The organism is Marinomonas fungiae (assembly GCF_001418205.1).
Classification (GTDB): domain Bacteria; phylum Pseudomonadota; class Gammaproteobacteria; order Pseudomonadales; family Marinomonadaceae; genus Marinomonas; species Marinomonas fungiae.
Map to the genome: position 1 here is coordinate 1 of NZ_LIQF01000004.1, position 57,671 is coordinate 57,671.

The 57,671-nt window shown below is 47.8% G+C and carries 51 protein-coding genes (1 of these 51 running past the window's edge); 27 read left to right on the plus strand and 24 right to left on the minus strand.

Features of this window, described 5'->3' with window-relative positions:
* Nucleotides 1-472: 472 nt before the first annotated feature.
* Nucleotides 473-1,786 (plus strand): ATP-binding protein, encoded by a 1,314-nt coding sequence (locus ASC49_RS07045; protein WP_055462541.1) that lies wholly within the window; start codon nt 473-475, stop codon nt 1,784-1,786.
* A gap of 143 nt (nt 1,787-1,929) precedes the next feature.
* On the opposite strand, the gene ASC49_RS07050 is transcribed toward ASC49_RS07045, so the two are convergent.
* The 7 genes from ASC49_RS07050 to ASC49_RS07080 form a co-directional block, all read right to left on the minus strand.
* Nucleotides 1,930-3,048 carry a hypothetical protein gene (locus tag ASC49_RS07050; protein WP_055462542.1) on the minus strand — a complete coding sequence of 373 codons (1,119 nt, stop codon included), beginning with the start codon at nt 3,046-3,048 and terminating at the stop codon, nt 1,930-1,932.
* A gap of 48 nt (nt 3,049-3,096) precedes the next feature.
* Nucleotides 3,097-4,446 (minus strand): type II toxin-antitoxin system HipA family toxin, encoded by a 1,350-nt coding sequence (locus tag ASC49_RS07055; protein WP_055462543.1) that lies wholly within the window; start codon nt 4,444-4,446, stop codon nt 3,097-3,099.
* Nucleotides 4,436-4,759 carry a helix-turn-helix domain-containing protein gene (locus tag ASC49_RS07060; protein ID WP_428838684.1) on the minus strand — a complete coding sequence of 108 codons (324 nt, stop codon included), beginning with the start codon at nt 4,757-4,759 and terminating at the stop codon, nt 4,436-4,438. The genes ASC49_RS07055 and ASC49_RS07060 overlap by 11 nt, the downstream gene beginning before the upstream one ends.
* A gap of 374 nt (nt 4,760-5,133) precedes the next feature.
* Nucleotides 5,134-6,051, minus strand: coding sequence for an Abi family protein (locus tag ASC49_RS07065; RefSeq protein ID WP_055462544.1), 918 nt, complete (start codon nt 6,049-6,051; stop codon nt 5,134-5,136).
* A 212-nt stretch (nt 6,052-6,263) separates the two neighbouring features.
* On the minus strand, nt 6,264-9,404 hold the full coding sequence (locus ASC49_RS07070; RefSeq protein ID WP_055462545.1) for a DUF3427 domain-containing protein: 3,141 nt from the start codon (nt 9,402-9,404) through the stop codon (nt 6,264-6,266).
* Between the two features lie 81 nt (nt 9,405-9,485).
* On the minus strand, nt 9,486-10,703 hold the full coding sequence (locus ASC49_RS07075) for a type II toxin-antitoxin system HipA family toxin (RefSeq protein WP_055462546.1): 1,218 nt from the start codon (nt 10,701-10,703) through the stop codon (nt 9,486-9,488).
* Entirely contained in the window at nt 10,693-11,022 is a 330-nt protein-coding gene (locus tag ASC49_RS07080) for a helix-turn-helix domain-containing protein (RefSeq protein ID WP_055462547.1), read from the minus strand. The genes ASC49_RS07075 and ASC49_RS07080 overlap by 11 nt, the downstream gene beginning before the upstream one ends.
* Nucleotides 11,023-11,381: 359 nt before the next feature.
* Between ASC49_RS07080 and ASC49_RS20170 the strand changes: the two genes are divergently transcribed.
* Entirely contained in the window at nt 11,382-11,516 is a 135-nt protein-coding gene (locus ASC49_RS20170; RefSeq protein WP_055462548.1) for a hypothetical protein, read from the plus strand.
* Nucleotides 11,517-11,604: 88 nt separating this feature from the next.
* On the opposite strand, the gene ASC49_RS07090 is transcribed toward ASC49_RS20170, so the two are convergent.
* Nucleotides 11,605-13,260 carry a SulP family inorganic anion transporter gene (locus ASC49_RS07090; protein WP_211262027.1) on the minus strand — a complete coding sequence of 552 codons (1,656 nt, stop codon included), beginning with the start codon at nt 13,258-13,260 and terminating at the stop codon, nt 11,605-11,607.
* A gap of 157 nt (nt 13,261-13,417) precedes the next feature.
* On the opposite strand from ASC49_RS07090, the gene ASC49_RS20175 reads away from it, so the two are divergent.
* Both ASC49_RS20175 and ASC49_RS07100 read left to right on the plus strand, forming a co-directional pair.
* Nucleotides 13,418-13,552, plus strand: a complete 135-nt coding sequence (locus ASC49_RS20175) for a hypothetical protein (RefSeq protein WP_055462549.1) — start codon at nt 13,418-13,420, stop codon at nt 13,550-13,552.
* 27 nt (nt 13,553-13,579) lie between these two features.
* Nucleotides 13,580-15,238: a 2OG-Fe(II) oxygenase gene (locus tag ASC49_RS07100; protein WP_055462550.1), complete on the plus strand. Its 1,659-nt coding sequence runs from the start codon at nt 13,580-13,582 to the stop codon at nt 15,236-15,238.
* Between the two features lie 11 nt (nt 15,239-15,249).
* On the opposite strand, the gene ASC49_RS07105 is transcribed toward ASC49_RS07100, so the two are convergent.
* The 3 genes from ASC49_RS07105 to ASC49_RS07115 form a co-directional block, all read right to left on the minus strand.
* Nucleotides 15,250-17,016, minus strand: a complete 1,767-nt coding sequence (locus ASC49_RS07105) for a sensor domain-containing diguanylate cyclase (RefSeq protein ID WP_055462551.1) — start codon at nt 17,014-17,016, stop codon at nt 15,250-15,252.
* Nucleotides 17,017-17,270: 254 nt separating this feature from the next.
* Nucleotides 17,271-18,005 carry a TrmH family RNA methyltransferase gene (locus ASC49_RS07110; protein ID WP_055462552.1) on the minus strand — a complete coding sequence of 245 codons (735 nt, stop codon included), beginning with the start codon at nt 18,003-18,005 and terminating at the stop codon, nt 17,271-17,273.
* Nucleotides 18,006-18,008: 3 nt separating this feature from the next.
* On the minus strand, nt 18,009-19,628 hold the full coding sequence (locus ASC49_RS07115) for an NAD(P)/FAD-dependent oxidoreductase (protein ID WP_055462553.1): 1,620 nt from the start codon (nt 19,626-19,628) through the stop codon (nt 18,009-18,011).
* Between the two features lie 160 nt (nt 19,629-19,788).
* Here ASC49_RS07115 and ASC49_RS07120 point away from each other — a divergent pair, with 160 nt between their 5' ends.
* The 4 genes from ASC49_RS07120 to rluF all read left to right on the plus strand — a co-directional run bounded on the left by ASC49_RS07120 (nt 19,789) and on the right by rluF (nt 23,187).
* Entirely contained in the window at nt 19,789-20,727 is a 939-nt protein-coding gene (locus ASC49_RS07120; RefSeq protein WP_211262028.1) for a LysR family transcriptional regulator, read from the plus strand.
* Nucleotides 20,728-20,792: 65 nt separating this feature from the next.
* Entirely contained in the window at nt 20,793-21,407 is a 615-nt protein-coding gene (locus tag ASC49_RS07125) for a LysE family translocator (RefSeq protein WP_055462554.1), read from the plus strand.
* Between the two features lie 84 nt (nt 21,408-21,491).
* The gene (gene rlmE, locus ASC49_RS07130) at nt 21,492-22,112 is read left to right on the plus strand and encodes a 23S rRNA (uridine(2552)-2'-O)-methyltransferase RlmE (RefSeq protein WP_055462555.1); all 621 of its coding nucleotides are present in this window, start codon (nt 21,492-21,494) and stop codon (nt 22,110-22,112) included.
* 4 nt (nt 22,113-22,116) lie between these two features.
* Complete coding sequence (gene rluF / locus ASC49_RS07135) at nt 22,117-23,187, plus strand: 23S rRNA pseudouridine(2604) synthase RluF (protein ID WP_055462556.1); 1,071 nt, start codon at nt 22,117-22,119, stop codon at nt 23,185-23,187.
* 29 nt (nt 23,188-23,216) lie between these two features.
* Here rluF and ASC49_RS07140 read toward each other — a convergent pair whose 3' ends face one another.
* The 5 genes from ASC49_RS07140 to ASC49_RS07160 form a co-directional block, all read right to left on the minus strand.
* Nucleotides 23,217-24,218, minus strand: coding sequence for an NAD-dependent epimerase (locus ASC49_RS07140; protein WP_055462557.1), 1,002 nt, complete (start codon nt 24,216-24,218; stop codon nt 23,217-23,219).
* Nucleotides 24,215-25,933, minus strand: coding sequence for an ArnT family glycosyltransferase (locus ASC49_RS07145; protein ID WP_055462558.1), 1,719 nt, complete (start codon nt 25,931-25,933; stop codon nt 24,215-24,217). Before ASC49_RS07145 ends, ASC49_RS07140 begins: the two co-directional genes overlap by 4 nt.
* 4 nt (nt 25,934-25,937) lie before the next feature.
* Nucleotides 25,938-26,600 (minus strand): TVP38/TMEM64 family protein, encoded by a 663-nt coding sequence (locus tag ASC49_RS07150; RefSeq protein ID WP_055462559.1) that lies wholly within the window; start codon nt 26,598-26,600, stop codon nt 25,938-25,940.
* Between the two features lie 4 nt (nt 26,601-26,604).
* The gene (locus ASC49_RS07155; protein WP_055462560.1) at nt 26,605-27,339 is read right to left on the minus strand and encodes a glycosyltransferase family 2 protein; all 735 of its coding nucleotides are present in this window, start codon (nt 27,337-27,339) and stop codon (nt 26,605-26,607) included.
* A gap of 181 nt (nt 27,340-27,520) precedes the next feature.
* The gene (locus ASC49_RS07160) at nt 27,521-28,327 is read right to left on the minus strand and encodes an AraC family transcriptional regulator (RefSeq protein WP_082443754.1); all 807 of its coding nucleotides are present in this window, start codon (nt 28,325-28,327) and stop codon (nt 27,521-27,523) included.
* Between the two features lie 84 nt (nt 28,328-28,411).
* Between ASC49_RS07160 and ASC49_RS07165 the strand changes: the two genes are divergently transcribed.
* Nucleotides 28,412-29,605, plus strand: coding sequence for an MFS transporter (locus ASC49_RS07165; protein ID WP_055462561.1), 1,194 nt, complete (start codon nt 28,412-28,414; stop codon nt 29,603-29,605).
* Between the two features lies 1 nt (nt 29,606).
* On the opposite strand, the gene ASC49_RS07170 is transcribed toward ASC49_RS07165, so the two are convergent.
* Nucleotides 29,607-31,427, minus strand: coding sequence for a sensor histidine kinase (locus ASC49_RS07170; protein WP_055462562.1), 1,821 nt, complete (start codon nt 31,425-31,427; stop codon nt 29,607-29,609).
* Nucleotides 31,424-33,622, minus strand: a complete 2,199-nt coding sequence (locus ASC49_RS07175) for a bifunctional diguanylate cyclase/phosphodiesterase (protein ID WP_055462563.1) — start codon at nt 33,620-33,622, stop codon at nt 31,424-31,426. Before ASC49_RS07175 ends, ASC49_RS07170 begins: the two co-directional genes overlap by 4 nt.
* A 219-nt stretch (nt 33,623-33,841) precedes the next feature.
* Here ASC49_RS07175 and gmk point away from each other — a divergent pair, with 219 nt between their 5' ends.
* The 4 genes from gmk to ASC49_RS07195 all read left to right on the plus strand — a co-directional run bounded on the left by gmk (nt 33,842) and on the right by ASC49_RS07195 (nt 37,369).
* The gene (gene gmk / locus ASC49_RS07180) at nt 33,842-34,462 is read left to right on the plus strand and encodes a guanylate kinase (protein WP_055462564.1); all 621 of its coding nucleotides are present in this window, start codon (nt 33,842-33,844) and stop codon (nt 34,460-34,462) included.
* A gap of 69 nt (nt 34,463-34,531) precedes the next feature.
* Nucleotides 34,532-34,756: a DNA-directed RNA polymerase subunit omega gene (rpoZ, locus tag ASC49_RS07185; protein ID WP_055462565.1), complete on the plus strand. Its 225-nt coding sequence runs from the start codon at nt 34,532-34,534 to the stop codon at nt 34,754-34,756.
* A gap of 67 nt (nt 34,757-34,823) precedes the next feature.
* Entirely contained in the window at nt 34,824-36,941 is a 2,118-nt protein-coding gene (locus ASC49_RS07190) for a RelA/SpoT family protein (protein ID WP_055462566.1), read from the plus strand.
* 38 nt (nt 36,942-36,979) lie between these two features.
* Nucleotides 36,980-37,369, plus strand: coding sequence for a RidA family protein (locus ASC49_RS07195; protein WP_211262037.1), 390 nt, complete (start codon nt 36,980-36,982; stop codon nt 37,367-37,369).
* 63 nt (nt 37,370-37,432) lie between these two features.
* Here the strand turns inward: ASC49_RS07195 and ASC49_RS07200 are convergent, their stop codons facing one another.
* On the minus strand, nt 37,433-38,302 hold the full coding sequence (locus tag ASC49_RS07200; RefSeq protein WP_055462568.1) for an NAD-dependent epimerase/dehydratase family protein: 870 nt from the start codon (nt 38,300-38,302) through the stop codon (nt 37,433-37,435).
* Nucleotides 38,303-38,405: 103 nt separating this feature from the next.
* On the opposite strand from ASC49_RS07200, the gene ASC49_RS07205 reads away from it, so the two are divergent.
* Together ASC49_RS07205 and recG are read left to right on the plus strand one after the other, a co-directional pair.
* Entirely contained in the window at nt 38,406-39,314 is a 909-nt protein-coding gene (locus ASC49_RS07205) for a hydrogen peroxide-inducible genes activator (protein WP_055462569.1), read from the plus strand.
* 2 nt (nt 39,315-39,316) lie between these two features.
* On the plus strand, nt 39,317-41,398 hold the full coding sequence (gene recG / locus ASC49_RS07210) for an ATP-dependent DNA helicase RecG (protein ID WP_055462570.1): 2,082 nt from the start codon (nt 39,317-39,319) through the stop codon (nt 41,396-41,398).
* Nucleotides 41,399-41,487: 89 nt separating this feature from the next.
* Here the strand turns inward: recG and lrp are convergent, their stop codons facing one another.
* The gene (gene lrp, locus ASC49_RS07215) at nt 41,488-41,964 is read right to left on the minus strand and encodes a leucine-responsive transcriptional regulator Lrp (RefSeq protein WP_055462571.1); all 477 of its coding nucleotides are present in this window, start codon (nt 41,962-41,964) and stop codon (nt 41,488-41,490) included.
* A 588-nt stretch (nt 41,965-42,552) separates the two neighbouring features.
* On the opposite strand from lrp, the gene ASC49_RS07220 reads away from it, so the two are divergent.
* The 9 genes from ASC49_RS07220 (at nt 42,553) to phoR (ending at nt 51,769) form a co-directional block, all read left to right on the plus strand.
* A complete protein-coding gene (locus ASC49_RS07220; RefSeq protein ID WP_055462572.1) occupies nt 42,553-43,575 on the plus strand; it encodes an amino acid ABC transporter substrate-binding protein in 1,023 nt (340 codons plus the stop codon).
* Nucleotides 43,576-43,679: 104 nt separating this feature from the next.
* Nucleotides 43,680-44,852: an amino acid ABC transporter permease gene (locus ASC49_RS07225; RefSeq protein WP_055462573.1), complete on the plus strand. Its 1,173-nt coding sequence runs from the start codon at nt 43,680-43,682 to the stop codon at nt 44,850-44,852.
* Between the two features lie 9 nt (nt 44,853-44,861).
* Nucleotides 44,862-45,962: an amino acid ABC transporter permease gene (locus ASC49_RS07230; RefSeq protein WP_055462574.1), complete on the plus strand. Its 1,101-nt coding sequence runs from the start codon at nt 44,862-44,864 to the stop codon at nt 45,960-45,962.
* A gap of 23 nt (nt 45,963-45,985) precedes the next feature.
* Complete coding sequence (locus ASC49_RS07235) at nt 45,986-46,765, plus strand: amino acid ABC transporter ATP-binding protein (protein WP_055462575.1); 780 nt, start codon at nt 45,986-45,988, stop codon at nt 46,763-46,765.
* A gap of 104 nt (nt 46,766-46,869) precedes the next feature.
* Nucleotides 46,870-48,138, plus strand: a complete 1,269-nt coding sequence (locus ASC49_RS07240; protein WP_055462576.1) for an HDOD domain-containing protein — start codon at nt 46,870-46,872, stop codon at nt 48,136-48,138.
* The gene (locus tag ASC49_RS07245; RefSeq protein WP_055462577.1) at nt 48,135-48,695 is read left to right on the plus strand and encodes a chorismate--pyruvate lyase family protein; all 561 of its coding nucleotides are present in this window, start codon (nt 48,135-48,137) and stop codon (nt 48,693-48,695) included. Before ASC49_RS07240 ends, ASC49_RS07245 begins: the two co-directional genes overlap by 4 nt.
* Before the next feature lie 17 nt (nt 48,696-48,712).
* Nucleotides 48,713-49,567 carry a 4-hydroxybenzoate octaprenyltransferase gene (gene ubiA, locus ASC49_RS07250; protein WP_055462578.1) on the plus strand — a complete coding sequence of 285 codons (855 nt, stop codon included), beginning with the start codon at nt 48,713-48,715 and terminating at the stop codon, nt 49,565-49,567.
* Between the two features lie 95 nt (nt 49,568-49,662).
* Nucleotides 49,663-50,358, plus strand: a complete 696-nt coding sequence (phoB, locus tag ASC49_RS07255; RefSeq protein ID WP_055462579.1) for a phosphate regulon transcriptional regulator PhoB — start codon at nt 49,663-49,665, stop codon at nt 50,356-50,358.
* A 55-nt stretch (nt 50,359-50,413) separates the two neighbouring features.
* Entirely contained in the window at nt 50,414-51,769 is a 1,356-nt protein-coding gene (phoR, locus tag ASC49_RS07260; protein ID WP_245624661.1) for a phosphate regulon sensor histidine kinase PhoR, read from the plus strand.
* A gap of 70 nt (nt 51,770-51,839) precedes the next feature.
* On the opposite strand, the gene ASC49_RS07265 is transcribed toward phoR, so the two are convergent.
* Nucleotides 51,840-52,673: a response regulator gene (locus ASC49_RS07265; protein ID WP_245624662.1), complete on the minus strand. Its 834-nt coding sequence runs from the start codon at nt 52,671-52,673 to the stop codon at nt 51,840-51,842.
* 9 nt (nt 52,674-52,682) lie between these two features.
* Nucleotides 52,683-53,453 carry a sulfate transporter CysZ gene (gene cysZ / locus ASC49_RS07270; protein ID WP_055462581.1) on the minus strand — a complete coding sequence of 257 codons (771 nt, stop codon included), beginning with the start codon at nt 53,451-53,453 and terminating at the stop codon, nt 52,683-52,685.
* A 240-nt stretch (nt 53,454-53,693) separates the two neighbouring features.
* Here cysZ and ASC49_RS07275 point away from each other — a divergent pair, with 240 nt between their 5' ends.
* Genes ASC49_RS07275 through ASC49_RS07285 form a run of 3 tightly spaced genes read left to right on the plus strand, consistent with a single transcriptional unit; the run spans nt 53,694 to nt 56,345 of the window.
* A complete protein-coding gene (locus ASC49_RS07275) occupies nt 53,694-54,209 on the plus strand; it encodes a hypothetical protein (RefSeq protein WP_055462582.1) in 516 nt (171 codons plus the stop codon).
* Between the two features lie 2 nt (nt 54,210-54,211).
* The gene (locus ASC49_RS07280) at nt 54,212-56,002 is read left to right on the plus strand and encodes a sensor histidine kinase (protein ID WP_055462583.1); all 1,791 of its coding nucleotides are present in this window, start codon (nt 54,212-54,214) and stop codon (nt 56,000-56,002) included.
* Between the two features lie 10 nt (nt 56,003-56,012).
* Nucleotides 56,013-56,345 carry an Hpt domain-containing protein gene (locus tag ASC49_RS07285; RefSeq protein ID WP_055462584.1) on the plus strand — a complete coding sequence of 111 codons (333 nt, stop codon included), beginning with the start codon at nt 56,013-56,015 and terminating at the stop codon, nt 56,343-56,345.
* A 69-nt stretch (nt 56,346-56,414) separates the two neighbouring features.
* Here ASC49_RS07285 and phoU read toward each other — a convergent pair whose 3' ends face one another.
* Nucleotides 56,415-57,137 carry a phosphate signaling complex protein PhoU gene (gene phoU / locus ASC49_RS07290; RefSeq protein ID WP_055462585.1) on the minus strand — a complete coding sequence of 241 codons (723 nt, stop codon included), beginning with the start codon at nt 57,135-57,137 and terminating at the stop codon, nt 56,415-56,417.
* Nucleotides 57,138-57,154: 17 nt separating this feature from the next.
* Nucleotides 57,155-57,671: the 3' portion of a phosphate ABC transporter ATP-binding protein PstB gene (pstB, locus tag ASC49_RS07295; RefSeq protein ID WP_055462586.1), read on the minus strand. The gene runs 314 nt beyond the window's last position; 517 of the gene's 831 nt are visible here — the last part of the coding sequence; its start codon lies off the right edge, out of view — the gene reads right to left on this strand; it ends in the stop codon at nt 57,155-57,157.

The following is a 57,671-nucleotide window of genomic DNA, read 5'->3' on the forward strand; positions in this document are numbered from 1 at the left end:
TTATTCACGGTTTTATGATCAAAACCAGTACGTTCACACAGTAGCTTTTTTGTAAAACCACGTCGTTTCATCGCCAACAGCAAGTCTTCACCAAAATGCGTCAGGATTTTGCGCTGCTTTGGAAACAGTACATTGTGTAAGTCACGCTTAGCCATATCACCAACCAAAGGGACTATATTCCCACTATTTAACCGTTAATGGGAATATAGTCCAACTTTGAATCCCAAGCAACTCCAACAATTTACATATAGGACTATATTCCCACTTTACTCAATATAATTGGATTTATATCCCACCTTTAGGTTTAGCTTGCGCGTTGGCCAAGGCGATGAAATGGATCCCTGAATGCCAAAGGTTGCGGATTACACTTTTATGCGCATAAAAATGTAAAATTCCTCACTTTTCTGCGCGTAAAAGTGTAGACTGAGTTATACTACAGGCAGTTAACAGTCTTAATTGGCGGGAAATGACAATGCAGCGCAACTTACTAAACGCCCTAATAGCATGGAAAAATCAACCGGTGCGCAAGCCATTATTGATCGATGGTGCAAGACAAACAGGTAAAACCTATCTGCTACAAGAGTTATTTGGGAACACCTTTGCCAACATCCTTCGTATCGACTTCCTTGAAAACCCTGCTTACAAAGAAGCGTTCGATGGCTCTCTGTCACCTGACGAGCTAGTAATGAACATTGAGTTGTTAACCAACCAAGCGTTCAACCCAGAAACCGATCTGCTGATATTAGATGAAATTGGCGAATGTGAACGTGCCGTTACCTCACTAAAGTACTTTGCTGAAAAAGCACCGTCCTATTTTGTCGCTGCCAGCGGCTCGAATATTGGTTTGCTCAACACCTTCCCTGTGGGCAAGGTAGAACAATACAATTTACGACCACTGACCTTCCAAGAATTTATTTACGCATCCAACGAGCAAGCGCTGATCAAAGCATTTGATAGTCAAGCAAGCACACCGGCAGTACACACCAAATTGATGGACAAACTCACTGACTACTTTTTTACTGGTGGTATGCCGGAAGCCGTTTCTGCTTGGTATCAGTATAAGGATTCAAGCATTCTAGAGCGTGTTGAAAAAGTCACAAAAATTCATGCCGATTTAGTGGAAGGTTATCGCCGCGATTTTGGTAAGTACGCGGGCAAGGTCGACGCCACACTGATTGAATCGGTATTTAATAGCATTCCAGCCCAGCTATCACTTGTCAGCGATGAGTCGGTTAAACGCTTTAAATTTAAGCATGTGCATGAGCGTAAATCTCGTTATAGCGATTTTAAAACCGCGATCCATTGGCTTAACTGCTGCCGCTTAACTTTGCCAAACTACCCTATTGAAGGATTGCCGAAATCTCCGTTAGCGGCCTATAAAAAAGAAAATATGGTGAAACTGTTTCTGTTTGATGTGGGCCTGCTTAATCATATGCTCGGCAGCAGTTATAAAGAAATTAAGCAACAAAACTATGAATACAAAGGTTATGTGGCTGAAAACTTTGTGCAACAAGAGCTCACTGCCATTGGCGTTGACCCAAGCTATTCATGGAATGACGCCCGCGCCGAAATCGAATTTATTTTGGCGACCGATGAAGGCGATATCGTCCCTGTAGAGGTCAAAAGTGGTAAACGTACAAGAGCAAAATCGTTGGCATCCTACGTTGAAAAATGTACTCCAAGTAAAACCTTTAAGTTAACGGGTACACAAGGCTCATCCGCATTAGAGCAAACCAATATCGTGATGCCTTTGTATTTCACGCAGTATTTACCACAGAGATGGTAAAAGCGCGTTGCTTAGACCCCGAGGTCTACACAAAGTGACTTCATAGGTAACAATTTGTAGACCTTTGGTGGGCTTACAACCTTTCAACCAACCCTCAATCGGTTTTTTGCTAACGTCATTTGGCCAGCCTATCGCCTCATCGTTTAAAGCAAATCACTCAAGCGATTTAACAGTGCTTTACGGCTATTATTCGCCACAACAAAGCGCTCAAAGCGTTGTTCAAACACTGCTTCATCCGCTTTGAACTGATAGGCCTCAAACAGCTGATGCAAATAGCGTGATGCCGCATCGTAACCACTGGCGCAAGTGCGATCCGCTTGCTCTTGTGCTTGCTGCCAGTAGTGCTCACGCCGATTGTAAACATCCGTCAACGCTTTTTCTTTTTCTCCTTTTTCAATAGCCATTTTCTTTGCGAGTGCTGCGGCTTGCTCTTGCTGTAATTGGCTTTGCGCTTGCTCAATAAAAGGAGAAATTACCTCGGGGGTTAACCAATACTGGTAGATTTCGTCTGTGTTAGCGGGTTCTTTTCGCGTCAGCGCTAAGGCTTGGTGTCGGGTTAGCTGGCCTTGCTCAAACAGTGCGCGCAATAGCGTGTCTTTCTCAACTTCCGTGAGATTGTTTAGCCACGTATCAAACTGAAACTGGGCTTGTTTGGCTTGATGGCTGGGTTGTGCGTTCAGCACCATGGACAGAGCCTTAACTAATGCTAAGGGAATATCATAGAGTGCCGCAAACGCCTGCTCCTCTTCACTGAGGTGCTCAAAATCGAATTGAATTAACGGCACTCGCTCAACGTCATCATTAAAATCAAACGCTTTGAGCCACATGAAGTACACAAGGCGCCAATCCCCTTGCATTAACCCGCTGCGTAAAGCGGTTAAATGCTGGAAAAATTGGTCGGCATGCTCATCGTCAAAATATTCGTCATACTCCTCAAGGGAAAAAATCAGCAACTGCCACTCATCGTTTTCGTGAACATGAAGCCCATCACTTGAAAAGCAAAGTAAAGCTTCAGGGAGCGTTCCTGCTGGTAGCTTGATGTAGGCATCGATTGAGCCCCAATCGGCATAATAAAAACCGATATCAAAGTATTTTAACATCAGCTCAAAAGGCTCTGCCTTTAAGTCACTGTAGGTGTAATACACCTGAAAGGACGTAGCGCTGATCTCGGCACGGCTTGAAATGGCCCTGAGTGCTTGACGTGCTTTAGCATCTAAATACCCATCCAGACGCTCAAATTTATAGTATTGATATTCGCTCACGATGACCTTGTTATATATTTATTGTGAATTGAAAAGTTTGTTTTACTTTCATTGAAAAAGCGCTGCATTTTCTTGTTTGCGCTGATCCAATGTCTTAGCAATCGCAGACACTGTTGTTTTACTGATCCCTTGCTGCTGTGCCAGATACGTAAATTGGCTGATGGCTTCTGCGACTTCTTCAATGACTTGCCTTGCATCATGCCAATTCGCAAAGCCAGCACTGGTAGCAAGTTTTTGCATCACCTTAAGCGGTGGCGCTTTACCATAACCTCCGAACGCAGTGGCGTGTTCGTTGAATGGATGTGGGCTGTAGGTAACATCATAAAAAGGTGCAGGATTCCATTGACCGTCATCCGCTTGCAAAAACGCCCAGTTTTTACTGTGGTCGTCTTGATTAGACGACAGCAGGTTAAAAACGGCACGGCGAAATTGCAGTTGTCCAGCCGCTGGCGATTTACACAACTGACGGCTGGCTTTAATCAAATCAATGTAATCTAAACTTGGCGTTCGAAAGTCTGCATCCAGTAGCCCGCAAGCGCTGTGCATATGCAATCGACCTACACTGCGCTTTCTGCCTAAGTCGGCCTGTTCAGTGACATAATCAAAACGCTTAAGCGCCAGCCAAGCAGACGCACCGCTTGTAGGGGGTGCTTCAATGAGTTGCCATTGCGGCGGTTGACACTTAGCAAGTTCTGCCATTTGTAAATAAACCGCCTCACACAAACCTTCTTCATGGCCAAGTGCGAGATTTTTAGAGGTAAACTTCACCAGCCAGGCCTCATCTCCAGGCTGAGCAAAGGTTCGACAATGCTGAGTTTCCCCAGCAGGCATATAAATTTGTGCCTTAGGCCTTGCCCCACCCGAACTACCTCCGGCGACTAATGCGGCCAACACCTGTTGCGTATGCCCATCTAACTCATCGTGATTATCATCCATGTAATCTGACATTGAAGCATCGAACAACGTTTGTGCTTCTAAGCCTAACGTCGCTAAATCAATATCCGCGTGCGTGGTGGCTGAAAACTCAGACACCGGAGAAAAAGACAATGCTCCCATGCCTTTATCACCGACAAAGGCTAACCTATCCATCGCCGTTAATTGATTAGGCAGTATGCCCTTTTGCCGGAAAATACGATCTTGTAACAGCATGCCCCAGCCATCGGGCAAACAATCTCCAAATACGCCATGTACTCCTTGGTGCGGCTCTTTAGGTGCGGCTTGAACTTGCCTATTCGCTTGCAAGGTAAACGGTGATAAATTGCCAAACTGCTGCAAATAGTCGTCAGTATACTGAAAAAAAACGCCTTGCCGATTCTGCGCCAAGACTCCAACAGATATCTGCTCACCTGAGCTTAGCGTACGAGTAACATTAAGCTTCTGAATCGGTTTAAAACTCATCTTTTAGCACCTCATCAATACTTGTGGGTATAGCAGCGCGTTCTTTGCTAGGTTGTGTGAGCTGATAAAGCCTATCTAGCGAATCAAGGGTCTGCCATAGCAACAGCAATTGACGAAATGAAATTTGCCCGGTCAGCTCAAATTTCTTAATGGTGGCCGCAGGTACGCAGCTTCGCTCAGCCAATGCAGCGCGCGACAGCTTTGCCTGCTTGCGTAACTCACGTAAATAGGCCGCATAAGCTTGGCTTACATCGGTATCATCAAGTAAGGTAAAATTCATCCGCAAAGACCAAATGGATACAGTTATATCCATTATAGCGAAATAAAACAGAACTTGGACACTATAATATCCATCAGTGCATAGAGTGTTGAAAAAATTACTCGATAAAGCCCTTCAAAACTGCTATTTTTAGACCCTAACAGCAGCGTAAAAACGGCACTGTTTTTCCATTGCTAACCACTAAGATTTAGTAAAAGCCATAGGCAAGTGGTGGGCAGTTTGGTGGGCAAACAGGCATTTCTGAACGGTTTCTTTTCGATAACTCATTGAGTTTGTTGGGGTCTAGGTCGCTACTCAATGAGCAGATCCAAAACATCGAATAATTTCGATTAGTGAGTGGGTAGCAGCCCTATCCACTTTTCTCTGTTCTACTTCAGAATAAACATCGTAATTAATCTAAGGAATCGCTACTTTGGTTGAATCAGGAAGTTAGCTGATCCGTTCTTGTAGATAGTTACCGGTATTGTTTTATTATCGCGAGTAGACTGCTGAGCGAGCATACAAAGCTTAGATATTGATTTTACCTTATGCGGTGTAGTTAGATTCTGGTAACGACGTAGCTCGTCGATAGAGCATGCCATTTTAGCTCTAGCTAAAAGACTGTTCTTAACAAGTAGCTGTTCTTTATCAGGAGAGATTAAAGCAACTAACTGCATAATCTTATCAATTTTTTCATTCAGATGGCTTATTGCGTCTAACTCTGTATGAACACCATAGCGTTTCCAGATTGGCTCGTGATGAGACACTCTATTTCGGAACTCTCTTATAGTTTTTACTAAATCTCTGGTAGAGCCAAGCATTGTTGAGGCACTACGAGAAGGCCAACTTCCTTTGAATACAGCTCCTAAGTGTTTAGGCCATATTAGATTTGGCCCCATAAACTCTGCATCTAAAATGAATTCCCAAGTAGAAAACTCTGTTTTTGCGATGATCTCATGATGCGTTGGTGTAGCGCTCTTAGTTCTGTAGCGCCCCTTTTTATCTTTCCTTACCTGATCTGTTGCCTTTGAAAAGTTATTTTTTATGGCCTTTACTTCAAACGGCTCATTAGAAGAAGAGGTGAACGATTTATAATGTAAACGATTGCGTGCCCACCAGAAACGACCAATGTCTTTTACTAAAGCAGTATCTATTGAGTTCCTAAGAGCTACTTCCGAAGCTGTTAGTAGGGGGTAAATAGCAGAACAAACATGCGTATTCCATAAGTACGCCCCAACCAACTCACTATCATCCGAGTAGCTGAAAACAGATGCATAGCTATTCAAACGTTCATTAGTGATTAATTCGTCTATTAAAGTAGGGCGATAGTTTATACTTCTTGGCATCCGTTGCTTCTTCATAGTAATTAAAATATTGACGAGGTCGTCAATAGGGCTTAAACTTTATCACAAGGTTGGCGTAAGGCTCCAATGAGTTTCAACTTAAGACCTTTCGCAAAGACCTAACTATTTTGCCCCGGCCTAGAGCCGGGGTTTTCATTTCTAGCTTCTGCCACTCAAAAGCTGAACTTTTCTGACAGACTTAAATCTCGCCCCATTTACCCCACCGCCAGCTTCGCGGCCTGTTGCCACATAAAATGAGGCATCGGTGTTTGCAGTTGCCATGTAATGCTCATAGGTTGTGAACCGGTGTGAGACACATATGCCACTTCCCCATAGTTCACAAAGCCCATAGTGCGGCCGTATTCGTCTTTGGTTTGCTCTCGCACAAACAAGAATAGACGTTTGCCGATTTTTTGATGCTGGATGTATTCCAAGCCACGTCCTCGATCCGGTCGTGCGCTGTTCTGTGATTGCCAATGAAACAGTGACTCGTTGATGGCGTAGTCGTGGTACATGGTGGTCGGTGAGAATTGCTTTTCATTTTTATCGAGCGTGACAAACAGCAACTCAATATTATCGTCTTTAATAACAAACACGCCTTCTCTTGCTGGCGGTTGACGCTCAAATGTCGTCGCACCAAATGCTACCATTATCTGCTCGCGAGCGTAGCGAGCATGCACTTTAAGCGGTACCTCTGGCAGCTCGGTCATATCGACCAATTCATGCTTGATGCGAGCAAGTTGCCAGCGAATTACATCGGCCAGCTCCTGCGCCACCCCAAGATGGCTGAGCTGCTTAATACTCTGCGCTAAAGTCGCCAAGCCTAAATCAGGGCCTGGCTTTTGCCAGAAATCATAATGGCACATCACCGCACGTCGATCGTCCACGTTGACACCACTAAAGTCGGTCTCACAAAGCCGTTGAAGGAAGTTTAAATAACCGTAATCGTCACAGGTCAGAATGCGGTTATGTATCGCTTTGCGCACTATTTTAAAGGCTTCTCCGATCTGCGAGCCTTCTTTGACATCATCTTTGGCTTTCGACACCAGCTCAGCCCAGCTGCCGCGTTTATACAGTTCGTTTAAGTCGATATGTGGGTGTTGCGCGATAAAGTTCGCCAGTGTTAGAGGTTGCGTAGAATGCTGGGGGAATTGACGGATCATGGCCGTCAGGCGATTTTGAGTGAGTGTCGCTTGGCGAATATTACTGAGCACCATCTCTTGGGTGCGTTTTGTCAGCTCGATTCGACAACCTAACGGCGCATGCGGGAAGCCTTGTTTGATTTCATCACTGATCGCTTTTGGGCTTCTGCCGACTAACGCCCTGAATTTATTTGCAAAATCGTACTCGGGTCGTGAGTTGCCAACAAAATCCAATACCGTGCAACACTCTTTACCCTCGGCGAGACGCAAGCCACGACCCAGCTGTTGCAGAAAAATGGTGAGACTTTCGGTAGGTCGTAAGAACAACAAAGTATCGACTTCTGGAATATCGACGCCTTCATTAAAGATATCCACGACACACAACACATTGATTTGACCACTGCGGATCGCCTGCTGTTTCTGCTGGCGCTCAGCGCTGTTATCACTGGTCAGTACATCCGCTTTAATACCTTTCAGTAGAAATTGGCTCGCCATGTACTTTGCATGCTCGCGGCTGACACAAAACGCTAACGCCTTCATTTGGCTAATATCAGTAACGATCTCCTGCAAACTCAGTAGTATCTTGTCAAAACGCGCTTGGTTATGAGTATAAAGATTGGTCAGCTGTGCAATATCGTAGCGCCCGCGGCTCCAAGCGATATTACGTAGGTCGGTATCGTCATCGATGCCAAAATATTGAAATGGCGATAAGTGGCGACGATTAATGGCTTCCGGTAAACGTATTTCCGCGGCAATGACACCACCGAAGTCCGCCAAAATATCGCCACCATCATGGCGTTCAGGCGTCGCCGTTAAGCCCAGCAATAAACTCGGCTGGAAATACGCCAACACAGCCCGATAGCTATTAGCCGCAATGTGATGTACTTCATCGATGACAATGTAATCGTAAAAGTCTGGCGTGAGGTTAAGGTGTTCTAGTTGGTTATTCAGCGTTTGGATTGATACAAACAACTGACGATAGTGGGCTGGCGTATGACCGCCCACCCACAGCTCACCGAAGGAACCATCCCGCAATACGCCACGGTAGGCCGCTCGGGCCTGCTTTAGAATTTCTTCTCGATGGGCCACAAACAAGAAGGTCGCGTTAGGCTTCTGTTTTACAAAGCGCGCAAAATCAAACGCAGAAATCAGGGTTTTACCTGTGCCGGTAGCCGCGACCACTAGGTTGCGAAAGCGCTGATGAATATCTCGCTCTACGGCCAGCTGTTCCAAAATCTCACTTTGATGGGGGAACGGTGTGATATCAAAAAAGTGCGCGGTCGTGTGTTCATCGCCAACCCGCTGCTGTCGCAAGGCTTTGTTAAGCTTCTCGGTGCTAGTTGCATCGCCATTAAACGGCTCAAACTCATTGGATGCCCAATAGGTTTCAAATGTACTGAGCGATTTGTCGATGATATGCGGGATCTCTTGTGAGGTGATTTTAAGGTTCCACTCAAGGCCATTGGTCAATGCCGAGTGCGATAAGTTAGAAGAGCCGATATAGCCCGTGTGATAGCCCGTATTACGAAGGAATAAATAGCTCTTAGCATGCAATCGCTCACGCTCAGTATTGTAGCTCAGCTTCACTTCGGTATTAGGTAAACTCGCCAAATACTCGACAGCTTTGACATCGGTCGCACCCATGTAAGATGTGGTGATGATCTTAAGTTCTCGGCCGCTGGCAGTAAACGCTTCCAGCTCTTTGCGAAAGATACGAATGCCAGCCCATTTGATAAAAGACACCAGCCAGTAAATTTTATCTGCGGATAAGATTTCGCGTTTTAACTCAGACTCTAACGACAAGCCTGCGTTGCTACCGCAAAACAGCTCACTTTGTGTCAGGCCTGTTAGCGGAAAGATGTTTTCAACATATTGCTTAAGATTGGCAGCTATAGGATTTTCCAACTCGTATAAAGCCGTAAGGATTTTGCCTTGGCTGCTCAGCAGGTTTTCTTCGATTAAGTCATCGTCTTGAAAACGTTCTTTCAGCCACAGTAATAGCTCATTGGATAACGCGATTTGCTGTTGCAGTTGGTCGTTGCCAGTCGGCACTGAGCCAATAGCGTATTCGAGAATATTAGACAGAAAACGCGACAGCCACACCGATGCTTCGCTGCTACTCAGCGCTCGTTCGCCAACATAAAAACGCTCACGATCCAAACGCTTTTCAACTAGCTGGGTAATTAGCTGTTCATAGATACCCGTCTGCTGCATAAAGTCCCTTTAACGCCTTCTCAATCAATAATGGGACTATATTCCCATATCTCAGCCAAAACTAGGAATACAATCCCACTTTCACGAGTACAGCGGTATGCTTCTTAGGTGGGTCTCAATCGCTGCAATCATCGATTTAGTCAGTGGCAGGTGGGCTTTCTCTTTGGCCCATATTTCGTGAAAGCCTGCTACGGTTTCTTTCGCCGTATCCAACACTAACTTTTCTGGCAGCATGGCTTTAGCGGCTAAGTGTGATAGTTCATCCAGCGTGAAATCACTGAATTTCTTGCTACGACTCACCTTGAGTGATGCACTGTCATCAGGGATATAGGGAATGGTGGAGACAAAGTCATAAGCCGGTGCTATCGATGCGGTGCGCTTGTCTTTGTAAATCACAGACCAGTTCTTCAAGTGCATATCGGCATTACCAATGAGGGTATTGAACACCAATCGACGGGTAAATTCTGCAATGTCCTCGTCTTGCCCTTCTATACCGATAACCTGAGCAATATTGCGCATACTGGCTTTTTTGTATTTATCTTGAGGATAGACGCCAAACACTTGAGCAAAGTCTTCTGTGTGTATCGCTTTACCATCAAAACGGTCAAAGCGTTTGATCGCAAATGCACTGTCACCAAACCTGCCGATGCCATTTGGAATATTCGCTATCTGGTCGATGGGGAGTAGCTGAGTCTCTGGCACATCCATTCCCAACATTCGAGCCAATGTCATCATCGAATATTCGTTTTCTGGCACAGCGTCAAAGCGAGACGACGGCAATTTCACAATCCAAGAGCCACCTTGACCCGTAGCAGGGATCGTCAAACCACCGTGTGCCTGCTGCACCGCTGAGAACTTCAATTGCACACCGGCCAATGAAAAACGCATTGGTGCTTCAATTTTCTTTTCATCATCAATGTCTTGATGCACATTAGGCGGCAGCGCTTCACCATCCGCTGGTTCAACTGTAATCGCGCCAGCTAAATCTTGTCCTAATACCCACAATAGAAAAAACTCCCGTGCAGGGTTTACACCAGCGCGCTCTGCTAGGTAATGACGCATGGTTTCTTCTGGCAGGAGATTGGAAAAGAATGGTGTTAATTTGGTTTGGGTAGGCTTGAAGTTGGTTAACAAGCCGCCTAGCACATCTTTAAAACCAAGCCCTAACACAGGCCGTGATTCATCATTAATGTACGAATCCATAAAGGCAAATAGCGCTCTATCATTGCCAACATTGGTGATGGTTGCGATAGGTTCGCCATAAAGCAAAACATTTAACGTAGAGACTCTATTCGTCATCGTCCTCTCCATCTAACTGGTATGCAGGTGGCATTTGCTCAGCTTCATCGTTGATGCCGTTATTATTGGAAACTTGGCTACTTCGAATGATGGATTTGATGGCGGGAAAAGATTTTTTCGGCGCGACAAACAGCTCTAAGTCGAGCACACGGGCAAGCGCTATTAGGCTGGACATTCTTAGGTCGACACTACCCGACTCAATTTTTGAAATATGGCTTTGCGGTACGCCCGAGCGAGCACTTAACTCTCTCTGGCTAAGGCCTTTACGTACCCGTGCTTCCCGAAGGCTTTCCAGTATTTGCTCGGTAACATAGCTCATATTGATATACCTTAATGCATCACTTAATAGATAATATATAAAAACATATCGAAATGAATCTAATAATACAAATTTGATTACCTATTGCATATCAAAAATAGTTTTATGATGCATAAATACATATCAAAATAAGTCTCCGTATTTTCTGCTTTAGAAACTGACTGCGGCAGCGAGAAATGGCCTTACCAAAAAGTTGAGCAACTCCCATCCCCACAAACACTTTGTTCACATTTCAGCATTTGGCGTAACAATGATGGTTGTAAGTTGCAAAGCTTTCACAAGGTGCGATGCTTGGGTGACGCTTTGAAAATCTTTCTGCTACGTTGAAATGACTTCAAACAAAAGAGTGAGGGACAGCTATGAAATTTCCAATATTAGCGATGGTAACGGCACTTTTCTTAGGCGGTTGTTCAAGTACGTGGGAAGGCGTGAAGGATGATTCGTCGGATATCTACAATGATACGAAAGAGACCATCCATGAAGCGACTGAATAAACTATCTCAGTGCCGATCTAAAAACAAACCCACTTTTAATCGCCATTAAAAGTGGGTTTGTTTTATTTAAATGCTGTGGAAGCGAGCTCTAACCTTTCGCTTCAATACAAGCCAAGGCTTTTTGCAACGCCTGCTCCCGCGTGGCGCAGTCGTTGTCTTCTGGGATAAAGCTCATCACGTGGAATTTATCGAGTTGTTCGCGCGTGCGTTCATTCGGGCACAGTAGCAGCACTTCGCAGTTCACGTCGTTGGCATCTTTGATGGCGTTTTCGAGCGCTAAACCTACGGTGACATCGATCATGGGCACGTCGCTCAAGTCCAAGATCATGACATCGTATTCATCGATGCTGGCATGTTGGCGCGAGATGGCTTTGGAGACACTAAAGATCATCGGGCCTGATAAGTAGAAGAACAGTACCTTACCCTGAGCTTGATCCAGCATGGCACGTTCATCGTCGGTTAGAGGAACGCTGTTATTATCAGAGTCACTGATGGCTTTGACATGGCGGGTTTGTTCGCGGCTCAGTTTTTCGATAATGATGATATTGGAAATAAATACGCCGAGGCCAACCGCTGCAATTAAGTCGACAAAGACCGTCAGCAGCATCACGCCATACATAATCGCCATGCCTGACAAGCTGACTTTATGGGCTCGTTGGATAAAGCTCCAGTCGAGAATGTTAAAACCCACATAGACCGCAATACCTGCCAACACAGCCATTGGGATCGGTTCCGTGAGCCCACCTGCGACCAGTACCACTAACGCTAGTACCAATGCGCGCACAATGCCCGATACCGGAGAACGTGCGCCGACTTGGATATTAGTCACCGTGCCCATGGTCGCCCCTGCACCTGGCAAAGCGCCGAATAAACCAGAAATCATATTCGCAAGGCCCTGACCGCGCAGTTCTTTATCGGAGTCATGTTCGGTACGCGTCAACGAGTCCCCAATCACCGCCGTTAACAAGGTATCAATACAACCCAGAGTACCCAGCACCAAGGCATCGATGATCATTTTAGTGAACATATCCGCGCTAAAGTGTGGGAACACTAACGATGGCAAGCCTGATGGGATTTCACCGATGCGGCGAATGCTGTCGCTGTCAAAAAGGATCACGGAAATAAGTGTGATCGCGACCAGAGCCACCAATTGAGCGGGGACATATTTGCGGTACTGCTTTGGAAACAAAAACAACACCGCCAACGTCAGCACACCAAGTAACAACTCACGCCATTGTAAATTCGCTAGGGTGTCAGGAATCGCCATGAGTGTACCGGTTACGCCACCAGGCGGTGCTGGGGAACCTAACAAGGGCGATAGCTGCAAGATAATCAGGATGACGCCAATCCCTGACATAAAACCAGAGACCACACTATAGGGCATCAAGGTGACGTATTTCCCAAGCTTGAGCCAGCCCAACAGCATCTGGAAAGCCCCTGCCATCATCACCACGGTAAATCCCATGGCCATGCCGTGCTCGGGGTATTCTGCCATCATGCTGGTCAAGATCGCCGTCATAATCACAGTCATCGGGCCGGTAGGCTCTGAAATCAGCGTCGTTGAGCCGCCAAACAAGGCGGCAAAGAAACCGACCATGATCGCACCCCAAAGACCCGCTTCCGCCCCTGCGCCAGAAGCCACACCGAAGGCAAGCGCTAGCGGTAGGGAAATAATCGCAGTGGTCACACCACCGAAGACATCACCTTTAAAATCAAATGATGAAAAACGCCGAGAATCTATCAATACCCACTCCCAAACATCGTGAGATTATTTCTAATAATGGTTCAAGTATGCGTAAAGATAACATAATAAAAACTCGCCACGCGTTTTCAAATTTTAAGTCAATTTCCGCAACACTTTTTGCTACTGTTATAAACCCCATCAGAAAAGAGGTTGCAACATGAGATTTTCATTGTTTGCGATTGTTTTTACGCTGTTACTCGGTGGCTGTTCTAGCACTTGGGAAGGGGTGAAACAAGACTCGTCTGATATTTGGAACAGCACGAAAGAAACCATTCACGATGCGACTGAGTAGTCTTTGAGCTCGGAGAGAACCTACCCTATGATCGATTTTGCCCCCATTCAGAAAACGTACCCTGATACTCAGGTATTAAACGCATCGCCTTTTGTTGGTTTTCGTGATGGGGTCGTGTCGCCAGAGGAATGCGCCTATTTAATTGCCTTGGCAACGGGCAAAACACAACGAGCGAAAGTATCGCTAGACGATGACAGCGACATTATTGACGGTCGCAGTGGCAGCAATTGTTGGTTGCGTTATTCCGAGGATGAAACGGTACGCAAAATCGGTGAGCGCCTCTCGGCCATCGTTGGCATTCCGTTAGAAAATGCCGAAGCCATGCAGATCATTCATTATGGTGTCGACCAAGAGTATCGTGCTCATTATGATGCTTACGATCTCACCAACGCTCGGGGACAACGCTGCTGTAGCTTCGGGGGGCAGCGTCTGGTGACAGCGTTGGTGTACCTTAACGATGTGGAAAGCGGTGGCGGTACACGCTTTGATAAACTCAATGCTGAGGTACAAGCAAAGCAAGGCCGCATGGCGTTATTTAATAATGTCGTGGACGATTACAATGCTCCGCACCCAGACAGTCTACATGCTGGGACGCCCGTGATTAAAGGTGAGAAATGGGCGTTTAATATTTGGTTTCATGCCCGCCCCATGACTGAGAAGCAGGACTTTCAACATTATCCAAAGCTGGATAAAGTCCCTGCCAAAGCCGCCCCTAGAACGACCGCGGTAACGCAGAAACCGTCCATCATGACCAATAAGATCAATCGCGCCACCAAGCTGCTGCAACAGGCGATTGATCAGCTCGACCCTGTATTAGTGCGTAAAGCACAGCCTGTCTGTTTCACTTATTGGGACACCTATGGCAATTCGCTGCTTGACCTCAGTGATGTCAGCGAAGGCACACGTGTCCTACGAGTAATCGACCGCACTATTGTAAACGCACTTTCGAATAAGGCAGCCTTGGCACAAGCGATCAAAGATCATCATCTGGAAGGGATTGCCCCTGCGACTTACTTCAGTATTGCAGAGGCCCTAAACCATAAAGCTGAGCCTGCTCCCCTATGGTTTATCAAAAACTGCTTTGGCACCGGTGGTCAAGGCATGTCCTGTGTGACCCATGAAGAGTTGGCCTCGGTCGAGCTACCGTCGAATTATATCGTGCAGGCAGGCGTGACCGACCTTGCACTGTTTGAGGGAAGGAAATTCACCACCCGCACCTATTGCTTGATTTGGAACCAGACGATTTATCTCTATCAAAATGGCTTCTTGGTTGTGCATGGCCAAACATACGACCCCCATAGCACAGACTATGCCGTACAAATCGATCACGCGGGCTATCATACCGAAGATGGGGCAGTGACAATGCGGCAGCTGCTTGACCACCCTGACTACGATCGCTATTACCCTGGCATCAAACAGCTGATTCAGAACCTCACTCCGGTGCTAGAGCCTTCTCGTTTAGCTGCCGACTCGAACCGTTATATTTTATTGGGTATCGACCTGTTGCTGCGTAACGATGGCTCTGCACAGCTAGTGGAAATCAACACGTTTCCGAACTTTATTCACACCAATGAGATTATCCAACACGTCAATATTCCGTTCTTCGCTGCGGCGCTTCGCACTATGTTAGGCGACCCAACGATGGTGCTAGAACCGATTTTGCCCTCCAACGAAGCGATGCGTTAAAGAACTGTCGCTTACTCGACGATCTTATCTCGGCCGGTGTTCTTCGCTTTATAAAGCTTGGCATCAACGTCGTTAATCAGTTCGTCTAAGCTGCTCTTTACTGGCGGTTGCAGATGCGCCATACCAAAGCTTAAGGTAATGGGTAGATGATCGAGCACTGGTTGCTCGATGAGCATGTGGCGCACACTGTTTAAACGCTTCATTACACCGTCTTTGTCCATATTAACGATAATTAGCATAAACTCTTCGCCACCATAACGGGCGACAATATCGTGGGAACGAAAATGATGTTGCAGCACTCTTGCCACCCCAATTAAGGCTTGATCTCCCACGCTGTGGCCATGGGTATCGTTGACGCATTTGAAGTGGTCAATGTCACATAATACGATGCAAAACGATTGTCCGAATTGCCTTGCTTGCAGTAAAGCTTGCTCGGATAACAAATTAAAGCCTCGACGGTTATAAAGCCCTGTGAGTTCATCGGTCGTGCTCTGCTCCAACAAAAGCTCATTCTCGTCTTTTAAATGCGAAGTACGTTGCGCCACCTTTTGCTCTAGGTTCTGCATCACATCTGACAGTTTATCAGCCATCTTTTGCAGCCCACGTCCAAGAGAATTAATCTCACGCACATTACTAAATGGTTGCGCTATCTGGCGAATTCGCTCAAGCGAGTTAGCGTTTACAGCATCGTTTAAATGCACAATCGGTCGCCCTATGTAACGCGCGATTAGAGAGCCAGCTAAGGCAATGCTTATAAAGATCACTAACACAATAAGCATCAAAGCCTGTGAGTACTCGGTCAAAATATTCTTGTAATATGCTTCAGGAATCAACACGCCTACATACCAAGTTTGCCCATACGGTAGCTCCACCGGGCGCACATGATAAAGAAAACTTTCGCCATCCACATTGAGATGTTGCGTACCCGGTGTGAGAGATTTACCCGCTTGCACAAACACCTCATCACTATGGCTTGTCAACGACACTCGCTTGAATGCTTCACCATCTTTGCTATAAAGCGCTTCCTGACGAGACGAAGCAATCAGATCACCATTTTGTTCAGCCAAAAACACATAAGAGTTATCAACCAAACCAATGGACTTCAAGTATTTATCCAACGCCCCCAGCGCAACGCTGGTAGCTGTGACGCCTAATAATTCACCTTGCTTATTATAAATCGGCGCGGCAAGGCCAACTCCCAACGAAGCATAGCCATAGTAAGGGGTAATAGAACCCCATACGGTCTCTTTTGCCTGTACCGCATCTTGGTAAAATGGCCGCGTGGTCGGATCATAATTTTTATGAACAGGCTCTGTAGTCATCGGCTGCCCGACATAGGTAATGGGATCGTAGTAGAACGCTTCTAGGCTGTAAGGCTCATTGGTGTAATTGGTAGCGATATGATGTGAGCTCCCAAAAGGATCTCGTGTGGAGTTCACATAGCGACCATCTGCAGTCGCCATGGAAATGAATGTCATGTAAGGATACGGCAAGGCTTGTTCATAGAATCGGCCCGCCAATAAATCTAGGTTGTCTAGGTATTCCGGATGGTTTGAAATGGCATCGCGATTGATCTCAACCATAATGTTGAGCGGCTTCATAAAGTCATTCACACGATCGTATACTCGCGTTTCAATCTCGCGCATATAATGCAAGCCAACATTGTCCGAGACATTCGAAACAGTGACTGCAGAAAAAAAGTAAACCGTCGCACCGCCGAGGGTGGCTAAAAGCGTAAAAGGGACAACGATCAAGCTCCATAAAGAAATCTGTTTCATACTAGGCCACCTTTCTACGCACCATCTTTATTCCCTAAAGCAAGATGGCAAACAAACAACACACTGATACCTTACACATTATCGGCACTTTGTTTACGAATATTTATGGTCTTAACAAATCAGCACACTGTAAGCTAAGAAATGTAAGCAAACGTAATCAACCAGTACAATTACTGAGAATTGTTAACAAAAAATAAACAAGGCGACATGCATGAATATCGCCCCCCGTTTTTATTCTTTACTGTTGAGCAGGTTTAGCGTTGACGCTCGTAGACGCTCAAATTGACCGCCGTGGCGAGGTTCAGGGATTCAATCAAGCCCACACCGGGAATAGTGAAGGCGTTGGCATTTAAACGGTCTAGCTGTTCACGGGGAACACCGCGAGCTTCATTACCAAAGATATAGCAGTCACATTGCTTAAACTCAGGCGCACTGAGCGGCGCACCTTGCATATCCAAGCAACCAATCGCCTGAAAGCGCTCGGGCAAACTGGTAATGTCTACATCCAATTCCATGGGCACATGAAACAAAGCCCCCATGCTGGAACGAATCACCTTAGGATTAAACGGATCCACACTGCCAGGGCTTAGCAACAAGCGAAAACCACCAAACCACGCTAAAGTACGTAAAATAGTGCCTAAATTGCCGGGATCTTGGATTTCATGCAGGTAAATCCCCGTCAGAGTGTCACCCTTTTCTGATGAGATAGCAGGCGAAATAGCCTCCATCGGCACCACCGCCAAGATGCCCTGTGGGCTCTTGGTGTCGGACATGCCTGCCATTTGCTTATTGCTAACTTCGATCTTTTCAAACGCGGTTGACCAATCGGCGTAGTCTGCCGTCACATAAAGCTTGGCGGCCTTTAACTTTGGGTTGTGCTTGGCAGCGTTTTCCAACTCCAGCACCAAATGCTCGCCCTCGACTAGGCAATGACCTAGCTCTTGGCGGTATTTCTTCTGGTGCAGCTTTTTGATTTGGTCAATTTTCATGGTTTAGGCACCTTGTTGCTGCAAAATGTCCAACGCGACAGCTTCGGCCACCTTGATACCATCGATACCAGCGGACAAAATGCCTCCCGCGTAACCTGCTCCCTCACCTGCTGGATACAAACCTTGGGTGTTTAAACTCTGGTAGCTTTGGTTGTCACGGGTAATACGGATCGGCGATGAGGTACGGGTTTCGATACCGGTTAGGATGGCATCGTCACGGTCAAAGCCACGGATTTTCTTACCAAACGCTGGCAGCGCTTCACGTACCGCGTCGATGATAAAGTCTGGCAGTGCGTCCGCTAGGTCACACAACTGGATGCCCGGTTTGTACGACGGTTCCACTTCGCCCAATTTGGTCGACGCTTGGCCTTTGATAAAGTCACCCACCAACTGCGCTGGCGCTTTGTAGTCCGAGCCACCGAGTTTGTACGCCGCTTCTTCAAGACGCTCTTGCAGCTCCACACCCGCTAAGATGCCATCTGGGTAATCTTGCTCTGGATTAATGCCCACCACGATGCCGGAGTTGGCATTGCGCTCGTTACGAGAGTACTGACTCATACCGTTGGTCACCACGCGGCCTTCTTCTGAGGTCGCCGCCACGACGGTGCCGCCAGGGCACATACAGAAGCTGTATACCGCACGGCCATTTTTAGCATGGTGAATCAGTTTGTAATCCGCCGCGCCAAGCTCTGGATGACCCGCGTATTTACCCAGACGCGCATGGTCGATCAACGACTGTGGGTGCTCGATACGAAAACCAATGGCAAATGGCTTCGGCTCAATAAAGACTTCTTTTTTGTGCAACATGCGGAAAGTATCGCGGGCACTGTGCCCCAGCGCCAATACCACGTGTTTGCTGTGCAATTCAGAACCATCAGCTAGCACGACACCCGTCACTTTTTGATCTTCCAGCAATAGGTCTGTGACTTTTGCTTCAAAGCGAATCTCGCCGCCCAGCTCAATGATCTCTTCACGCATCTTCGCTACCACGCCTGTTAGACGGAAAGTACCGATATGCGGCTTGCTGACGTACATGATTTCTTCTGGCGCGCCAGCGCGAACAAACTCGCTCATCACTTTGCGGCCGTAGAACTTAGGATCTTTAACTTGGCTGTACAATTTGCCGTCCGAGAACAACCCCGCACCGCCTTCACCGAACTGTACGTTGGACTCGGTATCGAGCTTTTTCTGACGCCATAGCGCCCAGGTATCTTTGGTACGTTGACGCACGTTACGACCACGTTCTAAGACGATCGGTTTAAAACCCATTTGCGCAAGCGTCAATGCCGCGAACAAACCACAAGGACCAAAACCTACAACAATCGGACGCTCCGTTAGGTTAGCTGGCGCCGTGGCTACCGGATGGTATTCAATATCCGGAGCCGCTTTCACATGTACATCGTCTGCAAAACGCGCCAAGACCGCTTCATCATTGCTGGTAGTTAGGTGAATGATGTATACGAAGGTGATTTCAGTATTCTTCTTACGCGCATCGTAGCTGCGTTTGAACACAAAGAAATCCAACAACTCTTCGTCCACAAGGTTAAGGCGTTTGATAATCGCCCCACGCAGTGCGTCTTCTGGATGGTCTAGGGGTAACGAAAGTTCTGATAAACGAATCATGGAAAGGTCCTGGCCGATTGACTCGGCAAAAGATAGCCTGAGAAGATGATATGAACAGCGCATTATACGCATGCCTTGTTTACAAGTCAGTCAGAAGCGTTCGCTAGCCACGAAAAACTGTTATGTTAAACGCTTTCTAATGTGTCGTGAGAATCCGCCAGTGCAGAAAACTATTAATCTAAACCTGTTGCGATCATTAAAAGTCTTATTAGAAGAATGCCATGTCAGTCATGCTGCACAGCGTTTAAACCTGACCCAGTCTGCCGTTAGCCGACATTTGAGTACTCTAAGAGAGATGTTTGCTGATCCGCTATTGGTTCGCGATGGTAACTTGCTGATTCCGACACCTAAGGCGCTGCTATTGCAGAAAAAGCTAGAGAGTTGGTTTGTCGAGCTGGATGACATGATGAGCAACGAGGTCTTTGAACCCAGCCTCTGGCATGGGGAATTCGTCTTATCCTCTAGCGATTACGTCGCCCAATATATCTTGCCTGAAATCATTCGCGAGCTGATGCAAGAAGCCCCGCACGTCACTCTCACCTATCGGCTCTGGCAACCCGACTTAATCCATCAATTACACAATGAAGGTATTCACCTAGCGTCTAGTATGTCGTTGGAAGCACCCAAAGGGCTTTCCTCTATCCAAATTGGCGAAGATCATTCCGTCTGTTTAATGGGCGCCCACCATCCCTTGGCCTCCTCTGAGACCATTTCCGTGCAAGAATTACTGCACTACCCACACATCAAGATTGTTGGCGGCGGTGATAAAGACGGGCTATTTGAGACGGCATTAAATGCGCTGGGGCAACAAAGACATATTGCACTGCATGTGCCGTTCTTCTTTGCTGCCGCACAAGCTCTTTGTCAAAACGACCTGTTGTTGGTGACGCCTGAGCACATCGCGCATCACCTATCGGAGCGTTATGAACTGACCTATCGAGCGCTGCCGTTCACCACCCCCAAACATAAGTACTGGCTCACTTGGCATAGCAAATACGACTTAGACCCATCTCATATTTGGGCTAGAAGCATGATTGAGGCCATCATGAAGCGCGTAAAAGGCTCCGTTGCTTATGAAGCTGAATCATACCCATCTTGATAAATCATGATTTCATATAATATCGATGCCTTGCTACAGTGCTTGGCATTCGATAGGAGAACATCATGACACTGACACTTTGGCTTTCTTTATTAGCGATTTGTTTATTGGGCGCCATGTCACCGGGGCCAAGTCTGGTAATGGTCACCAAACACAGCTTAGCGGGTGGCAAGGCAAATGGTTTAGCTGCCGCGTGGGCGCATGCTTTTGGTATTGGGGTGTACGCGTTTATTTCCATGGTCGGGTTAGCGGTGATTTTTCACCAATTGCCTTGGCTGTATCAGATCATCAGTTACGCAGGCGCGGCCTATTTGATTTATCTTGGCGTCAATGCCATCCGCTCTAAAGGCGGCATCGCGGCCAAACTGGAAGCAGGCCAAACCATGTCGGTCTGGCAATCCGCCAAAGAAGGCCTGCTGATTTCACTGCTCAGTCCTAAGATTGCGTTATTTTTCGCCGCACTCTTTAGCCCATTTGTGGCTTCAGTAGATTCGATTGATGGCAAAATGCTGATGGTCATGACGCCTTTTATCGTCGATGGCTTGTGGTACACCTTGATTACGTTAATGCTTTCAAATCAACGTCTTCTCAGTGGCTTGCGAAAAAAAGCCGTCGTTATAGATCGTCTTTCTGGGCTGATTTTAGTGGCCTTGGCAGGCAAGATTATCTTATCGGCTTAGCAGTTATCGCGAACTTGCTTCCTTTGCTGATTCGCTGGCAGCGGTTACAATAGCGTTTTTATTCAATCCGGTAGCGAAATCACCATGGCTCGATCAAAAAGCAGTAACCGTTGGCTCGAAGAGCACATCAACGACCCGTACGTTAAAAAGGCACAAGTAGACGGTTACCGTTCCCGCGCTAGCTATAAATTGTTAACGCTGAACGAAAAAGACAAGCTGATCAAGCCAGGTAATCTCGTGTTGGATTTGGGCTCTGCTCCGGGCGGCTGGTCGCAAGTTGCGTCTAAACTGGTGGGCGAGAAAGGCAAGGTGATCGCGTCGGACATTCTGCCAATGGACTCCATCGCAGGCGTGGAATTTATTCAAGGTGACTTTACCGAACAGGACGTGTTTGACCAGATTATGACCGCCGTAAACGGTGCCCCTGTGGATGTGGTGATTTCCGATATGGCGCCAAATCTCAGCGGTGTTTCCGCCGTTGACCAAGCGTCTTCTATGTATTTGGTGGAGTTGGCCTTGGACATGGCGATTCAAACTCTAAAGCCAAAAGGTTTGTTCGCGGTGAAAGTCTTCCACGGTGAAGGCTACGAAGCATATGTGAAAATGGTACGCGAACACTTTGATACCGTTGTCGTACGTAAACCCGACTCGTCACGCGCTCGTTCTCGCGAAGTGTACCTTGTTGGCCGCGGCTTCAAAGGCTAATCCCATGGACTTAAAAACCTCCATTCGTCTCAACAAATACATCAGTGAAAGTGGTCTTTGCTCCCGTCGCGAGGCTGACCGTTTTATTGAGCAAGGCAGTGTTTACATTAACGGTAAACGCGCAGGCATTGGCGATCAGGTCACACCTGGCGACTTGGTTAAAGTGAACGGTCAAACCATCGACCCGATGGAAGCCGAAGATCTGATCTTTATCGCGGTGAACAAGCCTGTTGGCATTGTCAGCACCACTGAGTCGAGCGAACCGAACAACATCGTTAGCTTCGTCAAACACGGCGCGCGCATCTTCCCCATTGGTCGTTTGGATAAAGACTCACAAGGCCTGATCTTTATGACCAACAACGGCGACTTGGTCAATAAGATCCTGCGTGCGTCAAACAACCACGAGAAAGAATACTTGGTGACGGTCAATAAGCCGATCACCGATGCCTTTATCGAGGGTATGAGCAACGGTGTGCCGATCTTGGGACAAATGACCAAGAAATGTAAGGTGCACAAAGAATCAACCTTTGTCTTTAACATCACCTTGGTACAGGGCTTGAACCGTCAAATTCGCCGCATGGCGGAGCACTTTGGCTACGAAGTGGTACAGCTGGAACGTATTCGCATTATGAACGTTTCCCTCAAGGGCCTAGCCTTGGGCGACTGGCGCGACTTAACGCCCAAAGAGATCAATGCCATTGCCGAAATGACCAAAGACTCAGACGGCAATGCGGCACCAAAAGCTTCTAACCCACGTAAACCGAAACCTCGTCCACAAGGCCAAGGCAAAGGTAATCGCGACGGCAAGCCTCGTGTGGGCGCAGGCGGTGGCCAAGGTCGTCCAGCCCATGGCAAAGCGCCAACCGGTGGACGTGGCAAACCGGCTAACGGTCGCGGTACACCCGCACAAGGCAAGCCAAATGGCAAAGGCGGTAAACCGCAAGGAAACGGTGGTAAGCCAGCACCCGCTGGAAAAGGCGGTACGGGACGCAGTAAGCCAATGCCAGCAGGCAAAGGTAATGCGGGCGCAGGTCGCGGAAAACCCACCACTAACAAAGGCGGACGTAGCCGCTAAGCATTAGCGGCTACCATACCTAGAGCCAACTACTGAACTTGGTAAAACGCTTTGTACCAGTCGACAAAGCGTTGAATGCCCTCTTTCACCGCCACGCTTGGGGTGAAATCAATCGCTTTAAATAAGTCTTCCGTGTCAGCAAAGGTGGTGTACACATCACCCGCCTGCATCGGCAAGAAGTTTTTCTTCGCTTCTACTCCCAAGGAGTTTTCCAAGGCTTCGACCATATCCATCAGCTTTACCGGACTGCCGTGACCGATATTAAACACACGGTAAGGCGCTGTGGCACTGACATTCGGCGTATTAGTTTCGTTGTCTTGCGCCGTTGGGATGACATCCTGAATGCGCACCACCGCTTCAACGATATCGTCGATAAAGGTGAAATCACGCTGCATATCGCCATGGTTATAGATGTCGATGCTTTGCCCTGACAGGATCGCCTTGGCGAATTTAAACAGCGCCATATCTGGACGTCCCCAAGGACCATAAACCGTAAAGAAGCGCAAGCCAGTGGCCGGCAGTTGGTACAGGTGCGAGTACGAGTGCGCCATCAGCTCATTGGACTTTTTCGTCGCCGCGTACAAGGAAATCGGATGGTCCACATTGTCTTCGGTAGAGAACGGAATACGCTTATTCAAACCGTAAACTGAGCTGGAAGACGCGTACACCAGATGCTCAATCTTATGATGGCGGCAACACTCTAGAATCGACAAAAAGCCGGACAAATTACTGGCACCGTAGGCCATGGGATTATCAATCGAATAACGCACCCCAGCTTGCGCCGCCAAGTGAATCACACGATCAAATTGCTCCTCTTGAAACAAAGCATTGAGGCCATCGTAGTCTTCAATACTGCGCGTATGAAAACTAAAGTTGTCGTGGGCAAAGTGCTCTAAACGCGCCTGTTTTAAGCTAACATCGTAGTAGTCGTTCAGGTTATCCACGCCTACAACCGTATGACCCGCTTCGCACAAACGCTGCGCGACAAAACTACCGATAAAACCAGCGGCACCCGTTACTAGAAATTTCATAACACACGATCCTTAGAAAACGGCATCTGATAACGTTTCAGCGCCTTAGGCGGTGCACACTCAGCGAGCATGTCAGCGCGGTCTAACAGTAGCCACTCACCACCATGACCAATACCCATCAATTCACCACCACTGATGTCAAAACACGGCGTTGGTTCTTCTTTAGGTACAAACAAATAACGATTGGGCTGCTCTTGCATCCACAACCAAGCATTGCGATATTGCTCTGCTTGCGGCGCAAGATAACTAAAATGCGTTAGCGGAATAGGCGAAAACAATAAGAACTGCTCTTTGAACTTCACTAAGCCTAACTCAGCCTCAGGGCCAATGCGCTCTGCGCTATCCGCCATGATTTTTTGCGCACCGGCACGCACCGGCTCCATCACCACATAGCCCCAAGTGCTAAACAGTAACCAAGTGGCGGCCATCACCGCACCAAACACTTGTAAAGCCGGTGCACGGCGTTGCCATAGCAAAATCACCAACCAAGCCACACCGGATCCAGCAAAGAACAGCGCTACTGTCATTGGGCTGACCACGCCATCAAGATGCTCCACTAGGGACTTCTTGCCTGCTAACAACATACCGGACGCCACAAATAACAGCACGGGCACCAACCAAAGCAGCGCCTTAATCACCCGTTGAAGCCAACGCTCAGGCGATTGCTGCGCCAACCAAGGCGCCATCAATAACGCCAACATCGGCACCGCGGGCAAGATGTACACACCACGTTTACCAGGGCTCCAGCTAAAGAAGAACACCACCAAGGCCACCCAAGCAAACAACACCAGAGCAATACGGTGACGCACTAGGAAACGCCAGAAACTGCGGCTTAACAACATAAACGACAGCGGAAACCACAAAGACGGAATCGCCTCCACCAAGTAATACCACCACGGCAAAATATGGTGCCAAGCGTTGGCATAACGCTCTCCGGTTTGCTTAAACATAATGTTGTCACGGTAAGCGATAAAATCAGGATTACCACTGCTGTCCGCCAAATACAACATCGGAACCAACCAACACAGCACCGCCAACAGCATAAAGCCAAGGGTTAATAGCGGTTCCCAAAGCATGCGCCATGAACCGCGACGGTTTTGCCACGCTTGCTGGCTATACACAGGGATAAAGAACAGAATCGGCAGGAATCCAACCCCTTTGGTAATGATGCCCACGCCCATAAAGAAGCCCGAGACACACAACCAGCGTAAGTCTGACTTGACGTAGAAATGGCGAATCAAACCGTACATAGCCACCGTGATCCAACAAGCCACCATGGCATCAATCTGTGCGGTTTTCGCTTGTAGCGTAAATTGCGGCACCAACAGCAATAACAGCCCCGCCACACGTGCCGTACGCACATTCCAAAGTTTGGCCGCGATATCATAGACACAGACGAGCGTTAACAAGGAGGCTAAGGCATTCGGCAACAAAAACGCTACCTTCATATTACCTGTGAGCCAATAGAACAAAGCAATCGCCCACATAAATACGGGCGGCTTGTCTGGGTACAGTTCGCCACCTCGGATTGGAAAAAACCAATTGCCCGAAGTCACCATCTCACGGGCAACTTCCGCAAAGCGTGGCTCATCCGCCGGCCAAGGTGAACGCAAGCCAATCCCCGCAAAGATGATGACAAAGGCAATCAATAACAACACAGCGAGCACTTTGCCGTAATCATCACTCATCAAGCGTTCGTACAAACGTGAGAACATGGGTTTACTCTCCTATGGCGATCACACCAGCATGTTGTTTTTTATATTGGCGATACAAATGACGGGTTAACACCAGACTGAAAATACCCAGAATAATACTGACAATCAGCTGCCATTCGTTGGCGGAGCCAACACCCGATCCCGCTAAGGCGAAAATCAATGTCTGAGGCAAATAGCCCAATGCCGAAGCCGTGATAAAGGCCATCATCGGCACACCTGCCATACCAGACAAAAGATTGGTAATGACATTACTGCCGACTGGAAAAATGCGCGCCAGTAGTACTTTGGAAAACGGCTGCACCGCAACAAAATCGCGGAAGCGTTGATAACGTTGGCTAAAATAGCGGAGCAAAGTTTGCTTGAGAATGAAATGCGCCAGCACATAAACCAACACGGCACTCAGCAAAGTACACAAGAGCGCGTACAAAGTGCCGTTCAGTCCGCCAAAGGTAAAACCAAAAGTAAAGGCAATCAGCTGTCTTGGTGCGCCAACGGCGGTAAACAACACCGCACAAGCCAGCAACAGCAGTTGACCTTGGATACCATGAGTTGAAACGTAGGTTGCGATCCAATCCTTGTCCGCAATGTGCTGCCAGATCTCGTTATTGGATTGGCTATAGGCCAATACCGCGAGCGCCAGCAGCAAAACGATTTTAATAATTTTCATGCACTTACTGATCGTTATGGGTCACTTCAACTACTGGCCAGCGGGTACGACGACGTAACCACATGACGCCAAATAAATCGACGATACCGACCCAGAGACGGTTCCAAACATTGTATTTCGACACGCCCGCACCGCGATCACGGTGATTGACTGGGTGAATCACAATTTCACCATTCATACGACGAATTAACGCAGGCAAGAAACGGTGCATGTGATCGAAGTAAGGTAACAACAGGAAGGTTTCTCGACGGAAGACTTTCAAGCCACAGCCAGAATCCGGCACGCCATCATCTAAGAAAAATTGACGCACGCGGTTAGCGATTTTCGATTGGGTACGGACCCAGGGTGTATCTTTACGTTTGTTGCGGTAACCCGCCACGCAAACATGAGGATTACGCACCTGTTGCGCCTTTTCTAACATGGCCACCACATCGGCCGGGTCGTTCTGACCGTCGGCATCTAAGGTGGCAATGTATTCACCGTCCGCATGGCGAATCGCCGTATGCACTGCGGTACTCTGACCGCAGCTATACGGATGACGTAACACTTTTAACTGACAGCCCAAGCGCTTCGCAGTATCGATGGCCTCTTGACCGGTTTGATCGTCACTGCCGTCATCCGTCAGAACAATCTCGAATGTGGTATGTTGATTTAATGCAGAAAAGATTTCTTCGATAAGAGGTCGAATATTTCCTTGCTCATTTTTGGCAGGTAATACCACGGACAAACTTGGTTTCATAGGCCAGATCCTAATGCTTTGGGCAGAGTTTTCGTTATTCTAGTTTTTAACCTTAAGAGAGCCTTAAGGAACTGCAATTTAATCATAAGACATCACTGAATAGTCAAAGACTTACCCGTTATTTTATGTCGTCTTTCTTACAGTACGCTTATCGCCGCCCCACTCCTTTATTCATATCGACCTAAGCAATCCCCCAACGCTGTTGCTGATATTGTTTCGGCGTGCAGCCAAGTTGCTTTTTGAAAAAAGTAATAAACGCGCTCACCGATTCATAACCAAGGTTTTCGGCAATTCGTTGTATCGGCTGGTTTTGCGCTAGCCATTCAAGTGCTAAAACAATATGTAATTGTCCACGCCACTGGCCGAAGGTCAGCTGAATATGCTGTTTAATCAAACGCGCCAACGTCCGTTCGCTCATGGCGTAATCTTGTGCCCATTGGGGCAAGGTGCGACGGTCATTAGGGGCTGCCAATAAACGCTGTGCCAAGTCCTTTAGGCGGGGTTCCTCTGGCAAAGGAAAATCAAACGCTTCTTGGGGGGCTTGCTCTAATAAATCGATCAACACCTGCTGCAAGCGTTCACGAGCCAGAGTGGGCGTCGTCTCAGACAGTTGCGCAATATGAAGAATCAACTCGCGTACCAAAGGCGAAATCGAGAGGGTGCACACCGACGCCGGCAGCTTGGCATGGTTGCCGTCGATAAACACCATACACACATCTGAATAGGCATCGAAAGTATTACGATGCACCACTTGGCCTGGAATCCAAACGGCACACAACGGTGGCACTAACCACATACTTTGCTCGACAAAGCTGATCACTGAGCCCCGCAAGGTCAAAATCAACTGACCCTTTTGGTGCACATGCCAAGGGGTTTCCGAAGCTTGAGTGCGATGAATGGCGCGCTCGGTAATCAAGGCCGCATCGGAGCGATCTGCCGGACCAAAGTCGGTGATGACGTCAATTTGAGTTTGTCTGAATTTAGGCATTTATTGTCATTATCTCGAAATACTGCAAGTACATTACGCCCTATACTGCCAAGATTCCAACAATAAAGAGTGCCTAAGGTTGCTATGCGAGCTTCATTTCAACGCCGTGACTGGTTGCTACTGAGTTTCATCTTTGTGATGGCGCTGAGCTTGCGAGGGCCTGTGGTGGGCATTGCACCGTTAATTGATGTGGTGGAGTCCTCTTTGCATTTATCCAGCTCAGCCTCTGGCTTATTAACCACCTTACAGATCTTGGCCTTTGCCTTGTGCGCGCCGCTTGCGACCTTACTAGGCCGCCGCTATGGGTTGGAGTTGGCTTTATTGCTGGGCTCAATCACTATTGCCATAGGCATCATGCTGCGTAGCGTTAATGCCCTGCCTAGTCTTTACTTAGGCGTGACCTTGGTCGGGGTGGGCATTGCCATTGGCAATGTGTTGTTACCGATTTTATTAAAACGGGACTTTCCTAACCATATTCTGCAATTAACCGCGATTTACGTCCTGATGATGAATCTTGGCGGCGCCTTTATGACCGGTTTCGCCGTGCCTGTTGCGCAATGGGCTCCCACTTGGTTACCGCAGTTAGCGGGCTGGTCGAGTGCCCTACTTAGCCATCTGATCTTTATTTTACCCGCGCTAGCGTTGTGGTTTTTTATTCCGAAACATCAGACCGTCACCGGGCCAGCTCCCCATGTCCCCACGCCCATGTGGCGCTCGCCATTGGCTTGGATCATTACTTTATTTTTAGCGCTCGACTCCGTGCTGAATTATATCGTTAATGCTTGGATTCCAACGATCCTAGCGGCCAAAGGCTACGATGCCGCTACGGCTGGCTTATACCATAGTTATATTCAAACGGCGGGGATGATCCCAGCGCTCGCGTTACCTTTGCTAAAACGCTACTTCGGTAGCCCACGTCAGTTAACAAGCATCGCTATCTTGGCCACCTTGGCCAGTTTACTCGGTTATGCATTTGCCCCGGCGGTATCAGCGTTGTGGTCTTTTCTGTTTGGCTTTGGCTGTACTTTGGGCTTTGTTATGGGGCTGTCTTTGATTAGCTTACGCACGGCGTCAGTTCACGAAGCAGCCGCTCTGTCTGGTATGGCACAATTAGTAGGCTATTTGATGGCCGCAGCGGGGCCGGTGACCATTGGCGCGCTATTTGATTGGACGCAGGATTGGCAATACCCGCTGTATGTGTTGATTGGCATCGTCTTAGTGTGGGCCATCATTGGCTGGTTTGCCAGCGCTCAGAAATCGGAGCACCGATCCATTTAGGTTAGGTTGGAATGAAAATAGTAAAGCGAGTACCCGTTTCATTACTACGAACTTCTATGCGCCCCTGCAACAAACGGGTTACCCATTGATGCACCATATACAAACCGAGCCCTGAATGCTTGGCACCGCGGCTGGTCGTCACAAAAGGCTCCCAAATCGAGTCAAGCAATGCTACAGGGATGCCTGCGCCATCGTCTGAGATTTCAATCACAAACTCTTCTTCCTGCTTGGCCGTCACTCGAATGTTGCCTGTTTGACCATTCGAAAATGCATGATCTAAGGCGTTTAGGACAAGGTTTTGTAGGACTTGCGATAAGACACTTTGTGACGAACTCAGCACCAGCTCGGGCTCAACAACCACTTCTATATGAATCTCAGGGCGCTTACTGAGAACTGGTTTCAGTGGCGATAGCGTATCGTCTATCATGTCTTTGACATTGAATAATGCGTTGTCAGAATAGAGCTGCTTTTGCTGGGTAATGCGCTTGAATTGCTCAATCACATCGCTTGCACGATTTAAATTCTGCAAAGCTAAGTTGGTCGAGCTTTCATAGGCTTCGGCGGTCTTGGAGTCAACATGGGCTGCAATGCTTGGCTTGAGATGTTGTAACGAGGAAAGGCAAAGGCGAATGCCACCTAAGGGCGTGTTTAATTCATGCCCAACACCAGACACCATTAACCCAAGCGATGATAGACGCCCCTTTTCTACTAACTCATCTTGTAATGAAATCAGCATCTTATTGGCTTCGGTAAGTTTGAGTTGCGTAGCTTCCAAGGCAGATTTTTCAGCGGCAATGTGCTCAAGATTCTGCTTACGCTGGCTAATATTACGCCATATCAATAATCCAAATACCGTTAACAAAATGCCACTGACGGCCGCCACAATGATCACCAGCAGCATGGCGAAGAACAGTTCTTGGCGCCAAACTTCGGGACGAGTTTGAGACACAAAATAGTAATATGGGGCCAGCACTACCTCTTCATCTACCAGCACCGCCATTGAGGATAACGGACGTCCGTCCTTTAGACGGATCGGTTGTAATGAACGGCTACGATCGATTTGTTGCCAGCCGTCTGGATACATATTGGCGAATGAAGACAGGATATCGCCATACAGATGCAACCACTCCAATTCCGGTCGCGCGGCTAACAACCACTGCCCTTTGCTGTTGACGATTTCTAGGGTGTTATCGGCTGTTTGCAGTGAGCGTAGACGAGCAAATAGATTATTGAGATTGTAATTCACCACCAATAAGCCAATCGTTTGCTGTTGGCTATCTTGCAGCTTAATGCTGGCGCGTATAGTGACTTCATAGGGGCGAACGATGTTGCCGTTCTCAATGTTTAAATCGATAGGGGTCAGCGCCACCGTATGCTTAGGGGAAGCCATGCCCTCAGTAAAATAATAGCGATTGGCTTTGTTTTGCAGTTCAGCCGTGGGAACCAACTCAACATTGTGCTCATACACATTGACGCGCACTTGCTCTTGCCCATTAGGCGCTAGCCAGCGGACTTGCGATACATAATCGGACAATCCTCGCGCACGCATGAAATATTTCGCAACAGCTAATCGCCAAGCCTCCTGATTAGGAAAGCTCGACGGCAACAAGTTAGCTTCTAACTCGTCCCCCATGTATTCCATAATCTGCTGAATATGCCCCAGTTCCCGAGACATCAAGGCAGCCCCACGGTTCACCAACTCCGCTTGGCCATAGTGCATTTCATCACGCAATTGTATTTGCCAGAATTGAAACGCGATACAGCCTAGCAATGCTGTCAGCAGCAATGGCACTAGGTAAATAATCACCAAAGGACGCTTCATGTTCTAAGTTTTATACCCTTGTTAGAGGAACACCACACTAAGGCGTCTTCAAGCATCATAGGCCTCGCGATATAGTAACCCTGCCCTGCATCGCAGCCCATCTCTAGCAGTATTTGATATTGGGACTCTGTTTCTATGCCCTCGGCAATCACACTCATACCAAGCAAGTGCCCAAGATCAATAATCATCTTTACGATCTGCTTATCTTGCATACGCGTAACGAACTGGCGATCAATTTTTAGCTCCGCTGCATTCAGTTGGGAAAGATAAGATAGCGAAGAATAGCCTGCACCGAAGTCATCAATGCTGACACGAACCCCTAACTCGTTGAGCTTATCAAGGTAATCCGCAGCAGAGCGCAAAACTTCAATCAGCTGGGTTTCCGTGACTTCAATTTCAATGCTGTGAGTCGCTACTTGGTGTTCAAACAAACAATCGCAAAAACGCGTGACAAAATCCGCACGCGATAACTCAGACCCAGCTACATTGACCGAGATAGGCACTTCAATATTTGTTTGGCGCAGGACTTTGATGGCTTCACACGCTTTGATAGTAACGTATTCATCCAGCTTATCAATTAAACCTGAGGTCTCCGCCACCGGAACAAAGCGATCCGGCGGAATCATGTTACCGCTCTCATCACGCCAGCGAACTAATGCTTCAAATCCTAACAATCGCTGACTTTGCAAATCCACTTTGGGCTGCAAGTGAATAAAAATCTCTTCGTTATTGAGCGCTATACGTAATTTTTTCATCAATTCATAGCGCTCTTGCATCTGAGCCAGTTCATGGGACTCGAACAGGCCAAACTCTATATTACGGTGTTTAGCGTGCTCAAGAATGGATTTGGCAATCCCTAGAATCTGCTGTGGCGTTTGATGCGCCATATCCGACAGTTTGACCAGGGCACCGGTGAGATCGATATGATGTTTGGCGCCGTCCATTTCAATTTGTGGATGCAGTACGTGTTCCAACGATTGATGATCATAATCTTGCTGATCATAGATCAACAGCAGCAAGGTATCTCGCTCATACATCACCACGTCAATGGCTTTCACAAAGCTAGCTTTTAAATGCATCGCCAAATGCTTCATGAGTGAGCGACCGTAGTTTACACCGAGCAATACTTCACTGTACGCCAACTCTTCTACAAACAGCATCAGTAGTTTGGCATCTCGGTGCTCTTGCGCCGTCAATCGTTCAAGCTGGTGTAACATCCAGTTTTTATTCTGTAGCCCCGTAACCGAGTCGAAGTAAGCTAGCTCCGACAAGCGGCTGTGCAAGGCCACGTTATTAAACCCGGCGTTAATGTTCTCGCCAAAAATTTGCAACAAGTCGATTTCATAGTCCGATAACGGCCGGTCACACTGGATTAACACCACATAATCGCGCTGGTCCACCTCTTCACTGCTGAAGTACAAAGCTGATACAGGCGTTTCAATAACATGGCAATGAGCACTTAAGCTTTGCAAGATCACTCGATACAGCTCAGGATCCTCCACAACATTGCATAAGAACTGATTGGCCCACTCTTTATAAATACCTGTGCTGGCAAAGATCAATGCTTTGTCTGGCGAGTCATTACGCTTGTGATTGATACAGACAATACCGCCTTGATTGAGGCAAAACACCCCAGCAAGCTCATCTAAAATGGATTGGGTATAGCTTTTAAGATCCAGTTTACTGCTCAATCGCTGACTAGACTCGATCAGCATCTGCAGGCCCTGACGCGCCCGCTGCATTGTCTGCATATGCTCCCACGTTCGCAGATTACCTAATACAATCGTCTGAAGGTGGTCGAGGCTTAACTCGCTTTTGTTCCAATAATCATCCACATCATAATTCACCATCAGATCATTTAATGGCATCATGCCAGGCTGTCCAGTGAGCAAAACAATGCGTACTAGCTGATTACCGAGGCCACTGCGAATACTGCGCACCAGCCGTAAACCCGAGTCATCCTGCTCCATCACCACATCCAATAACACAATGCTGATATCTGGGTGTTGGGCTAATATGTTGGCTGCTTGCTGCGCACTGTTAGCACTTAAAAATTCCACCTCGCGCCCCCCATAGTGCAGCGATTTAAGTGATAACAATAAGGTCTCTTGATAAACAATATCGTCTTCGACGGTGAGAATTTTGCATCGCTGCGACGGCGTTCGAAACAGCTCCATATTGCGAGTAGCGTCCATAACGATTCTTCCTACTGAAAGTCGATCCAAATGTATTAGGTATAGATGCTTTTAAGTCTAGCGTATGTTGTGAATTGTAACTCGCCCAATGTTCTTAAGAGCGTTCCCTTACAAAAATCATTTCTTAATCTCCACACAACTGCCGCTGCTTCCTTGTACAAATATGCTATAGTGCCGGTTTCATTATTTCATTCAAATCTTGCTCGGCAAGGTAGGGTCATGACAAAACAAAAAGGCAATCTATTCATTCTGTCGGCGCCATCTGGCGCGGGTAAATCCTCCCTGTACAAATCACTGTTACAGGCAGATCAAAAAGTTCGTATTTCTGTGTCACACACTACACGTGCGCCGCGCACGGGTGAAGAGCATGGCCGTGAATACTTCTTTGTGGATGTGGATTCTTTCCTCGACATGATTGCCGAGGATGCTTTTTTTGAGCATGCGCAAGTGTTTGATAACTACTACGGCACATCGAAGAAAGCCATTTTCGACATGCTTGAGCAAGGCTTAGATGTCATTCTTGAGATTGATTGGCAGGGCGCGCGCCAAGTGCGTGAGCAGTACCCAGACGCCATCGGCATTTTCATTCTGCCCCCTTCGCTCCAAGCCCTTGAAGAACGTCTAACAGGCCGTGGCACCGATGCAGCGGATGTGATCGCACGCCGTATGTCGAAAGCAGTCAATGAAATGTCGCACTATGACGAGTACGACTACGTCATTATCAACGATGATTTCAATGAAGCGTTGGAACAATTAAAGGCTGTTTTTGTGGCGAATCGCGCCAGAACACCATTAATCCAAGAGATTCACACAGATCTGATCAATGATCTCTTGTCATAGTGATCACCCGTTAAGTAAAATTGACGACACTAATTAGTGATTAATTCTTACCCTATATAGAGGTCAAACATGGCTCGAGTTACAGTTGAAGATTGTCTAGAAAACGTAGATAACCGTTTTGAGTTGGTAATGGTAGCCGCTAAGCGCGCACGCCAACTAGCAACCGGTGGTGCGGACGCGAAAGTACCACTAGAAGAAGACAAAATGACCGTAGTAGCACTACGTGAAATCGCAGAAGATCTAATCAATGCGAAAAACGTCGACTTCCAAACCAAGCCTACGACAGAGTTCTAAGCATTGATGGTTAACATCGCTCAACGCACGATTTTCTGGTTTAGCTTTTCCTGATGTGAGGTGAGCGATGTCTACTATTGAAGTATTAGCACAAACCCTTAGCCAATACCTGCCCTACGAGCAGGTGGCGACGGTGAAACGCGCGTATTATTACGCCGAGCAAGCCCATGATGGTCAAAAACGTAAAAGTGGCGAGCACTATGTAACACACCCGCTTGCGGTAGCGTTTATTTTGGCCGATCTGCGCATGGATTGTGAGGGTCTGACCGCCGCCTTGCTGCACGATGTCATTGAAGATACGGGGATTTCCCGTGAATCCTTAGCCGAACAGTTCGGTGAAGGCGTCGCAGGCCTAGTCGATGGCGTTAGCAAACTGACCCACCTTGAGTTCAATAGTCAGCTCGAAAAGCAAGCTCATAACTTCCAAAAAATGGCCATGGCCATGGCCGATGACATCCGTGTCATCATGGTGAAACTGGCCGATCGTCTGCATAATATGCGTACGCTCGATTCCATGCCTGGTCATAAAAAGCGCCGCATTGCCCGCGAAACTCTCGATATTTACGCTCCCATCGCCAACCGCTTAGGTATGTACGATGTCAAAGTTGACCTAGAGTCCTTGGCCTTCGAGGCCTACTACCCGATGCGTTCACGTATGCTCAAGCGCGCCATTAATAAGCGCTATGGCCAACGTGAAAAAGCCATGCAGAAGCTTGAAGACTTTATTCGCTCAGAGCTGGCGGCAGACTATATCGACTCAAACATCAGCGTACGCGAAAAGCATACTTACAGCATCTACCAGAAAATGCAGAAAAAACGTCGCTCTCTGGAAGAAATTATGGATGTCATGGGCGTGCGCATCGTCACCGATCGCCAAGACAGCTGTTATCGCATTTTAGGCGTGATTCATGCCCTGTTTAAGCCGATCGAAGGACGTTTTAAAGATTACATTGCCGTACCCAAATCGAACGGTTACCAGTCATTGCACACCACCGTGGTAGGCAACAATGGTCTGCCGCTGGAAGTACAAATCCGTACTCAAGAGATGGATATGGTGGCAATCAACGGTATCGCCGCGCACTGGACCTACAAGTCTCAGGGCCAGTCAACGATGACAGCGACGAACCATGAACGCGCCACGAAGTGGGTAAAAAGCTTACTTGAGATTCAAGAAAAAGCGCACAACCCAATGGAATTCATCGACAACGTGAAAAGCGACCTTTTCCCAGATGAAGTGTATGTCTTTACACCAAAAGGCGAAATCATCGAATTGCCATCTGGTGCGACACCTGTGGACTTCGCCTACGGCGTACACACAGAAATCGGCAACACCTGTATTTCCTGCCGTATCAACCGTCGCTTAGCGCCATTGAGTACGCAGCTGGAAAGTGGTCAAACAGTTGAAGTCATTACCGCAAAAAGCGCGCAACCCAACGTAGCATGGTTGAGTTTTGCGATTACCGGTAAAGCCCGCACCAACATTCGCCATTATCTGAAATCGAAACAACGTGAAAACGCCATTTCGTTTGGCTATCGTCTGCTGACCCGCTCGCTGAATGCGTTCCGCACCACGGTGGAAGAACTGACTGAAGAACAAATCAAAGTGGTGCTCGAGTCACATCAACTTGAGACCATGGATGATTTATTAGAATCCATCGGTAAAGGTCGCCACGTGGGCTATGTGGTAGCACGTCAGCTCTTCCCGAACTTTAATGAAGATGAATTGGTTACGCCAAAATCGTTCAAAGTAAACGGCTCCGAAGGCATGCTGATTTCCTACGCGAAATGCTGTTCGCCAATTCCTGGCGATCCGATTGTTGGCTACGTTCAAGTGGACAAAGGCGTCATCATTCATCACCAGAGCTGCCCAAACATTCAAGACCACCTCGCCAATCCTGAGCGCTACATTCGTATGACCTGGAGTAAGGAAATCGAGGAAGAGTTAAATGTGAGCCTCATCGTTACTTACACCAACGAACGCGGCGCGGTGGCGAAAATCGCTAGCTCGATAACCGATACCGACTTCCAAGTCTCAAACTTGGACATCATTGAACGCGGTAAGATTTCCCGTTTACGCCTCAACATCGCCATTTCCAGCCGCGTTGGCTTGGCCGATGTGATGCGTCGTATTAAAGCTGTGCGCTGTGTTGAAAAAGTGTCCCGCGAAACCCTTGTCGGACGCTAATCACATAGTGTGAATTGATTAAATCTTAAGGATCCCAAATCATGGCAAAACAAGTGATCTTCTCTGAAAACGCACCGGCAGCGATCGGCCCATACTCCCAAGCTATTCGTGCTGGTAACACGGTTTACCTATCTGGCCAAATCCCATTGGTTCCAGCGACAATGGAAGTGATCAGCGACGACGTTGCCGAGCAAACGACTCAGGTGTTCCAAAACCTACAAGCAGTCTGTGAAGCGGCTGGCGGTTCTCTAAAAGACATCGTTAAGCTAAACATTTACATGACAGACCTAGGCAACTTCGCTCTAGTAAACGAAGTGATGACTAAATTCTTCGTTGAACCATACCCAGCTCGTGCGGCACTAGGCGTTCGCGCTTTGCCAAAAGGCGTTGCAGTTGAAATCGAAGGCGTGATGGTACTAGAAGACTAATCTTCTGCTATCTAGCTGAAAAGAAAAGCGCTTGGAGCATTTCAAGCGCTTTTTTATTGCCCCCTATAGCCCCGCACTCATATGCGCTAACCATGCCTGATAGTCGTCCATCATGCTTTCATAACCCACGCCATATGACGGATACTGAGGACGCCAGCCTAGTTGCTTCAGAGCCTGCGGTACAATGCGTTTACCCTGCGTTGGCAGATAGTCGGTCAATTTAACCGTGTCTGGTAACGGCGGTGGTACTTGCAAGCGGGCCGCGAGCCAGAGTTTGACTTCCCACATAGAAACTGGCTGACCATCGCTGGCGATCACATGTGCAGGCAGTTCAGTACCGAGCAATGACTGTTCACCGAGCACACACAGCGCCGACACGACATCGTCACGATGGATGCGGTTGGTCCATTGATTCACAGACCAAGCATCCCCTCGGCGCACGCCCTCTAATAAACGAAAGCGTCCGGGGCCGTAGATCCCAGAACAACGCAAGGCAATACTCGAAATACTTTCCGACAGCACAGCTTCGGCTACTAGAATTTTCTCTGCCGTAGCGGAGGCCGCGACGGCCTTAGTTTGCTCATCAATCCACTCACCACGATTTTGACCATAGACACTGGTACTGGACACAAAGATCACTTTCGGTTGCCTGCGATGTTGATAGGCTGCTACCAAGGCTTTGGCCGTATCGACATAAGCCGCTTGATACGCCTCAGCTGTGCGCCCAGTCGGCGTCATAATTAAGTACACCAGATCAGCATCAGGCCACTGCTCTGGAGGTAAAGTGGTGAGGTCATGGGTAATGCCCTTTACGCCATCAGGAAAATACGTACCCGAGCGTCGAATACCGGTGACGTCGTAGCCCTGCGCCACAAAATGTTGTGCCACTCCCTGTCCTAAATCACCACAACCCGCTATCAGAACCTTTGTCATGATTCCCTCAATCCTTGCAAAAAATGTCTAACTGTCTAGAAACAGTACACTTTATCAAAATATGTATTATCATAGTTAATACCAATCAAAAGGGTATTAGATTATGACGCTAACAGAACTCAAGTACATCGTTATGCTAGCAGAAGAGAAGCACTTCGGTCGCGCAGCAGAGCGTTGTCACGTTTCCCAACCAACGCTGAGTGTGGCGGTGAAAAAGCTCGAAGACGAACTTGGCGCTGCGATTTTTGAACGAAGCAAAAGTTCAGTCTATATCACCCCGATTGGCGAACAAATCATCACTCAAGCGCGCCGCGTTCTTGAGCAAGCCAATATGATCAAAGAGCTGGCTTCTTCGGGTAAAAACCAATTACGTGGTCCATTAAAAGTCGGCGCTATCTTCACCATAGCACCTTACCTTTTCCCGTCAATGATTCCTGAGTTGAAGAGCATCGCTGAAGGCATGCCCTTACAGATCGAAGAGGATTTAACTGAAAACTTGCGACCAAAACTGCGTAACGGTGAATTGGACGCCATCATTGTTGCGCTGCCGTTTCGCGAGCCGGACGTCGTGACCCAACCAATCTACGAAGAAGAATTCGTGGTCTTGATGCCCAAGGACCACCCTTGGACCAAGCTGGAACATATCAGCACCGATCAATTGACCACTGACAATCTTCTACTTCTCGGTAAGGGACACTGTTTTAGCGACCAAGTGATGGAAGCCTGTCCGTTAGTAGGCGATGACGAACTCAACGAAGGACATACCATTGTTAATGGTAGTTCACTCGAGACCATTCGTTACATGGTGTCCTCTGGTCTTGGCGTAACGGTATTACCGAAATCTGCCGTGACTCATTTGGATGAAAGCATCTTGGCCGTACGTCCGTTTAAATCGCCAGTACCAAAGCGTACCGTGGCGTTGGCATGGCGCGCCAGCTTCCCTCGTCCGCAAGCAATTGAATCATTAAGCCAGTCTATCCGAGCCGCTTGTCAGAAGTTGAACCTAGGTTAAGCATGGTTGATGCACTGGAAACCCAAGACATCAAGGAGCTCAAAGGTGTCGGCGCAGCAATGGCGGAAAAGCTCGCCAAGCTGAACATCCACACGGTTCAGGATGCTCTGTTTCACTTACCGATTCGGTATCAGGATCGAACTCGTGTCGTTCCGATTGGCCAACTACGCTTCGGCGACGAGGCCGTGATTGAGGGGGAAGTTAGCGGCTGCGAGATCAAGATGGGTAAGCGGCGCAGCCTGATCTGCCGTATTCGCGACCATTCTGGCTCTCTGTGTTTGCGCTTCTTCCATTTCAATGCAGCGCAAAAAAAGCAGCTAGAGCAAGCTGGTCGGGTGCGTTGTTTTGGCGAAATCCGTCGTGGTAGCACCGGCTTCGAAATCTATCACCCCGAATACAGCGTCTTGAAAGAGGATGAGCCCCATGAAGGCACAGATCAGCTGACGCCGATTTACCCGCTCACCGAAGGCATCACGCAAACCAAAATTCGCCAGATTTGTGAGCAAGCCTTAGAGCGCTTAACCCCTTACAATCTGCGTGAGTGGCTCCCAGACAGCATTCGTCAGCAGTTTAGTTTGCCATCCTTGGCCGACGCGATTCACTTTCTGCATCACCCAACTCGCGGCACAGACTTAGAGCAGCTCAAACGCGGCGCGCATCCTGCCCAGTATCGCTTATCGTTTGAAGAACTGATGGCGCATCAGCTATCGCTAATCGGTAAACGCCAGATGGCCAAGCACGATCGTGCCATTGTGGTACCAGAGCGCGGCGCCTTGGTCGATCAACTCTTAGCACAACTACCCTTTGCCCCAACAGGTGCTCAACAACGCGTTAGCCAAGAGATTCTCAATGATTTAAGTACCGGCCATCCGATGCTTCGTTTGGTACAAGGGGATGTGGGTTCTGGCAAAACACTCGTAGCAGCGATGGCTGCCGCGGCCGTGGTACAGCAAGGCTATCAAGTGGCGGTGATGGCACCGACTGAAATTCTCGCCGAGCAGCATTATCTCAATTTCAAACAATGGTTTGAGCCACTTGGCATTGAAGTCGCGTGGATGATAGGCAAGCTCAAAGGCAAACAACGGGAGGCGGAGCTAGAGCGCATCGCCTCGGGCAGTGCAAGCATTGTGGTTGGCACCCATGCCCTCTTCCAAGAAACGGTTACCTTCAAAGGCTTAGCATTAGCGATCATCGACGAGCAGCATCGCTTTGGAGTGCATCAGCGTATGGCGTTACGAGAGAAAGGTCTACAAGCTGGGTTTCAGCCCCATCAGCTGATCATGACTGCGACGCCGATTCCCCGCACCTTAGCCATGTCGGCTTATGCCGATTTGGATTGCTCCATTATTGATGAGTTACCGCCTGGGCGAACTCCAGTAAACACCATTGTCGTCTCCAATCAACGTCGAGACGAAGTGATCCAGCGGGTACGCCATGCCTGTGAAGAAGGTAAGCAAGCGTATTGGGTCTGTACCTTGATTGAAGAGTCCGAAGCCCTTCAGTGCCAAGCGGCAGAAGATACCGCCATTTTGCTGCAAGAGCATCTTGCTGGGCTAAACATAGGCTTGGTGCATGGTCGTCTCAAAGCACAAGAAAAAGCCGATATCATGGCGCGCTTTAAAGAGGGTGAGATTCAACTCTTGGTCGCGACCACGGTGATCGAAGTGGGTGTCGATGTGCCCAATGCCAGTTTAATGGTCATTGAGAACCCTGAACGCCTTGGGTTGGCGCAATTGCACCAATTACGCGGTCGTGTCGGCCGAGGCCAAGCCGCCAGCCACTGTGTATTGCTGTATCACGCGCCGCTTGGACAGCAAGGCAAAGCCCGCCTAGCCACCATGCGTGAAACCACCGATGGTTTTAAAATCGCTGAGAAAGACCTAGAACTGCGTGGCCCAGGGGAATTACTCGGGGCTCGCCAAACTGGCCTGTTAGAGTTCAAAGTAGCCGACCTTCAGCGCGATAAAGCCCTATTACAGCATGTACAACAAGCCGCAGCCCTTCTCTACCGAGACTACCCAGAGCACGTGTCGCCGCTACTCTCTCGCTGGCTGCCCAAGCATCAACAATATCTCAACGTCTAAATAGGACCTTATTTCGCCTTTTTATGCACCAAACTTAAAAACCACGCCTCCTAGGGGCGTGGTTTTTATTCTACTATCGCGTGAAAATCTTAAGGGATTTTGACTACCGTGGTGTTTTTCACTTCTTCCATCGCTACGTAGGTGCGCGACTCACGTACGTGCGGCAGCGTCAGCAAGGTTTCGCCCAATAGATGGCGGTAGGCATCCATATTCGATACCCGAGCTTTGAGTAGATATTCAAAATCCCCTGCGATTAGGTGGCATTCCAGCACTTCAGGGATCTCAGAAACCGCTTCTTTAAACTCGTTAAACCCTTCTGGTGAAGTGGCTTTTAGCCGAATTTCAACAAACACCAACAATCCAGCATCCACTTTACGAGGATCAACCAAGGCACAATAACCCGTTATGTAGCCATTACGCTCAAGTCGACGTACGCGCTCTAAACATGGCGTCGCACTTAGACCTACACGACTGGCAAGCTCCACATTCGATAAGCGACCATTAATTTGCAGCTCACGCAGGATCTTCTTATCCAATCTGTCCAAAGGCTTTGCAGACGTTTCCATCAATATGACTCTCCGAAGGTAACTGCCATTTAATTTAGCGCGATTCTACCACGGGGCAAATAACTTAGGAAAAATTAACCGTCTAGACACGACATTACGGTCGAAAGCTCTTCATCGCTCAAATCGCACCAAAGTAATACAAAAAGCATCCACTAGCACCAAACAAAATCTATATGCATCAATTTGTACATTTATCCATCAGAAACTAGGCTATTCATGCATCAATAGAGCGCAAATAAACAATTTTGTGCACCAAGTTAACACAACATAAACAAAAACTATTAAGTAATACTTTTAAATTGATCTATATTTAGAAAATCCAATGAAAAAGGAAAAAAATCGCACATAGTAGTGCTTTCGCCTTGACTCAAGGGTAATAACAGTAATTTCATAGGGCAGTGCCAAGCTTAATCAGCAGATTGCACTAGACTAGAAAACAACAAGAATAACCAAAGATGTTGGCAAGCAACTTGCTAGAGACTTAGTACGAAAGCGAACTAAAGTAGCTCGACCAAGTAATTGAAAGGATCTTCAAGACAGATTCGACTTTGCAAACATAACAACTAGTAAACGCCTGGAGGCAAAATCATGAAATCGAACGTTGGTAAAATTCTAACCACCGCTGCGGTGGCTGCAACAATCAGTACCGGTGCTGCAGCAGCAACATTGGACGACGTAAAAGCAAAAGGCTTTATCCAGTGTGGCGTGAGCCAAGGGGTACCAGGATTTTCAAACGCTGATGATTCCGGCAACTGGACAGGGATCGACGTTGACGCATGTCGAGCTACCGCGGCCGCCATCTTTGGCGATGCGCAAAAAGTGAAATTCACACCACTTTCGGCAAAAGAGCGTTTTACAGCTCTGCAATCTGGCGAGATCGACATACTTTCACGTAACACTACGTGGACTTATACCCGTGATACTTCGCTAGGCTTGGACTTCACTACGCCAAACTTCTATGACGGCCAAGGCTTCATGGTACGTAAAGACCTAGGCGTTGAAACAGCAATGGATCTAGACGGCGCTACCGTTTGTACAGAGCAAGGTACAACGACTGAGTTGAACATGGCGGACTTCTTCCGTAAACATCAGCTATCTTACGTACCTGTTATCGTACAGAAAGCGGACGAAGCACTTGCAGCCTACGCATCAGGCCGTTGTGATGTCTTCACGACTGACAAATCAGGTCTTGCTGCACACCGTTCTAAACTAGCGGATCCAGCGGCACACATCATCCTTCCAGAAACCATCTCTAAAGAGCCTCTAGGACCAGTGGTTCGTCACGGCGACAACCAATGGAAAGACATCGTTACTTGGGCCTTGTTCGTACAGATCAACGCTGAAGAGATGGGTATCAGCTCCAAAAACGTTGCTAAGATCAAAGCAGAGTCAACAGATCCAGGCGTTCGCCGCCTACTAGGTGCTGAAGGCAACATGGGCGAGTCATTAGGGCTAGGCGCGGACTGGGCATACAACATCATTGCGAAAGTCGGTAACTACGGCGAAGTATTCGATCGCAACGTTGGTCCAAACACGCCAGTGAATCTACCACGTGGTGTGAACAACCTTTGGACTGAAGGCGGCGTTCTATATGCGCCACCAGTACGTTAATCCGTACACATCCCTTACCTACTTTGGGATTACACCCAGTGGCAGATGCCACTGGGTTCCCCCTTCTGTTTTACATCTGACGAGCATTCATTGCCTGAACCAAGATGAGCGAAAAAACTATAACTAATACAAGCTTTCTGAACGACGCTGGCAACCGTGCCTTGTTGTTCCAAGCAGTGCTCTTGGTCGTAGTGGTGGCGGTGGGTTACTACCTATTCCACAACCTCCAAGCGAACTTGCAAACTCAAGGGATTTCGACCGGTTTTTCTTTTTTAAATGAGCCAGCAGGCTTTCCGATCTTAATCCATTTAATCGACTACACTGAGGCCAACAGCTACGGGCGAGCGTTCGTTGTGGCCTTAATCAACACCATCCTGATTTCTTTGATAGGCATTATCTTCGCCACCATTATTGGTGTGGTGATGGGCTTAGCCCGCCTGTCTCAGAACTGGTTAGTGGCACGTCTAGCAACGGTATACATTGAAACCTTGCGCAATATCCCATTATTGTTGCAAATGTTTTTCTGGTACTTCGCTGTTCTGGCCGCTTTGCCGCATCCGCGCGACAGCATCATTTTCGGTGATTTTCTGCTGAACAAGCGTGGGGTTTACTCCCCTAACCCGATTTTTCAGGACGGTATCGGCATTGCCATTGGCGCATTCTTCATCGCGTTAGCGGCCTCGATTGCCCTGATTATTTGGGCTAAGAAGCGCCAGAAAAGAACCGGTGTTTGGTTTCCTGCTTACTGGTCTTCGTTAGCGATCATTGTCTTTGGCACTATTCTGGGGTTTGCCATCGCTGGTTTCCCAGTGGAGTTTGAACTGCCACAGAAAAGTCGCTTTAACGTTTCTGGCGGTATGGTGTTGGTGCCTGAATTTGTTGCGGTATTGGTTGCGCTCTCAACCTACACCGGCGCATTCATCGCTGAGATCGTTCGTGCAGGCATTTTATCTGTGAATTGGGGACAAACCGAAGCGGCACGCTCGCTAGGTCTTAAGGACAGCCTGACGCAACGCTTGATCGTCTTGCCACAGGCGCTTCGTGTCATCATCCCACCTTTGACCAGCCAATTTCTAAACCTTGCTAAAAACTCATCATTAGGCGCTGCAATCGCTTACCCTGAACTGGTGGCCGTGGTCATGGGGACCACACTCAACCAAACTGGTCAGGCCATTGAGACGATTGGCTTGTGTATGTTGGTGTACGGCTCTTTAAGCTTGTCCATTTCGTTCTTTATGAACTGGTACAACAAGAAAATGTCGCTGGTTGAGCGCTAGGAGATTAGTATGACCATAGAATTCAAACCCTCTCCAAGCCTCCCGCCGCCACAGAACTCTGTCGGTGCTGTTGCTTGGATTCGTAAGAACTTTTTCTCTTCTCCGCTAAACATCTTTCTAACGATATTTAGCTTTTACATCATCTACTTATTGTTTCCACCCATGATTGAGTGGGCACTGATAAATGCAACATGGAGCGGTGAGTCAAAAGCCGCTTGTACCGCGGGTGGTGCGTGTTGGGCGTTTATCGGTGTGTACTTTAAGCAGTTCATGTACGGCTTGTACCCAGCAGAAGAAACTTGGCGTGTGAACTTAGCCTTAATCATGTTGATTGTATTGGTGGCCATGTATGCCATAAAAGCCATCAACAAAGGCTTATTAACAGCGGTCATCTTACTGGTTTACCCAGTCGTGGCGTTTATCTTGTTCTCTGGTGGCATGTTCGGCTTAGAGCCAGTTGAAACGACTAACTGGGGCGGCCTATTTCTAACCACACTATTGGGCGTGGTTGGTATTGTTGCTTCATTGCCGTTGGGCGTTCTGTTGGCCCTTGGTCGCCGTTCAGATATGCCGATTGTGAAGTCTGTCTGTGTGGTGTTCATTGAAACCATTCGTGCCGTACCTCTGATCACAGTCTTGTTTATGGCATCCGTCATGATTCCATTGTTCCTTCCTGACGGGTTGAACTTTAACAAGCTACTGCGTGTATTAATCGGTATTACTCTGTTCTCTGCAGCCTATATGGCAGAGGTTATTCGAGGTGGCTTACAAGCTATTCCGAAAGGTCAATACGAAGCCGCTGATGCGATGGGCTTAACCTACTGGCAATCAATGATTCTTGTGATTTTACCGCAGGCGTTGAAACTGGTTATCCCAGGCATTGTGAACACCTTTATCGGTTTATTCAAAGATACAACACTGGTTTACATCGTTGGTATGTTCGACCTATTGGGTCGTATACAAGCCGCTAACCACGATGCTAACTGGCTAGGTACCACAACGGAAGGTTACGCCTTTGCAGGCTTAGTTTATTGGGCAATCTGCTTCGGTATGTCCCGCTATTCAATGGCGGTTGAGCGTAAGTTAGATACCGGACACAAGCGGAATTAATAGAGAATTTGAGGCCTTACAACATGACAGATAGAAATATGGCATTAGCCCAACTTGAGCCGGGCGAAGAAGCAATCATTCAATTTACGGATGTAAACAAGTGGTACGGCGAGTTCCACGTACTAAAGAACATCAACTTTAGCGTTAAAAAAGGTGAGCGTATCGTCGTTTGTGGACCTTCTGGTTCTGGTAAATCCACAATGACTCGTTGCATTAACCGTCTAGAAGAGCACCAGAAAGGTCAAATTCTGGTCGACGGCATCGAAATGAACGATAACCTCAAAAACATTGAGGCGATTCGTAAAGACGTCGGTATGGTGTTTCAGCACTTTAACCTGTTCCCGCATTTAACTATCTTGGAAAACCTGACACTTGCGCCAATCTGGGTACGTAAAACGCCTAAGAAAGAAGCGGAAGCCATGGCTATGCATTACTTGGAACGAGTGAAAATCGCCAACCAAGCATTGAAATACCCAGGGCAGCTTTCCGGAGGCCAGCAACAGCGTGTGGCCATTGCACGTGGCCTATGCATGAAACCTCGTATCATGCTGTTCGACGAGCCGACGTCAGCGCTTGATCCTGAGATGATCAAAGAGGTATTGGACGTAATGATCCAATTGGCGGATGAAGGCATGACGATGGTCTGTGTGACCCACGAAATGGGCTTTGCGAAAACCGTCGCGGATCGCGTGGTATTTATGGATGCAGGAGAAATCGTCGAAGCCAATACGCCTCATGAATTCTTCGAAAACCCACAGCATGATCGGACACAGTTATTCTTAAGCCAGATTTTGAACCACTAATCTTGCTATTTGTACCAATCCTGTCTAAAAAGCCCCCAGTGGGGCTTTTTTAGTTTGCTTAATAATGTCCTAATAAAGAAAATCGTTTTATTTGGGGATTTAGAGTGTCAGACCAGTCTGCCGAACAACTCATTAACACGCGAGTGCGAATCGTTCATCTCGCCGATCACACAGGGAAACTACAGGTTATTTTCCCGTATGACAGTATGCTCGACATGGCTGCATTATCCCGTTTGACTAAACGCCGCTTTGACCCTGTTGCCAATTACAATATTGAAGGCGACCCACTGATCAAACCCAACACCTGCTCCACTATTATTGATCGGTCATTATTAGACTGTGATGTCATTGAACTGCGCAGCAGCGCCCAACACAGTTACAAAAGTTATTCTAAGGAAGAGTTCACTGGCCGCTTCCAAGGCCCTTTATCACGCTACGAGCAGGTGGCGATTCCGGTGACAAGCATCCCTAAACCCGTCTTGGATCTGAGCCAAGATTCGGAACAAATGCAAGCCGCACTGGGCAAATTCCAGTCTATGCGCTTGCGGGCCCGTTTGGAAGAAACCCTTGAAATCCCGCCCTTACCTGCGTCGTCCCACCGCATTATTCAACTGTGCTCCAACGAGAACGCAGGCACAGACGATCTGTGCGATGTCATCAGCTTAGATCCGTCTTTATCTGCGCAAGTGATCAGCTGGGCCTCATCGCCTTACTACGGTGTGCGTGGTGAAATCGACTCTGTTGAAGATGCCATCATACGCGTTTTAGGCTTTGATATGGTGATGAACTTGGCCTTGGGCTTATCCATGGGCAGCGCTTTTCAATTACCGCAGAATGGCCCACGCCATTACGAAGATTTCTGGTTTAGCGCCGTTTCTCATGCCGTACTGATGGAAGAATTGGTGCGTAAGATGCCATCCGGCGAGCGTCCGCGCTTGGGTCATGCTTACTTGTCAGGCTTGCTGCATAATTTCGGCTACTTGGCGATTGCCGTAGTACTACCGCCTCATTTCGGCATTCTATCCCGTTACATTGAAGCCAATGCCCATCTGCCAACCGATGTGATTGAAATGCAGACCTTGCATTTCACCAAAGAACAATTAGGGGCTTGGCTACTAAAACACTGGGGCCTACCTGAAAGCATTTATACGGCGGTGCGCTACAGTCAGACACCGGGTTATCAAGGCGCTCACTTTAAGCTGGCACTTTGCTTACAACTCTGCCATCAGTTGTTCAATGATGAAACGCCAGACCCAGAACTCCTGCGGTCGCTAGGTTTGAGCGCAGAGGATGCTCAGCAATGTCATCGTAAAGTACTGAGTTCTTCCAGTGAGCTCAGTAAAATGGTTGACCTCATCAGCGGGGCCAAATGAGTTTGCTAAATCAGAAGCTAACACAGCAATTTGACTATCGCTGGCATACCATTGAGCAGGTCTCTCGTGGCACCATTCCGAAAAGCATCTTACCGTGGTTAACCACAAGCCACTCTATTACGGCTAAGCTACGTCAAGCAGGTCAGTTAAGAGTCGAGGTTTTAAGCGATGATTGGCAAGCTCCCTCTCCCCGTGAACGTCTTCGCTTAGGTTTAAAAAACCGTGAGATTGCTCGGGTTCGAACCGTCATCCTGTATGTTAATGAGATCCCCGTGGTGTATGCCCGTTCGATTATTCCCGCTCGCTCGTTGCGAGGCACATGGCGCTACCTGCCGTATTTAGACAACCGTCCGTTAGGTGGTTACGTGTATAAATCGAAACGCTTACGACGTAGCTCAACGGAAGTCGTCAAACTGCCAGCCGGCTTGATCCTTAATTGCAAAGACTCCCTTTGGGCGCGTCGCTCTGTATTCATCGAGTATGGTCCTGGCATCTTGGTCAACGAAGCCTTTTATCCCGCCATCAGCGATATTACACTGGCCGCCGGACAACTTTAACTAAGTGATTGCACACCATGAGTAAACTAAAAGATTACGCCGACTTAACCCGTTTTAACCGTCCCATTGGCTCCTTGTTGCTGATGTGGCCAACCCTTTGGGCCCTTTGGCTCGCAGCGGATGGCTGGCCAGAATGGCATCTAATATTTATTTTTGTGTTGGGCGTGTTCAGTATGCGCTCTGCCGGCTGTGTGATTAACGACTTTGCCGATCGTAAAGTGGACGGCTTTGTCGAACGCACCAAGAATCGTCCATTGCCATCGGGTCGGGTATCGGAAGTAGAAGCCTTAGCGCTGTTTGCTGGTTTATCGATTTTAAGCTTTATTTTAGTGCTATTTACCGATTGGCAGACCATTTTGCTGTCTTTTGTCGGTTTGTTCTTAGCCGCTTTATATCCGTTTATGAAACGCTACACACATTTGCCACAGCTGTTTTTGGGCTTAGCCTTCTCTTGGGCCATCCCGATGGCTTACAGTGCACAAGGCGGTAGCTTACTGGACCCGCAGCTGTGGATGCTGTTTGTGGCAAACTGCTTCTGGACCATTGCTTACGATACTTACTACGCCATGACAGATCGCCCAGACGATGTGAAGATAGGCATTAAATCAACTGCCATCTTATTTGGCCGTTACGATTTACTGGTGATTCTTGTCTTGCAAGGATTGACCCTATCTTTGATGATGTGGATTGGTGTGCTTGCTCAATTAGGCATCATGTATTTTGTTAGCTTATTGGGCGCGACGTATCTATTTTATCAGCAATACCAACAAGCTAAAGACCGCGAGCGCCAAGCGTGTTTTCGTTCTTTCTTAGATAATAACCGTATCGGTTACTGCATCTTTGCAGGAATCTTACTCGGGTATTACATTTAATTGTGGCAATCATGTGGCACTGATATGACAATTTAACACAGCTGTCATATTTAGCCGCTTTAATAGCTACCGTTCCTGAGATGAGGATAAATCCTGTGACCGGTAAAAAAGTACTTATTATTGATGATGAAGCACCAATCCGCGAGATGATCGCCGTCGCGCTGGAAATGGCTGGCTATGAATACATGGAAGCGGAAAATAGCCAACAGGCGCATGAGATGATCGTCGATCATCGCCCTGATTTGGTGTTAGTAGATTGGATGATGCCTGGTGGCAGTGGCGTTGAGCTGACGCGTCGCCTGAAAAAAGATCCAACGACGGCTGAAATTCCAGTCATCATGTTGACCGCGAAAAGCGAAGAAGACAACAAGATTCAAGGTTTAGAAGTGGGGGCAGATGATTACATCACCAAACCATTCTCGCCACGTGAATTAGTTGCGCGCTTGAAAGCAGTATTACGTCGTGCCACGCCTCAAGGGGTAGACGACCCAATCGAAGTAGAAGGTTTATTGCTCGACCCTATTAGCCAACGCGTTTCAATTGGCACAACGCCCATCGAAATGGGGCCGACCGAGTACCGCCTGTTGAAATTCTTGATGACCCACCAAGAGCGCGCTTACTCACGTGCACAGCTGCTCGATCAGGTTTGGGGTGGCAATGTCTACGTGGAAGAACGTACAGTGGACGTGCATATCCGTCGTTTGCGTAAGGCGATTGGCGATTCTCATGACTTTTTAATTCAAACGGTTCGCGGTACGGGTTACCGATTCTCAGCGAAACGTACGGCATAGATACGATATGAAAAGAACTTGGCAACGAGCTTTCATTACATGGATAAGTGGGTTAATGGCGGTTATCGTCATTGGTTTCGTATTGGGCCATATTCTTGCGCTAGCCTTGTTGTATACCCTTGGTACGTTGTACTGGCAGCTGTATCAGTTGTATCAATTTCACAATTGGCTACGTCGTTCCGGTAAAGCCGCGCCCCCAGATGCCTCTGGTATCTGGGGTGAAATCTTTGATGCGGTCTATCGCTTACAGAAAAAACAGCGTAAGTCGAAACGACGCATGCGCCAAGCGCTTAACCGTATTGAGAATTCCACCGCTGCGCTTAAAGAAGGCGTGATCATGGCGGACAGTAACGGTAATTTGGAGTGGTGGAATAACTCAGCAGGCTTATTGTTAGGTCTGCAACGCCCCGTCGATCGCGGTCAGCCGATTACCAATATTTTGCGCAACCCAGAATTCTTTAAATACTTCACTCAGAAGCGTTTTGGTGAACCTCTGGTAATTAAATCACCGTCTAAAGAAGGCGTGTATTTAGAGCTACAAACCACGCTCTATGACCATAACGATCATCTAATTTTTGTCCGAGATGTGACCCGTTTACATTTGCTTGAGCAGATGCGTAAAGACTTTGTGGCAAACGCTTCCCACGAACTGAAAACACCACTGACAGTGATCAAAGGCTATCTGGAAACGTTGTCGATGTTTAAAGATAACCTGCCTCCGTCGATGCAACGCGGCATCGTCAATATGACCGATCAATCCCTACGTATGGAGCATTTGATCGAAGATTTGTTGTTGCTTTCGCGCCTAGAAACCAATGATCAAAAGGAGCCACATCAATGGCTCAAGTTGGAAGACATCTGTGAAACGGTGCGCAAAACCGCTTTACCTATGATGTCAGAGCAGCACGAGATGAGCTTCGATATCCCTGAAAATAGCTACATTTACGGTGCCACCAGTGAGCTCTACAGTGCGTTTTCAAACCTTGTGTTTAACGCCATTAAGTACTCACCGGAAGGCGGCCACATTCAGATTAAATGGGTTCAGAATGAATTCAGTGGTGTGCTCTCTGTAGAAGACGAAGGCTTGGGCATCGATCCTCGTCATATTCCGCGATTAACAGAGCGTTTCTTCCGCGTGGATAAGGGCCGTGGCTCTAACACGGGAGGCACAGGTTTAGGCTTAGCGATTGTGAAGCACGTATTGATTCACCATAACGCCAAACTACAAATCCGCAGTCAGCCTGGTTTTGGCAGTACTTTCTCCTGCCACTTCCCAACCGATCGCGTACGCCAAGAGGCGTTGCTAGCGACCGTGGCAAGCGATGTGGAAGACAACGTGGATGACGTTAAGAAAGTGTCAGAAACGTCTGAGAATAATTCAGAAGCATCTGCGCATACGCCTTCTACGTAGTACAGCACTCCGATACCAAAAAAGCCCAATGCAATGCATTGGGCTTTTTTATGTGCCGTCTAAATCATCCTTACCACGAATCAAACAAACGCTGAATAAAGGCTTCTTTGTCCGCATCTTGATCAATCAGATTAAGCGTCACGGTTAAAAACGCTGAGTCGTGTTTTTTCTCAGTGGTGGCCACCGCTTGAACAAAGTAATTGAGACGGTTGACCTTCTGCTCAAAGGTGAGATCCAATACCGCCTGATCCAATACCGTTGGAATCACGTCATCGCTCTTAATCAGCATGGTCGCCTCATCCTTGCCAAAGTGAACCACCATGCAACGGAACTCTTTGCCAGCAAAACGCACCTTGGTCGGGATTTTAACGTCTTTGATCGTCACCGTTGGGTTAGTGATTTTAGGCGTGGCAGACGCTTTAGGATTGACGGTGCCCGCCATTAACACATCCAATGAACCCGATGCCACACCGCCAGTGGACGGCGCCGCATGGGGCCTAGGTGCTGAGTCCAGTTTTTTCTCTAGGCCATTGCGCTTTGCGGCAGAAAAAACCTTTTGTACTAATTGGTCCGCTGAAAACGGCTTACCCAAATAATCCGTCACACCCGACTGCACCGCTTCGACCACATGGGACTTATCTCCACGGCTCGTAATCATCACAAATGGCAGCGTGTCTTTCTTATAGTTGGGTTGCTCGCGACACCACTGTAGCAACTCAACCCCTGTCATTTCCGGCATTTCCCAGTCACACAGCACCATGTCAAATGGGATTTTTTCCAGCATTTGCTGCGCTTTACGACCATTAACAGCTTCTTCCACCGTGACCGATGGGAAGCGCTTGCGCAGCGTACGTTTAATCAAATCACGAGTAAACGAGGCATCATCAACAACCAGTATTTTCAAAATCGTGTCCTATCGGGTCTGAGACAGTAAATCTGCATAATTCACAAAGCGTTCGCTGAACAACTTAATCCAAAGCAAGGTTGCCGCCACAACAGCAATGGGCATGATAAACAAATTCAAAAAAGGGATGGTCACGGCAAACATTACGATAAAACCAAAGGTCCAGCACAACAGTGGTTTTTCACGTAAAGAAGCACGCATTTCAGGAAACGGAATCTTATTATTATCGAAGGCGTAATCCATGTATTGCAGCGCCAACATCCAAGCTGAAAATAGCACGAGTAAGAAAGGCGCAACGACGTTAATAACCGGAATAAATGACAGCAACAATAGCCCCAAAAAACGCGGCAGAAAGTACGCTAACTTCTGAAGCTCACGCTTTAAGCTACGCCCTGCGATCAACATTAAGCCCGCGAAGCTCATATCTTCATCAAACTGCTTGCCCGTTTGACGCTCTTCCACTTTTTCCGCTAAAAATGCCATAAAAGGTGCCGCTAAGATATTTACGCCCACTGAAAAGCTGTAAAACATCAGCAAGCCCACCACGATGTTTAGCAACAGATAAAACAGCCAGTTTAGGAAAGACAACCATTCTGGCAAGAAGCCCATCATTTCATCCACAGCCACCCCCATGTAGCTTAGCGCAACGGTATACAGCAATACCATCAGCGCAATGTTGGCGAAAATAGGGGCTAACAGAAACAAACGTAAACGACGTGACAACAGCAGAGGAAATGCTTCTATAATTGCGCCAACAGCGCTAAATGGATGGGTAATCACAGGTTTTAATCCTCGTTGAAAAACTTCTCTGAATAACGTTTTAAAGCGTCTATTTAAGCACATTTTTGCACGCGCTGGGTGCCAACCACCACATCAAATCGCGTGTTTTATCGCCCCAGAGAACGGGATAATGGATCACTGATGACTTTTTGAGCGGATTGATTCTATCGCTTAAAATCAAATTTGATACACTATTGAGCTTACACCTCTGGTGAGACTACTTCTGATATGGATACAGCTATGAAACGTCTTCTTCGTGGTACCTTGGCAGTACTGTTTACCGCCCTTTGTCACAGCGTCTTCGCTGCCTCAGAAGGACCTGAAGGTCCTGTTGTATTAACGGTAAGCGGTCATCTCGAACAACTCGACCTTACGACGCCAGCTCGATTCGATTTAGCAACGCTCAAACAGTTACCGGTGCATCAGATTTCGACGCAAACCCCTTGGGAGGAAGGTACACATCTCTATGTGGGATTCGATCCTAATGACTTACTGGCACAACTTAACGTCCCAGGCGATGTCATTCGTTTGACGGCTTTTAATCATTACATTACCGAAGTTCCCTTAACCGACTTTAGCAGTCACCGCGCCATCATCGCCTATGCTATGGACAATCAGGACATCTCCATACGAAATAAGGGGCCATTGATGGTGGTGTATGACTTTGACCAATACCCAGAGTTGCGAAATGAAGCCTATTACGGCCGCTCTATTTGGCAAATCCAAGCACTGCAAGTGTTGATGCCAGAGCAATGAGTATGGCGACTGAGCAAGGCCCTGAAGCCAATAAGCAACGCAAACGCACCCTCATTAATTTCTTAATTATCTGCGTTTGCTGCTCATCGTTGCTTACCTTTTTGCTGATCCCGCTGGCCGATAACAGCACACGTCTCAACGCCCGCCAAGTCTTTGATAGCTCCCGCTGGCACTCCTTACAGTTACAGCTGCAAACCTATCGTTTGATGAATTATCTGTCTGACTTAAGTGCCGACGATTTACCGGTCAATGGCAATGCTTATTTCCAATACGACTTGGTATTGAGTCGTGTCGATCTTCTGCGAAAAGGGGATTTGGGACGACATATTCGCAACTTCGCTAATGGTCGTGCAACCCGCTTATTGAACATCATTTCGGGTGAATTAGAGCTGATTAGCCTCAATATCGAACACTTAGAAAATGGTCGTTTAGATCAAGTGCCGATCATTATGGAACGACTTCGCTCGCTGGATTCACAAATCACCGATTTTGTGGTGATTGTCAATCAAGGCGCTAACGACTATGTCACCAAGAAACGTGCCGAATTGGACGTTCAATTGGAGTGCATCCAATTCATTTCCCTGATCCTATTGGGCATTTCCGCGGCGTTATTGTTCATGACTTTCAAATTGTCGCAAGTATTCCGACAGTCTCTCAACCGTACTGCTCGCTTAGAACAACGTATCGAAGACATATTAAACAGCAAAGTCGATGTTATCAGTCGCATTACCAGCGAACTAAAACCGGCCATCACCAGCATCATCAGCAGGCTTTCTTATCTTAAACAAGATAGCGCTAAGGAATCGACACAAGTAGCCTTGGAGCGTGTAACAAACCACAATAGCCAAATACTGACTTTATTAGATGGCTACCACGATTTGATTCTGATCGAGGCCAATAAGCTCAAGCCGCATATCAGTGAAGGGGCAATCCGTGATCATCTGGAATATACCATTCAAGCACTAGAGCCTACTTTTAGTGCACATAATGTCAGAGTCATATGCCAGGTTGACCCTCGTATACCAAGCTTGGTCGATACCGATTACAAACGCTTGCACGAAATTCTAACTGTGCTCCTCCTACAAATAACGCCTTTGTGTGTGGACGCCGAGTTAATGCTGAATATTCGCCCTTCGACATTACCGATTCTGCGTGTACCCGAAAAGCACAATGACAAGGCCATTAAAATGGTCCAGATTAGCCTGAAAGATACGGGGGAAGGCTTACCAGAAGCTATTCAAAGCGGTTTGCGCTCCAATCCTTTTAACCCCACCAATACGGTCGCCAATCAAATCCAACAGATGGGACTAGGATTTACCTTATGTCATTTATTAATTGGTTCACTGGATGGCGAATTGCACTTTTCTACTACGCAAGGGAAGGGCTCTGAGATTTGGATTGATCTCCCCATGGGGGTTAACGCTTTTGCCAATCGGCCGGGCGCCGACAACATCACAGAGTCAATAGCCGTTTTAAGCAGTGATACCTTTCTCGACCAAGGCCTCGAGGCTTTATTGGCGTCCAGTTACCAAGTCCAGTTGCTCTCGGAAGAGCAGCTCACCATGCTGGTTCTGAATAGCGCTGACGTCTCATTTTCATGGTTATTGATTAGTGACAAAACCACCCTTTCCAGCCTACAGTTAGAATATTTAAAACAACTGCAACGACAGTCGGTCAACATTATTTGGTGCGCTTCCTTGGCTCGGAAATACCCAGAGTTTCATGCTGAGGCGGTCTACCATTACCCTATAACCGCCAGTCAATTAGCGGCTTTATTACGCTCACAGGACTAGGATCACTCACATGTTAGTCGACCATACGCAATTAAAAACCCTTAAAGATATTCTTGGGCGCGATACCTTACTCAGGGTGAAAGGCAGCTATGAAGAAGACAGTCAAGCCAAATTAAACGCGCTTGAGCAAGCCGTCAATGCGAGCAACCTTGAGCAGGTGGAGCAGCTCAGTCACTCTTTAAAGTCCGCTAGCTCGAACCTTGCACTGGTTTCGTTAACCCGCTTATTTGCACAGATGGAAGCCAGTGCCAGCCAAGGCCAAGCAGAGCCTTTAATGACACTGTTACAAAATGCACAAGCAGAATACCCGACTGCCCTCGCGGAGTTGAGTACGCTACTGTAACCGCCCTCTCAGACAAACAAAAAGGGGTGGGATCGCGAGATCCCACCCCTTTTTAAGCGCATCCGTTGGTTACGCTTTTTTCTCGTCCTGTGCAATTTTTTCCAGCTCTTCAGCAGGCACATGGCGCACGTTCACACCATTAATCAAATACACTAGGTGCTGGCATAGATGACGCGAGTGATCACCAATACGCTCTAGGGAACGCAATACCCAAATTACGTTGAACACACGACTGATCGAACGTGGGTCTTCCATCATATAAGTGATCAAAGAACGAATCGCCGTTTTGTATTCAAGATCCACAGTACGGTCCGCTTTCGCAACGCTAACGGCTAAATCTAAATCTAGACGAGCGTAAGCATCTAAGCTCTCGCGTACCATGCGCGCCACCATTTGGCCGATACGGCTAATTTCCACATAGCCACGTGGGGACTCGCCTTCATGAATCAATTTCAATGCGTGATCCGCGATTTTCTTCGCCTCATCCCCCATGCGCTCAAGCTCTGCGACCGCTTTACTGATCGACAAAATCATACGCAAGTCCGTCGCAGCAGGCTGGCGCTTAGCAAGAATACGGGTACATTCTTCATCAATGATGCCGTCTAGCTGGTTAACCGTGGCATCTTTTTCTTTCACTTCTTCTGCAAGATGGCTATCGCTTTCTAGCAAGGCGTGAATCGCATCCGATACTTGGTTTTCAACTACACCACCCATTGTTAAGAAGTGCTGACGTAGTGTCTCCAGTTCGCTGTTGAACTGTTGAGAAATATGGTCCGTTGTTAACTCTCTCATGATCGCAGTTCCTTATCCTAGCCGTAGCGGCCAGTGATGTAGTCTTCAGTTTGTTGTTTAGTTGGGTTAGTGAACAAGCCGTTGGTGTCACCAAACTCCACCATGTTGCCCATGTACATAAACGCAGTATAGTCCGACACACGTGCCGCCTGCTGCATGTTGTGAGTAACGATGGCAATGGTAAATTCTTCTTTAAGCTGGTGAATCAGCTCTTCGATCTTCAACGTCGAAATCGGGTCAAGCGCTGACGCTGGCTCGTCTAGCAGCAATACTTCTGGTTTTACCGCCACGGTACGGGCAATAACCAGACGCTGTTGCTGACCACCAGACATGCCTAGAGCACTTTCGTGTAGACGGTCTTTTACTTCGTCCCAAAGCGCCGCTGAGCGCAGTGCCCATTCCACTGTTTCGTCGATCACGCGCTTCTTGTTGATACCTTGAATACGTAGGCCATAAGCCACGTTTTCGTAGATACTTTTCGGGAATGGGTTTGGCTTCTGGAATACCATGCCCACGCGACGACGTAGCTCCGCT

What these genes read in the sequence shown, in the direction of transcription:
- ASC49_RS07045 (WP_055462541.1), top strand. Translation starts at nt 473, where the DNA reads ATGCAGCGCAACTTACTAAACGCCCTAATAGCATGGAAAAATCAACCG.
- ASC49_RS07055 (WP_055462543.1), bottom strand. Translation starts at nt 4,446, where the DNA reads ATGAGTTTTAAACCGATTCAGAAGCTTAATGTTACTCGTACGCTAAGC.
- ASC49_RS07060 (WP_428838684.1), bottom strand. Translation starts at nt 4,759, where the DNA reads ATGGATATAACTGTATCCATTTGGTCTTTGCGGATGAATTTTACCTTA.
- ASC49_RS07065 (WP_055462544.1), bottom strand. Translation starts at nt 6,051, where the DNA reads ATGCCAAGAAGTATAAACTATCGCCCTACTTTAATAGACGAATTAATC.
- ASC49_RS07070 (WP_055462545.1), bottom strand. Translation starts at nt 9,404, where the DNA reads ATGCAGCAGACGGGTATCTATGAACAGCTAATTACCCAGCTAGTTGAA.
- ASC49_RS07075 (WP_055462546.1), bottom strand. Translation starts at nt 10,703, where the DNA reads ATGACGAATAGAGTCTCTACGTTAAATGTTTTGCTTTATGGCGAACCT.
- ASC49_RS07080 (WP_055462547.1), bottom strand. Translation starts at nt 11,022, where the DNA reads ATGAGCTATGTTACCGAGCAAATACTGGAAAGCCTTCGGGAAGCACGG.
- ASC49_RS20170 (WP_055462548.1), top strand. Translation starts at nt 11,382, where the DNA reads ATGAAATTTCCAATATTAGCGATGGTAACGGCACTTTTCTTAGGCGGT.
- ASC49_RS20175 (WP_055462549.1), top strand. Translation starts at nt 13,418, where the DNA reads ATGAGATTTTCATTGTTTGCGATTGTTTTTACGCTGTTACTCGGTGGC.
- ASC49_RS07100 (WP_055462550.1), top strand. Translation starts at nt 13,580, where the DNA reads ATGATCGATTTTGCCCCCATTCAGAAAACGTACCCTGATACTCAGGTA.
- ASC49_RS07105 (WP_055462551.1), bottom strand. Translation starts at nt 17,016, where the DNA reads ATGAAACAGATTTCTTTATGGAGCTTGATCGTTGTCCCTTTTACGCTT.
- ASC49_RS07110 (WP_055462552.1), bottom strand. Translation starts at nt 18,005, where the DNA reads ATGAAAATTGACCAAATCAAAAAGCTGCACCAGAAGAAATACCGCCAA.
- ASC49_RS07115 (WP_055462553.1), bottom strand. Translation starts at nt 19,628, where the DNA reads ATGATTCGTTTATCAGAACTTTCGTTACCCCTAGACCATCCAGAAGAC.
- ASC49_RS07125 (WP_055462554.1), top strand. Translation starts at nt 20,793, where the DNA reads ATGACACTGACACTTTGGCTTTCTTTATTAGCGATTTGTTTATTGGGC.
- rlmE (WP_055462555.1), top strand. Translation starts at nt 21,492, where the DNA reads ATGGCTCGATCAAAAAGCAGTAACCGTTGGCTCGAAGAGCACATCAAC.
- rluF (WP_055462556.1), top strand. Translation starts at nt 22,117, where the DNA reads ATGGACTTAAAAACCTCCATTCGTCTCAACAAATACATCAGTGAAAGT.
- ASC49_RS07140 (WP_055462557.1), bottom strand. Translation starts at nt 24,218, where the DNA reads ATGAAATTTCTAGTAACGGGTGCCGCTGGTTTTATCGGTAGTTTTGTC.
- ASC49_RS07145 (WP_055462558.1), bottom strand. Translation starts at nt 25,933, where the DNA reads ATGTTCTCACGTTTGTACGAACGCTTGATGAGTGATGATTACGGCAAA.
- ASC49_RS07150 (WP_055462559.1), bottom strand. Translation starts at nt 26,600, where the DNA reads ATGAAAATTATTAAAATCGTTTTGCTGCTGGCGCTCGCGGTATTGGCC.
- ASC49_RS07155 (WP_055462560.1), bottom strand. Translation starts at nt 27,339, where the DNA reads ATGAAACCAAGTTTGTCCGTGGTATTACCTGCCAAAAATGAGCAAGGA.
- ASC49_RS07160 (WP_082443754.1), bottom strand. Translation starts at nt 28,327, where the DNA reads ATGCCTAAATTCAGACAAACTCAAATTGACGTCATCACCGACTTTGGT.
- ASC49_RS07165 (WP_055462561.1), top strand. Translation starts at nt 28,412, where the DNA reads ATGCGAGCTTCATTTCAACGCCGTGACTGGTTGCTACTGAGTTTCATC.
- ASC49_RS07170 (WP_055462562.1), bottom strand. Translation starts at nt 31,427, where the DNA reads ATGAAGCGTCCTTTGGTGATTATTTACCTAGTGCCATTGCTGCTGACA.
- ASC49_RS07175 (WP_055462563.1), bottom strand. Translation starts at nt 33,622, where the DNA reads ATGGACGCTACTCGCAATATGGAGCTGTTTCGAACGCCGTCGCAGCGA.
- gmk (WP_055462564.1), top strand. Translation starts at nt 33,842, where the DNA reads ATGACAAAACAAAAAGGCAATCTATTCATTCTGTCGGCGCCATCTGGC.
- rpoZ (WP_055462565.1), top strand. Translation starts at nt 34,532, where the DNA reads ATGGCTCGAGTTACAGTTGAAGATTGTCTAGAAAACGTAGATAACCGT.
- ASC49_RS07190 (WP_055462566.1), top strand. Translation starts at nt 34,824, where the DNA reads ATGTCTACTATTGAAGTATTAGCACAAACCCTTAGCCAATACCTGCCC.
- ASC49_RS07200 (WP_055462568.1), bottom strand. Translation starts at nt 38,302, where the DNA reads ATGACAAAGGTTCTGATAGCGGGTTGTGGTGATTTAGGACAGGGAGTG.
- ASC49_RS07205 (WP_055462569.1), top strand. Translation starts at nt 38,406, where the DNA reads ATGACGCTAACAGAACTCAAGTACATCGTTATGCTAGCAGAAGAGAAG.
- recG (WP_055462570.1), top strand. Translation starts at nt 39,317, where the DNA reads ATGGTTGATGCACTGGAAACCCAAGACATCAAGGAGCTCAAAGGTGTC.
- lrp (WP_055462571.1), bottom strand. Translation starts at nt 41,964, where the DNA reads ATGGAAACGTCTGCAAAGCCTTTGGACAGATTGGATAAGAAGATCCTG.
- ASC49_RS07220 (WP_055462572.1), top strand. Translation starts at nt 42,553, where the DNA reads ATGAAATCGAACGTTGGTAAAATTCTAACCACCGCTGCGGTGGCTGCA.
- ASC49_RS07225 (WP_055462573.1), top strand. Translation starts at nt 43,680, where the DNA reads ATGAGCGAAAAAACTATAACTAATACAAGCTTTCTGAACGACGCTGGC.
- ASC49_RS07230 (WP_055462574.1), top strand. Translation starts at nt 44,862, where the DNA reads ATGACCATAGAATTCAAACCCTCTCCAAGCCTCCCGCCGCCACAGAAC.
- ASC49_RS07235 (WP_055462575.1), top strand. Translation starts at nt 45,986, where the DNA reads ATGACAGATAGAAATATGGCATTAGCCCAACTTGAGCCGGGCGAAGAA.
- ASC49_RS07245 (WP_055462577.1), top strand. Translation starts at nt 48,135, where the DNA reads ATGAGTTTGCTAAATCAGAAGCTAACACAGCAATTTGACTATCGCTGG.
- ubiA (WP_055462578.1), top strand. Translation starts at nt 48,713, where the DNA reads ATGAGTAAACTAAAAGATTACGCCGACTTAACCCGTTTTAACCGTCCC.
- phoR (WP_245624661.1), top strand. Translation starts at nt 50,414, where the DNA reads ATGGCGGTTATCGTCATTGGTTTCGTATTGGGCCATATTCTTGCGCTA.
- ASC49_RS07275 (WP_055462582.1), top strand. Translation starts at nt 53,694, where the DNA reads ATGAAACGTCTTCTTCGTGGTACCTTGGCAGTACTGTTTACCGCCCTT.
- ASC49_RS07280 (WP_055462583.1), top strand. Translation starts at nt 54,212, where the DNA reads ATGGCGACTGAGCAAGGCCCTGAAGCCAATAAGCAACGCAAACGCACC.
- ASC49_RS07285 (WP_055462584.1), top strand. Translation starts at nt 56,013, where the DNA reads ATGTTAGTCGACCATACGCAATTAAAAACCCTTAAAGATATTCTTGGG.
- phoU (WP_055462585.1), bottom strand. Translation starts at nt 57,137, where the DNA reads ATGAGAGAGTTAACAACGGACCATATTTCTCAACAGTTCAACAGCGAA.